General features: G+C 62.6%; 58 protein-coding genes (1 of these 58 cut by a window edge). 19 read left to right on the top strand and 39 right to left on the bottom strand.

Going from position 1 to position 54,564, the window contains the following annotated elements; genetic code table 11:
* Positions 1–140: 140 nt before the first annotated feature.
* The 7 genes from AC0L2B_RS16590 to AC0L2B_RS16560 form a co-directional block, all read right to left on the bottom strand.
* The gene (locus AC0L2B_RS16590; RefSeq protein ID WP_473746106.1) at positions 141–611 is read right to left on the bottom strand and encodes a MaoC family dehydratase; all 471 of its coding nucleotides are present in this window, start codon (positions 609–611) and stop codon (positions 141–143) included.
* Positions 608–1,087, bottom strand: a complete 480-nt coding sequence (locus AC0L2B_RS16585) for a MaoC family dehydratase (protein ID WP_287316643.1) — start codon at positions 1,085–1,087, stop codon at positions 608–610. Before AC0L2B_RS16585 ends, AC0L2B_RS16590 begins: the two co-directional genes overlap by 4 nt.
* Positions 1,088–1,213: 126 nt before the next feature.
* Positions 1,214–2,188, bottom strand: coding sequence for a magnesium/cobalt transporter CorA (corA, locus tag AC0L2B_RS16580; RefSeq protein ID WP_473746105.1), 975 nt, complete (start codon positions 2,186–2,188; stop codon positions 1,214–1,216).
* Between the two features lie 248 nt (positions 2,189–2,436).
* A complete protein-coding gene (gene ychF, locus AC0L2B_RS16575) occupies positions 2,437–3,540 on the bottom strand; it encodes a redox-regulated ATPase YchF (RefSeq protein WP_473746104.1) in 1,104 nt (367 codons plus the stop codon).
* A 97-nt stretch (positions 3,541–3,637) separates the two neighbouring features.
* On the bottom strand, positions 3,638–4,363 hold the full coding sequence (gene pth, locus AC0L2B_RS16570; protein WP_473746103.1) for an aminoacyl-tRNA hydrolase: 726 nt from the start codon (positions 4,361–4,363) through the stop codon (positions 3,638–3,640).
* 22 nt (positions 4,364–4,385) lie between these two features.
* Positions 4,386–5,027 carry a 50S ribosomal protein L25/general stress protein Ctc gene (locus tag AC0L2B_RS16565; RefSeq protein WP_023799895.1) on the bottom strand — a complete coding sequence of 214 codons (642 nt, stop codon included), beginning with the start codon at positions 5,025–5,027 and terminating at the stop codon, positions 4,386–4,388.
* 321 nt (positions 5,028–5,348) lie between these two features.
* Positions 5,349–5,852: a DUF2938 domain-containing protein gene (locus AC0L2B_RS16560; RefSeq protein ID WP_473586935.1), complete on the bottom strand. Its 504-nt coding sequence runs from the start codon at positions 5,850–5,852 to the stop codon at positions 5,349–5,351.
* A gap of 76 nt (positions 5,853–5,928) precedes the next feature.
* Between AC0L2B_RS16560 and AC0L2B_RS16555 the strand changes: the two genes are divergently transcribed.
* Positions 5,929–6,639 carry an ArsR/SmtB family transcription factor gene (locus AC0L2B_RS16555; protein ID WP_473746102.1) on the top strand — a complete coding sequence of 237 codons (711 nt, stop codon included), beginning with the start codon at positions 5,929–5,931 and terminating at the stop codon, positions 6,637–6,639.
* Positions 6,640–6,681: 42 nt separating this feature from the next.
* On the opposite strand, the gene AC0L2B_RS16550 is transcribed toward AC0L2B_RS16555, so the two are convergent.
* Complete coding sequence (locus AC0L2B_RS16550) at positions 6,682–7,944, bottom strand: MFS transporter (RefSeq protein WP_473746101.1); 1,263 nt, start codon at positions 7,942–7,944, stop codon at positions 6,682–6,684.
* Between the two features lie 119 nt (positions 7,945–8,063).
* On the opposite strand from AC0L2B_RS16550, the gene AC0L2B_RS16545 reads away from it, so the two are divergent.
* Positions 8,064–8,966 carry an AraC family transcriptional regulator gene (locus tag AC0L2B_RS16545; protein ID WP_473746100.1) on the top strand — a complete coding sequence of 301 codons (903 nt, stop codon included), beginning with the start codon at positions 8,064–8,066 and terminating at the stop codon, positions 8,964–8,966.
* 85 nt (positions 8,967–9,051) lie between these two features.
* On the opposite strand, the gene AC0L2B_RS16540 is transcribed toward AC0L2B_RS16545, so the two are convergent.
* The 6 genes from AC0L2B_RS16540 to lgt form a co-directional block, all read right to left on the bottom strand.
* On the bottom strand, positions 9,052–9,987 hold the full coding sequence (locus AC0L2B_RS16540; RefSeq protein ID WP_023799890.1) for a ribose-phosphate pyrophosphokinase: 936 nt from the start codon (positions 9,985–9,987) through the stop codon (positions 9,052–9,054).
* Between the two features lie 166 nt (positions 9,988–10,153).
* Positions 10,154–10,777 (bottom strand): hypothetical protein, encoded by a 624-nt coding sequence (locus AC0L2B_RS16535; protein ID WP_091598398.1) that lies wholly within the window; start codon positions 10,775–10,777, stop codon positions 10,154–10,156.
* Between the two features lie 55 nt (positions 10,778–10,832).
* Positions 10,833–11,984: a M24 family metallopeptidase gene (locus AC0L2B_RS16530; protein WP_473746099.1), complete on the bottom strand. Its 1,152-nt coding sequence runs from the start codon at positions 11,982–11,984 to the stop codon at positions 10,833–10,835.
* Positions 11,984–12,778, bottom strand: a complete 795-nt coding sequence (gene pgeF / locus AC0L2B_RS16525; protein ID WP_287220135.1) for a peptidoglycan editing factor PgeF — start codon at positions 12,776–12,778, stop codon at positions 11,984–11,986. The genes AC0L2B_RS16530 and pgeF overlap by 1 nt, the downstream gene beginning before the upstream one ends.
* A 111-nt stretch (positions 12,779–12,889) precedes the next feature.
* Positions 12,890–13,978: a class I SAM-dependent methyltransferase gene (locus AC0L2B_RS16520; RefSeq protein ID WP_473746098.1), complete on the bottom strand. Its 1,089-nt coding sequence runs from the start codon at positions 13,976–13,978 to the stop codon at positions 12,890–12,892.
* Positions 13,979–14,050: 72 nt separating this feature from the next.
* A complete protein-coding gene (gene lgt, locus AC0L2B_RS16515) occupies positions 14,051–14,926 on the bottom strand; it encodes a prolipoprotein diacylglyceryl transferase (RefSeq protein WP_473746097.1) in 876 nt (291 codons plus the stop codon).
* Positions 14,927–15,057: 131 nt separating this feature from the next.
* Here lgt and AC0L2B_RS16510 point away from each other — a divergent pair, with 131 nt between their 5' ends.
* The 4 genes from AC0L2B_RS16510 (at position 15,058) to AC0L2B_RS16495 (ending at position 17,327) form a co-directional block, all read left to right on the top strand.
* Positions 15,058–15,360 carry an accessory factor UbiK family protein gene (locus AC0L2B_RS16510; protein WP_473746188.1) on the top strand — a complete coding sequence of 101 codons (303 nt, stop codon included), beginning with the start codon at positions 15,058–15,060 and terminating at the stop codon, positions 15,358–15,360.
* A 311-nt stretch (positions 15,361–15,671) separates the two neighbouring features.
* The gene (locus AC0L2B_RS16505) at positions 15,672–16,172 is read left to right on the top strand and encodes a type III secretion system chaperone family protein (protein ID WP_006202532.1); all 501 of its coding nucleotides are present in this window, start codon (positions 15,672–15,674) and stop codon (positions 16,170–16,172) included.
* A gap of 18 nt (positions 16,173–16,190) precedes the next feature.
* Positions 16,191–16,550 carry a tRNA-binding protein gene (locus tag AC0L2B_RS16500; RefSeq protein ID WP_027151061.1) on the top strand — a complete coding sequence of 120 codons (360 nt, stop codon included), beginning with the start codon at positions 16,191–16,193 and terminating at the stop codon, positions 16,548–16,550.
* Between the two features lie 333 nt (positions 16,551–16,883).
* On the top strand, positions 16,884–17,327 hold the full coding sequence (locus tag AC0L2B_RS16495; protein ID WP_023799881.1) for a YybH family protein: 444 nt from the start codon (positions 16,884–16,886) through the stop codon (positions 17,325–17,327).
* 230 nt (positions 17,328–17,557) lie between these two features.
* Here AC0L2B_RS16495 and AC0L2B_RS16490 read toward each other — a convergent pair whose 3' ends face one another.
* The 4 genes from AC0L2B_RS16490 to AC0L2B_RS16475 form a co-directional block, all read right to left on the bottom strand.
* On the bottom strand, positions 17,558–18,643 hold the full coding sequence (locus AC0L2B_RS16490) for a glycosyltransferase family 4 protein (RefSeq protein ID WP_287120864.1): 1,086 nt from the start codon (positions 18,641–18,643) through the stop codon (positions 17,558–17,560).
* Between the two features lie 207 nt (positions 18,644–18,850).
* The gene (locus tag AC0L2B_RS16485) at positions 18,851–20,263 is read right to left on the bottom strand and encodes an ATP-binding protein (RefSeq protein ID WP_091598380.1); all 1,413 of its coding nucleotides are present in this window, start codon (positions 20,261–20,263) and stop codon (positions 18,851–18,853) included.
* 52 nt (positions 20,264–20,315) lie between these two features.
* Positions 20,316–21,035, bottom strand: a complete 720-nt coding sequence (locus AC0L2B_RS16480; protein WP_287057208.1) for a response regulator — start codon at positions 21,033–21,035, stop codon at positions 20,316–20,318.
* The gene (locus AC0L2B_RS16475) at positions 21,022–21,555 is read right to left on the bottom strand and encodes a MarR family winged helix-turn-helix transcriptional regulator (RefSeq protein ID WP_031255243.1); all 534 of its coding nucleotides are present in this window, start codon (positions 21,553–21,555) and stop codon (positions 21,022–21,024) included. Before AC0L2B_RS16475 ends, AC0L2B_RS16480 begins: the two co-directional genes overlap by 14 nt.
* 243 nt (positions 21,556–21,798) lie before the next feature.
* On the opposite strand from AC0L2B_RS16475, the gene AC0L2B_RS16470 reads away from it, so the two are divergent.
* The 3 genes from AC0L2B_RS16470 (at position 21,799) to AC0L2B_RS16460 (ending at position 24,060) form a co-directional block, all read left to right on the top strand.
* Positions 21,799–22,692, top strand: a complete 894-nt coding sequence (locus tag AC0L2B_RS16470; RefSeq protein WP_091598375.1) for a branched-chain amino acid aminotransferase — start codon at positions 21,799–21,801, stop codon at positions 22,690–22,692.
* Positions 22,693–22,837: 145 nt separating this feature from the next.
* Positions 22,838–23,155 (top strand): hypothetical protein, encoded by a 318-nt coding sequence (locus AC0L2B_RS16465; protein ID WP_473746096.1) that lies wholly within the window; start codon positions 22,838–22,840, stop codon positions 23,153–23,155.
* Positions 23,156–23,418: 263 nt separating this feature from the next.
* Positions 23,419–24,060: an MBL fold metallo-hydrolase gene (locus AC0L2B_RS16460; RefSeq protein ID WP_473746095.1), complete on the top strand. Its 642-nt coding sequence runs from the start codon at positions 23,419–23,421 to the stop codon at positions 24,058–24,060.
* 113 nt (positions 24,061–24,173) lie between these two features.
* Here the strand turns inward: AC0L2B_RS16460 and AC0L2B_RS16455 are convergent, their stop codons facing one another.
* From AC0L2B_RS16455 to AC0L2B_RS16445, 3 genes are all read right to left on the bottom strand, one after another.
* Positions 24,174–24,590 carry a BA14K family protein gene (locus AC0L2B_RS16455; protein WP_128186644.1) on the bottom strand — a complete coding sequence of 139 codons (417 nt, stop codon included), beginning with the start codon at positions 24,588–24,590 and terminating at the stop codon, positions 24,174–24,176.
* A 232-nt stretch (positions 24,591–24,822) separates the two neighbouring features.
* The gene (locus AC0L2B_RS16450; RefSeq protein WP_006202521.1) at positions 24,823–25,035 is read right to left on the bottom strand and encodes a cold-shock protein; all 213 of its coding nucleotides are present in this window, start codon (positions 25,033–25,035) and stop codon (positions 24,823–24,825) included.
* Positions 25,036–25,290: 255 nt separating this feature from the next.
* Positions 25,291–25,503, bottom strand: coding sequence for a cold-shock protein (locus tag AC0L2B_RS16445; RefSeq protein WP_023799871.1), 213 nt, complete (start codon positions 25,501–25,503; stop codon positions 25,291–25,293).
* Positions 25,504–26,004: 501 nt separating this feature from the next.
* On the opposite strand from AC0L2B_RS16445, the gene AC0L2B_RS16440 reads away from it, so the two are divergent.
* On the top strand, positions 26,005–26,406 hold the full coding sequence (locus AC0L2B_RS16440; RefSeq protein ID WP_473746094.1) for a Kazal-type serine protease inhibitor family protein: 402 nt from the start codon (positions 26,005–26,007) through the stop codon (positions 26,404–26,406).
* 87 nt (positions 26,407–26,493) lie between these two features.
* Here AC0L2B_RS16440 and AC0L2B_RS16435 read toward each other — a convergent pair whose 3' ends face one another.
* The 4 genes from AC0L2B_RS16435 to AC0L2B_RS16420 form a co-directional block, all read right to left on the bottom strand.
* Positions 26,494–28,047: an EAL domain-containing protein gene (locus AC0L2B_RS16435; protein ID WP_473746093.1), complete on the bottom strand. Its 1,554-nt coding sequence runs from the start codon at positions 28,045–28,047 to the stop codon at positions 26,494–26,496.
* A 169-nt stretch (positions 28,048–28,216) separates the two neighbouring features.
* Positions 28,217–28,354, bottom strand: a complete 138-nt coding sequence (locus AC0L2B_RS16430) for a hypothetical protein (protein ID WP_473746092.1) — start codon at positions 28,352–28,354, stop codon at positions 28,217–28,219.
* A gap of 50 nt (positions 28,355–28,404) precedes the next feature.
* Complete coding sequence (locus AC0L2B_RS16425; protein WP_287316615.1) at positions 28,405–28,653, bottom strand: hypothetical protein; 249 nt, start codon at positions 28,651–28,653, stop codon at positions 28,405–28,407.
* On the bottom strand, positions 28,650–28,916 hold the full coding sequence (locus AC0L2B_RS16420; RefSeq protein WP_027151071.1) for a hypothetical protein: 267 nt from the start codon (positions 28,914–28,916) through the stop codon (positions 28,650–28,652). Before AC0L2B_RS16420 ends, AC0L2B_RS16425 begins: the two co-directional genes overlap by 4 nt.
* Before the next feature lie 382 nt (positions 28,917–29,298).
* On the opposite strand from AC0L2B_RS16420, the gene AC0L2B_RS16415 reads away from it, so the two are divergent.
* The gene (locus AC0L2B_RS16415; RefSeq protein WP_287171604.1) at positions 29,299–29,493 is read left to right on the top strand and encodes a hypothetical protein; all 195 of its coding nucleotides are present in this window, start codon (positions 29,299–29,301) and stop codon (positions 29,491–29,493) included.
* Between the two features lie 246 nt (positions 29,494–29,739).
* Positions 29,740–31,323, top strand: a complete 1,584-nt coding sequence (locus AC0L2B_RS16410) for a tetratricopeptide repeat-containing sulfotransferase family protein (protein ID WP_473746091.1) — start codon at positions 29,740–29,742, stop codon at positions 31,321–31,323.
* Positions 31,324–31,330: 7 nt separating this feature from the next.
* On the opposite strand, the gene AC0L2B_RS16405 is transcribed toward AC0L2B_RS16410, so the two are convergent.
* From AC0L2B_RS16405 to AC0L2B_RS16380, 6 genes are all read right to left on the bottom strand, one after another.
* A complete protein-coding gene (locus tag AC0L2B_RS16405; protein ID WP_091598357.1) occupies positions 31,331–31,684 on the bottom strand; it encodes a DUF1428 domain-containing protein in 354 nt (117 codons plus the stop codon).
* 185 nt (positions 31,685–31,869) lie between these two features.
* Positions 31,870–32,298 carry a VOC family protein gene (locus tag AC0L2B_RS16400; RefSeq protein WP_091598521.1) on the bottom strand — a complete coding sequence of 143 codons (429 nt, stop codon included), beginning with the start codon at positions 32,296–32,298 and terminating at the stop codon, positions 31,870–31,872.
* Positions 32,299–32,484: 186 nt separating this feature from the next.
* Entirely contained in the window at positions 32,485–32,670 is a 186-nt protein-coding gene (locus AC0L2B_RS16395; protein WP_023799860.1) for a hypothetical protein, read from the bottom strand.
* Between the two features lie 104 nt (positions 32,671–32,774).
* Positions 32,775–34,304: an ABC-F family ATP-binding cassette domain-containing protein gene (locus AC0L2B_RS16390; protein WP_473746090.1), complete on the bottom strand. Its 1,530-nt coding sequence runs from the start codon at positions 34,302–34,304 to the stop codon at positions 32,775–32,777.
* Between the two features lie 441 nt (positions 34,305–34,745).
* Positions 34,746–37,958, bottom strand: coding sequence for an excinuclease ABC subunit UvrB (uvrB, locus tag AC0L2B_RS16385; protein WP_473746089.1), 3,213 nt, complete (start codon positions 37,956–37,958; stop codon positions 34,746–34,748).
* A gap of 111 nt (positions 37,959–38,069) precedes the next feature.
* Positions 38,070–39,323 (bottom strand): hypothetical protein, encoded by a 1,254-nt coding sequence (locus tag AC0L2B_RS16380; protein WP_473746088.1) that lies wholly within the window; start codon positions 39,321–39,323, stop codon positions 38,070–38,072.
* A 154-nt stretch (positions 39,324–39,477) separates the two neighbouring features.
* Between AC0L2B_RS16380 and AC0L2B_RS16375 the strand changes: the two genes are divergently transcribed.
* The 4 genes from AC0L2B_RS16375 (at position 39,478) to AC0L2B_RS16360 (ending at position 43,428) form a co-directional block, all read left to right on the top strand.
* A complete protein-coding gene (locus AC0L2B_RS16375; protein WP_473746087.1) occupies positions 39,478–40,509 on the top strand; it encodes a CapA family protein in 1,032 nt (343 codons plus the stop codon).
* 306 nt (positions 40,510–40,815) lie between these two features.
* On the top strand, positions 40,816–41,172 hold the full coding sequence (locus AC0L2B_RS16370) for a hypothetical protein (protein ID WP_473746086.1): 357 nt from the start codon (positions 40,816–40,818) through the stop codon (positions 41,170–41,172).
* Between the two features lies 1 nt (position 41,173).
* Positions 41,174–41,779 carry a hypothetical protein gene (locus AC0L2B_RS16365; RefSeq protein ID WP_473746085.1) on the top strand — a complete coding sequence of 202 codons (606 nt, stop codon included), beginning with the start codon at positions 41,174–41,176 and terminating at the stop codon, positions 41,777–41,779.
* Between the two features lie 710 nt (positions 41,780–42,489).
* Positions 42,490–43,428: a diacylglycerol/lipid kinase family protein gene (locus AC0L2B_RS16360; protein ID WP_473746084.1), complete on the top strand. Its 939-nt coding sequence runs from the start codon at positions 42,490–42,492 to the stop codon at positions 43,426–43,428.
* A 140-nt stretch (positions 43,429–43,568) separates the two neighbouring features.
* Here the strand turns inward: AC0L2B_RS16360 and AC0L2B_RS16355 are convergent, their stop codons facing one another.
* From AC0L2B_RS16355 to AC0L2B_RS16345, 3 genes are all read right to left on the bottom strand, one after another.
* Positions 43,569–44,780 (bottom strand): mandelate racemase/muconate lactonizing enzyme family protein, encoded by a 1,212-nt coding sequence (locus tag AC0L2B_RS16355; protein WP_473746082.1) that lies wholly within the window; start codon positions 44,778–44,780, stop codon positions 43,569–43,571.
* Positions 44,777–46,393, bottom strand: coding sequence for a GMC family oxidoreductase (locus AC0L2B_RS16350; RefSeq protein WP_473746187.1), 1,617 nt, complete (start codon positions 46,391–46,393; stop codon positions 44,777–44,779). The genes AC0L2B_RS16355 and AC0L2B_RS16350 overlap by 4 nt, the downstream gene beginning before the upstream one ends.
* A gap of 162 nt (positions 46,394–46,555) precedes the next feature.
* Positions 46,556–47,128, bottom strand: coding sequence for a GNAT family N-acetyltransferase (locus AC0L2B_RS16345; RefSeq protein ID WP_473746081.1), 573 nt, complete (start codon positions 47,126–47,128; stop codon positions 46,556–46,558).
* Between the two features lie 109 nt (positions 47,129–47,237).
* On the opposite strand from AC0L2B_RS16345, the gene AC0L2B_RS16340 reads away from it, so the two are divergent.
* Positions 47,238–47,633, top strand: a complete 396-nt coding sequence (locus AC0L2B_RS16340; RefSeq protein WP_027151084.1) for an acyl-CoA thioesterase — start codon at positions 47,238–47,240, stop codon at positions 47,631–47,633.
* 209 nt (positions 47,634–47,842) lie between these two features.
* Here the strand turns inward: AC0L2B_RS16340 and AC0L2B_RS16335 are convergent, their stop codons facing one another.
* Positions 47,843–48,211 carry a winged helix-turn-helix transcriptional regulator gene (locus AC0L2B_RS16335; protein WP_167366537.1) on the bottom strand — a complete coding sequence of 123 codons (369 nt, stop codon included), beginning with the start codon at positions 48,209–48,211 and terminating at the stop codon, positions 47,843–47,845.
* Positions 48,212–48,303: 92 nt separating this feature from the next.
* Here AC0L2B_RS16335 and AC0L2B_RS16330 point away from each other — a divergent pair, with 92 nt between their 5' ends.
* A complete protein-coding gene (locus AC0L2B_RS16330; RefSeq protein ID WP_473746080.1) occupies positions 48,304–48,909 on the top strand; it encodes an NADPH-dependent FMN reductase in 606 nt (201 codons plus the stop codon).
* Positions 48,910–48,972: 63 nt separating this feature from the next.
* Here AC0L2B_RS16330 and AC0L2B_RS16325 read toward each other — a convergent pair whose 3' ends face one another.
* Positions 48,973–49,404, bottom strand: coding sequence for a winged helix-turn-helix transcriptional regulator (locus AC0L2B_RS16325; protein WP_473746079.1), 432 nt, complete (start codon positions 49,402–49,404; stop codon positions 48,973–48,975).
* A gap of 103 nt (positions 49,405–49,507) precedes the next feature.
* Here AC0L2B_RS16325 and AC0L2B_RS16320 point away from each other — a divergent pair, with 103 nt between their 5' ends.
* Entirely contained in the window at positions 49,508–50,488 is a 981-nt protein-coding gene (locus AC0L2B_RS16320; RefSeq protein WP_473746078.1) for a quinone oxidoreductase family protein, read from the top strand.
* Between the two features lie 463 nt (positions 50,489–50,951).
* On the opposite strand, the gene AC0L2B_RS16315 is transcribed toward AC0L2B_RS16320, so the two are convergent.
* From AC0L2B_RS16315 to AC0L2B_RS16305, 3 genes are all read right to left on the bottom strand, one after another.
* Complete coding sequence (locus tag AC0L2B_RS16315) at positions 50,952–51,587, bottom strand: hypothetical protein (protein ID WP_473746076.1); 636 nt, start codon at positions 51,585–51,587, stop codon at positions 50,952–50,954.
* Between the two features lie 22 nt (positions 51,588–51,609).
* The gene (locus AC0L2B_RS16310; RefSeq protein ID WP_473746075.1) at positions 51,610–52,938 is read right to left on the bottom strand and encodes a gluzincin family metallopeptidase; all 1,329 of its coding nucleotides are present in this window, start codon (positions 52,936–52,938) and stop codon (positions 51,610–51,612) included.
* Positions 52,939–53,057: 119 nt separating this feature from the next.
* Positions 53,058–54,564, bottom strand: the 3' portion of a protein-coding gene (locus AC0L2B_RS16305) for a TPR end-of-group domain-containing protein (RefSeq protein ID WP_473746074.1). It continues 359 nt past the right edge of the window; the window shows 1,507 of its 1,866 coding nt (coding positions 360–1,866); its start codon lies off the right edge, out of view — the gene reads right to left on this strand; the stop codon is at positions 53,058–53,060.

Below are 54,564 nucleotides of genomic sequence, written 5' to 3'. Positions count from 1 at the left end.
GAGTAGGTGGCCTCGCGAAGCGAGGTCGGATGAGGGGTGCTGCATGGAGTGCCGCAGTGCCAAGCTGGAGCACCCCTCATTCGTCTCGGCTCTACGCGCCGATCCACCTTCTCCCACAAGGGGAGAAGGAAAAAGGGCGCTCACTCCACCTTCACCAGCACGGCGCTTTCGAATTCGATGACCTTGTCGCCGGTCGAATCGAAAGCCTCCGAGCGCAGCGTCAGCACTCGCCAGCCCGGCCGCGATGCGATGGGGCGGTGGGCAAGCGCGGTGCGGGTGAAGGTCACGGTTTCTCCGGCATAGACGGGTTTTAGCCATTTGAGGTTCTTGAAGCCGGGCGAGGGGCCGAATTCGGGGGCGGGCCCAGCGCCGGCCCAGCGGACGCCCTCGGCTTCCACGCCGGTCTCGAGGTTCAACTTCATCCAGGTTGCAGCTGTGTGCCAGCCGGAGGCGCACAGGCCGCCGAACACGCTGTTCTTCGCCGCCTCTTCGTCGAGATGGAATATCTGCGGATCGTATTTCTTGGCGAACGCCTTGATCGCCTCGGGCTCGAATCTATGCGAGCCGAGGGTGACGGTGACGCCGATGCAGAAGAAGTCGTCCAATGTCATGAGCGGCCCTGTGCGGCATCACGGGCGAGGAACATGACCGTGTTCTCGAGTTCGAAGACGCCTTCGCCACGCTGGTTGAAAAGCTCGCTGCGCAAAGTGACGAGACCGAGCTGCGGCTTGGATCTGGACAGACGCTTGGCAAGGACGGTGGTGCTGCCGCTCAAGATGTCGCCGGCCAGCACCGGCCTCTTCCACCGGACCTGATCAACACCAGGGGCGCCCTGCGAGGTCGAGTCCAGCAGGAAGGCGTCGCACAGCATGCGCATGAACATTGCGCAGGTGTGCCAGCCGGAGGCCGCCAGCCCGCCAAGGATGCTGGCCCTGCCCGCCGCCTCGTCGAGATGCATCGGCTGCGCATCGAACTCTTGCGCGAATTCGATGATCTCGGCCGCACTCACCAGCTTCGTGCCGAGGTCGAGCGAGGCGCCCTCGACGAAATCCTCATAGGCCCAAGTCTTTTCGTTCTTTCCGGTCATGGTCTGGAATCCGGTTCAAGATTGTACGATCGACACGGATCGGGTTTCCCGGATGCAGGCGGGGCGGTCAAGTCATTTCTGGTGCGCCAGGCCATCACGCTCAACGCAATGGAAGCTCCGAAGCCTCTACAGCCAGCCGCGGCGGCGGAAATACCAGAAGGGCAGGATCGCCGAGAGGATCATCAAGCCAATGGCGAAAGGATAGCCGAAGTTCCAGGTCAGTTCAGGCATCACGTTGAAATTCATGCCGTAGATCGAGGCGACCAGCGTCGGCGGCAGGAAGATGACCGCGGCGACGGAAAAGATCTTGATGATGGCGTTCTGCTCGATCGAGATCATGCCGAGCGTCGCGTCGAGCAGGAAGTTGATCTTCTGCGACAGGAAGGTGGCGTGGTCGGCGAGCGACAGCACATCGCGCGACAAGGTCTTGATGCGCGCGCGGATGTCCTTGCTCATCTTGGTCTGGGTCGAGGCGTGGGTGAGGAAGCCGGCGAGCCGCTGCAGCGAGATCAGGCTGTCGCGGATCGAGGAGGCGATGTCCTCCTTGCGGCCGATGGCTTTCAGCAATTCCTGAAAATCGCGATTGCGCTTCGACGCCTTGGTCGAGCTTGGCTGGAAGATGTCGCGCGAGATCGCCTCGATGTCGCGGCCGGCGCGCTCCAGAATGTCGGCGAGGCGGTCAACGATCGCCTCCAGCAGGCCGATCAGGATGGTGTCGCCGCTGGTGCAGCCGGTCGCCACCTTCTCGGCGCGCTGCGGAAACGTCTTGAAGGCCTTCGGTTCGTGGTAGCGCACGGTGATCAGCCTGTTGCCGGCCAGCACGAAGGTGACCGGCGACATCAGGGGATCGTCGGCCTCGGTCTGGGCCGGCAGAATGGCGGTCATGAAATAGGCGCCGTCCTCGACATAGAGGCGGCTCGAAATCTCGATCTCCTCCATCTCCTCGCGCGTCGGAATGGCAACGCCGAGCCAGGCCTCGATGGCCGCTTCCTCTTCCTTTGTCGGGCTCACAAGATCGGCCCAGACGACCTGGTCGCTGTTTGCCAGGAGATCGTTGGCAAGGCGCAGGCGATCATTGTCCACGACGAATGCCTTGATCATCGCCGGGTCTCCGTTGCTGAGGCCAAAAGGATAGGTTGGAGCGGGCGCGTCGTTTCGGATTGCACGCGCTTTCGACGAAAGCAGGGCCGGTGCAGACGCCCCTTAGACCGGGCGTTGCGGGCAGTCAAGCCGCGCCGGAACGGCTCTTCCTTCTCCCCCTTGTGGGAGAAAGTGGCCTCGCGAAGCGAGGTCGGATGAGGGGTGTTCCAGCTTGGCACCAGAGAAGGAAGAAGGCGCCGTCGGTCAGCTCAGGTGTTGAACTTGAACAGCATGATGTCGCCGTCCTGGACGACATACTCCTTGCCTTCGTCGCGCGCCTTGCCGGCTTCCTTGGCCGCCACTTCGCCGCCCAGCGTGACGAAGTCGTTGTAGGCGATGGTCTGGGCGCGGATGAAGCCGCGCTCGAAATCGGTGTGGATGACGCCTGCAGCCTGCGGCGCCTTGGCGCCCTTGTGCACGGTCCAGGCGCGGGTCTCCTTCGGCCCGACGGTGAAATAGGTGATGAGCTGCAGCAGCTCGTAGCCGGCGCGGATGACCTTGTTCAGGCCGGGTTCGTCGAGGCCCAGGGTCGCCAAAAATTCCATTTCCTCTTCGTCGCCGAGCTGCGCGACCTCGGCTTCGATCGCCGCCGAAATCACCACGGTGCGGGCGCCTTGCGCGGCAGCCATCTGTTCGACCGCTTCGGTATGTTGGTTGCCGGGGGCAGCATCGGCCTCGGCGACATTGCAGACATAGAGCACGGGGTGCGATGTCAGCAGGTTCAGCCCCTGCAGGATGCGCAGATCCTCCGCGGAGATGTTTTTGAGCAGGATGCGGGCCGGCTTGCCGGCCTGCAGGAGCTCAAGGGCGGCTTCCATCATCGGAAGCACGGTCAGCGCCTCCTTGTCCTTGCCGGAAGCGCGCTTGCGGAACTGCACGATGCGGCGCTCGAGGCTGTCGAGATCGGCGAGCATCAGCTCGGTCTCGACGGTTTCGGCGTCGGCGACGGGATCGATGCGGCCCTCGACATGGGTGATGTCGTCATCCTCGAAGCAGCGCAGCACATGGACGATGGCGTCGACCTCGCGGATATTGGCCAGGAACTGATTGCCCAGCCCTTCGCCTTTCGAAGCGCCGCGCACCAGGCCGGCGATGTCGACGAACGAGATGCGGGTGGGGATGATCTCCTTCGACTTGCCGATCGCCGCGATTTTTTGCAGGCGCGGGTCGGGCACCGCCACTTCGCCGGTGTTCGGTTCGATGGTGCAGAACGGATAGTTGGCGGCCTGCGCCGCCGCCGTTCTGGTCAGCGCGTTGAAAAGCGTCGACTTGCCGACGTTGGGCAAGCCAACGATGCCGCATTTGAAACCCATTTTTATCCGGTCCTATCGGGAAATCGTAATGTGTTGAGGGCTATGGGCGAAACGGGTGACGAACGTCAAGCCCTGCAGCCCCGATCCGTGGCCAGGCTCAATCCTTGCCGCCAAACAGCTTCTTCAGCATGGCGGCCATCGGGCCGGTTTCGGGCAGCTTGGCCGCCGGCTGCTGCGGCCGCGCCTGGCGAACGTGGCTTTGTGCTTTCGGCGCCTTGGGTGGCGGGCGGTCGTCGTCGCTCGTCGGCGTGAGCTTGTCGCGCAAGGCCAGCGTCACGCGATTCATGAAGGAATTGTCGTCGCCCTTGGCAAGCAGTCCGGCATCGTCGGCGATGGTGTCGAGCAGCACGTCCAGCCACTCGCGGTCGGCTTTGGCGAAATCGCCAAGCACATGGCCATGCACCATTTCCTTGACGCCGGGGTGGCTGACGCCGATGCGCACACGGCGGAAATCCTTGCCGACATGCTGCTCGAGCGAGCGGATACCGTTGTGGCCACCGGAACCGCCGCCGACCTTGACCCGCACCTTGCCGGCGGCAAGGTCGATCTCGTCATAAAAGACGGTCAGCGCCGAAGCGTCGAGCTTGTAAAAGCGCAGGGCCTCGCCGACCGACTGGCCGGACAGGTTCATGAAGGTCTGCGGCTTGATCAGGATGATTTTTTCGCCGGCAAGCGTGCCTTCGGCGATCAGGCCCTGGAACTTTTTCGACCAGGGCGAAAAGGAATGGCGGCGGGCGATTGCGTCCGCCGCCATGAAGCCGACATTGTGCCGGTTGTCAGCGTATTTCGCGCCCGGATTGCCGAGACCTGCAAACAGCAGCATCGTCACCTCCGAGCGGAAAGGATCACTTCTCTTCGTCGGCAGGAGCCGCTTCGGGTTCAGCCGCTTCGACCGTCTCTTCCGCCTCCGGCTTCATCGCCGCGGAGCCGGCAATGGTCGCGACGGTGAAGTCGCGGTCGGAGATCACCGGCTTGACGCCGGCCGGCAGCTTGACCGCCGAGATGTGGATCGAATCGCCGATATCGGTGCCGGTGAGATCGACGGTGATGAATTCCGGGATCGCATTGGCCGGGCAGTGGAACTCGACCTCGTGACGCACGATGTTGAGCACGCCGCCGCGCTTGATGCCGGGCGACTTGTCCTCGTTGATGAAGTGGACCGGCACGTCGACATTGACTTCGGTGTCCTTGCCGATGCGCAGGAAGTCGACATGGACCGGAAAATCCTTGACCGGGTCGAGCTGGTAGTCCTTCGGCAGGACCTGGATCTTCTTGCCGTCGACATCGATCGTGGCGATCGTGGTCAGGAACCCGCCGCCATGGATCTTGTAGTAGATGTCCTTGTAGGTCAGCGCAATCGCCAGGGGAGGCTGCTTGTCGCCGTAGATTACTGCAGGCACTTTACCGTTGCGGCGAACTGCACGGGCGGACCCCTTACCGACCTGTTCGCGCGCTTCGGCCTTGAGCTCGTAAGAAGCTTGGCTCATGGCATTTCCTTTCGCGTTGTTCTGGAGCGTTCGCGGCCGGCGAGATGCCTGGGCCGTAAACGTCGAAAGCCGTCATGGCCTTACATGATCTGGTCCAAAATCTTTTTTGGGATCACGTGAGGCCGGACAGCCTTCCGCCGCGTTGCCTCCAAGGGTGTCTACGCGGGTGGCGGCTCTATAGCGGAAGGTGGGGCGGGGTGCAAGCCAAAGGCGGGTGGCGAACGCGGGTGGGCAGTGTCTCGCTTTTTAAATTTCGTGCTTGCTCCCGCATTTGCAAAATATTGGGGTTGTGTCCTGAAAGCCGACCGCAATCGACCAGTATCAGATCGGGAACAGGTGTGCGGAAAACAATGCAGCGGCATACAGCCCGACGCCGAAGGACAGATGAGTGATGAGGCCGCGCAGACGCGCGGTGCTCGGATTGTGCGTTTTCGAGGCTGCAATTCCGGCTCCAAAGGCCGGCTGCATTATGAAAAACGGGGCAACGACAGTGGACATGCCGACAACAAGGGCGGGAAGCAATGTCGGGTCTCGTGCCCAGTCGAGGCCCCATACTGCCATCAGCAATGCAGCAAAGATGATGCCGATCGCGTAATGCGCGACCCAGCCAATCGGCGTTTCGCCGCGAATTCGGGGCGCCTGAGCGATATTCGTATGTGCGAAACGTCCTCGCGGAAAGTGGCCGATCCAGCGGCCGACCCAGGCATAATCAAGCGGCGGAATCGCCAACGTTCGTTTCAGAAACAATCCCCAGAGATCCATCACCGCCGTCGCCCCCGTTCCGATCGCGGCTGCGCGGACAACGAACTCCAACTGCTCGTTCATTTTTTTGCTCCTGCCTTGTCCATGCTTCCTGTCACGGCGCCAGACACTAGCCGTTTCAAATAAAACGTTCAATGTATTGATTGATCGTTTGATTATTGTATCATGCGATATGAAAAACGCAGATGTCCATCATCCGATCTTTGACGAAATAGCCGATCTCGCCCGCACGCTGGGGCATACACACCGGCTGGTTCTTCTGCGCCACATTGCCGACGGCGAACTGGCCGTGGAGCAGCTGACGCAACTTTCCGGCATCGCCATGGCCAACACCTCGCAGCATCTTCAACAGCTCAAGCGGGCCGGCTTGGTGCAGACCCGGCGAGACGGGAAACGCGTGCTTTATCGTTTGGCCGATGGTCCAATCGAAAACGTGCTTGGGGCGCTGCGCAGCCTTGCGAACCACAGGCGCGAGCAAATCCGCGAGCTTATCGATGACACTATGAGCCGGCCGGACAGGCTGGAGAGCATCTCGCGCGAGGAACTGGTGCGCCGCATGCGGGACGAAGAAGTCGTGTTGCTCGACGTCCGGCCGCAAGAGGAATACGCGGCCGGGCATTTGCCGGGTGCGATCAACATTCCCGTGGGTGAACTGGAAGAACGACTTGCCGAGCTTCCACGAGAGAAGGTCATCGTCGCCTATTGCCGTGGTGTCCAGTGCGTTCTCTCTGCCGACGCGCTGGCAATCCTGAGGGCGCGAGGCTGGGCATCACGCCGGTTCGAAGGTGGCTTTCCCGAGTGGCTGACCCCAAGCCTTGATGTCGACGGCATGAACTACGAAAGCGGCTGACAGAGCCGAAGCCGGCGTCGCCGGGGCAAGCCAACTCAAGGTTCACCCGATAGTGGTTCCAGCTTCGAGCTTCCTCGCCTCCTTCATGTTCGGCAAAAAAACCGTCAGCAGCCCAAGCAGCGGCAAATACGAGCAGACCTGAAAGACGAAGTCGATGCCTTTCATATCGGCGACGACGCCGAGCACGGCGGCGGCGATGCCGCCCATGCCGAAGGCGAAGCCGAAGAAGATGCCGGCGATCATGCCGACGCGGCCGGGCACCAGTTCCTGGGCGAAGACGACGATGTTCGAGAAGGCCGAGGACAGGATCAGGCCGATCAGCACGGTCAGGATCATCGTCCATTCGAAATTGGCGTAGGGCAGGGCCAGCGTAAACGGCAGCACGCCGACGATCGAGAACCAGATCATCGGCTTCTGTCCGTAGCGGTCGCCGAACGGGCCGCCGAGCAGGATGCCCAGCGCCGAGGCGCCGAGGAACAGGAACAGCATGACCTGCGACATCTGCACCGAAACGCCGAATTTATCGATGGCGTAGAAGGTGTAGTAACTGGCGAGGCTGGCAACGTAGGCGTTCTTTGTCAGCACCAGCAAGGTCAGCACCGCCAGCGCGCCGATCACCTTGCGGCGCGGGAAGGGCGAGACGAAGCCTGCCGCCTTGCGGTTGGCGAGCGAGGCGCGCAGCCGGCTGTACCAGCCGCCGACCCGCCACAGCACGACGATGCCGATCAGCGAGCCGGCGGCGAACCAGGCTATGCTGGTCTGGCCGAAGGGCACGACGATGAAGGCGGCGAGCAGCGGCCCGATGGCCTGGCCGAGATTGCCGCCGACCTGGAACAGCGATTGCGCCAGGCCGAACCTGCCGCCCGAGGCGAAGCGGGCGATGCGCGAGGATTCCGGGTGGAAGATCGCCGAGCCGATGCCGATCAGCGACGCGCCGATCAGCAGCAGCCAATAGTGTCCGGCATAGGCCAGCACGACCAGGCCGATCAGGGAGGACGCCATGCCGTAGGGCAGCGAATAGGGCATCGGCCGCTTGTCGGTGACCATGCCGATCAGCGGCTGCAGCAATGACGCCGTCACCTGGAAGGTGAAGGTCAAAAGACCGATCTGCCAGAAATCGAGACGGTAATTGTCCTTCAGCAGCGGATAGATTGCCGACAGCAGCGACTGCATGATGTCGTTGACACAATGGCAGAAGCTCACCGCAAGGATGACGGTGAAGGCCGTCGCTTGCGCCGAAGTGTGGCTGGCCGTCGCCGGCGTGGCGGCGGAGGTGGCGGTCGTATCAGTCAACACAGGCTCCATGGTCTTTTTGGCGGACGCTCCCGCAGGCGGCCCTTATGGCCCCGCTGCCTTATAAGTTACTTGCCGGGCGACTTCTTTCGTGGTTTGGTCCAATAGTTTCGCGAGTGGGCCAATAGCCAATGCCGCATGCCACCAAAATCTTCAAAGCGGGCGACACCGATGTCGGCCAATCTACCGATGTCGGCCAATCTACCGATCTCGGGCAGTTCACCGATCTCGGGCTGCTGCGCCGCTGGCAATGGCTGGAGCAGGCTGTCGGGCCGGCGGTGGCCCTGCCGACCGAATTTCCCGACGGCTACCACGTGCCGCAGCACCGTCACAGCCGCAGTCAATTGCTGCATGCGCTTGTCGGCGTCGTGCTGGTGACGACGCGGCATGGGCGCTGGATGGTGCCGCCCGATCATGCGATGTGGATTCCCGCCGGCACCGAGCATTCCGTCGAGATGCTTGGCGACGTCAGCATGCGCTCGGTCTATGTGATGCCCGACGCCATTGCCGGGCTGCCGGATGGCTTGCGCGTCGTCGGCATCACCGATCTGATGCACAGCCTGATCGTGGAATCGGAAAAGCTGCCGCAGGGCGCCGAGCTCGAGGGGCGCGGCGGGCTGATCATGAGCCTGCTGCTGCACGAAATCCCGAATCTGCCGGAACGGCCGCTCGGCCTGCCTTTTCCTTCGGATCCAAGGCTTGCGGCACTGTGCCGGCGCTTCGTCGCAGCACCCTCGCCGCACGCGACGATCGACGAATGGGCCGATATTGTCGGCATGAGCCGGCGTTCCTTCACCCGCGCCTTTCATCGCCAGACCGGATTGTCGTTGTCGACATGGCGCCAGCAGGCCTGCCTGTTCGCGGCCTTGCCGAGGCTGGCGGACGGCGAGCCGATCACAAGGGTAGCGCTCGATCTCGGCTATGACAGCGTGCCGGCCTTCATCACCATGTTCAAGCGCATGCTGGGGGCGTCGCCGCGCGGCTATATGCGCGGCTCAAGGGACAACATCAGGGTGTCGAACGGAAGCGCATGACCCCGAAAGGATCATGCGCAAAATCAAGGTGCTACAGCGTCCTTTGCGCGTCTCTGGACGCGCGGCGCTGTATCGCGGGCAGATTTCAGTCGAACAGGCTCGACACCGACTCTTCGGTCGCCGTGCGCGAGATCGCCTCACCCATCAGGTCGGCGATGGAGACGACGCGGATGTTGCTGGCGTCGAGCACCGCCTGGGTCGGCTGGATGGAATCGGTGATGACCAGTTCCTGCAGCTTCGAGGCGCCGATGCGTGCGATGGCGCCGCCGGACAGAACGCCATGGGTGGTGTAGGCGGTGACGCTGGTGGCGCCGGCGGCAAGCAGCGCATCGGCCGCATTGCACAAGGTACCGCCCGAATCGATGATGTCGTCGATCAGCAGGCAATCCTTGCCGCGCACGTCGCCGATGACGTTCATGACTTCCGATTCGCCAGGGCGCTCGCGACGCTTGTCGACAATGGCAAGCTGGGCGTCGATGCGCTTGGCGAGCGCGCGGGCACGGACCACGCCGCCGACATCCGGCGACACGACCATGACATTGGCAAGCCGCTTGTATTTCGCCTTCACATCGCGGGCCATGACCGGCACCGAGAACAGATTGTCGGTCGGGATGTCGAAAAAGCCCTGGATCTGGCCGGCGTGGAGATCCAGCGTCAAGACGCGATCGACCCCGGCCCGCGTGATCATGTTGGCGACCAGCTTGGCCGAGATCGGCGTGCGGCCCGAGGCGCGGCGGTCTTGCCTTGCATAGCCGAAATAGGGAATGACCGCCGTGATGCGCTTGGCCGACGAGCGCATGAAGGCATCGATCATGATGAGCAGTTCCATCAGGTGATCGTTGGTCGGGAACGAGGTGGACTGCAGGATGAAGACATCCTCGCCACGCACATTCTCCTGTATTTCGACGAAGATTTCCTGATCGGCGAAGCGCCTGACGCTGGCTTTGCCCAGCGGGATGTTGAGATAGCGGGCGACCGCTTCGGCCAGCACCCTGTTGGAATTGCCCGCGAAAAGCTTCATGCACCGTTCCTGGTGAAGGATGGAGACTCTGGCAGACTCTCTTGAGCCCCTTAGTCGCGGCTTTTAGCGGCCCGTGCCGGTATTGCAAGCGTCGTGATCGGAATCCGCCGGCTAATCTCAATAAACGTCGACGGCGAGGGAAGCCGGCAACATGTCAGCCCGCCGGTCAGCCCGCTTGCCCGCCAAGCCATGTGGCAAACTGGTCGATCGTCTGGTCGGCGATCGATTGCATGGTCTCCGGCGCGACTGCAGCCCAGCCTTCGCCATCATTGACCGAGGGCGCCTTCTGCTGGCCGTTGATGCGATGCAGCCGGTTGCCTGCCGGGTCATAGACGTCCCAGACATAGATGACGGTGGTATCCTTGCCTTCCGACATCGTCGAGAAATAGCCTTTCAGCACATGCGTCGGGGTCTGTCCGGCGCTTCCTGCCAAGGTGATGCCGCGCTGCTTGGCTCGCGTCTGAAGCTGCGCGGTCAATGGTGTCGCGGCTTCCACCGAGGCGCCGACGATCGGCGCCACCTGCAGGCGGGTGCGTGCGATGACGGCGGCGCTTTTTGCCGGCAGCTCGGTTGCGGGCTGTGCCGTCGCGGAAGGCTGTGTTGTCGCGGAAGGCTGGGCGGTGGCTGCAGGTGCGGTCGGCGTTGCAGCCGTGCCGCTTCCGGGCGTTGCCACGGCCTGCGTCGACTGCGGGGCGATGGCCGAGGGTTCGAGAACGTCCTTCGCGTTGGTGCAGGCGGCCAGCGTCAGCGCCGCGAGCAATGACACGGTCGTCGCATGCGATCGCCTCATTTCCCTCAAAACTCCCTGGCGATGAACGCCTCTTTGCATTCTTACCATTATGGATTCATTGCACAATCAAGTCGAGATCATGGCGGGACAGCGGCTTCGGCTGCGATTCAGTCGTCAGATAGGTGCGGCCAAGCGTCATCGCCGTCTCGGTTTCGGAGTCCATGATGATCATATGGGCGAACAGCGTCATGTTCGGCGCGATCGGTTCGGGATTGCCCTGATAGAACATTGGCATGTCCATCCATGATGGGGTGAAACGGGCGCCGAGCGAATAGCCGCAGGCGTTGAGCCGGTGCTTGGTCAAATTGTGGGTTTCGAGCATGCGGGCATGCGCATCGAACACGTCGCCGAAGGTATTTCCGGGCGTCATCGCCTTTTCGACCGCCAGAAGTGCGGCGCGCGCAGCATCGAACAGTTCCTGGTGACGTTTCGACACCTTGCCGGTCAGCACCGTGCGCATCATCGCCGCATGGTAATGGTGGAAGACGCCGGCCCATTCGAGCGTCAGCTGGTCATTCTTGCTCAGCTTGCGGCGGCCAGCCTTGTAACGGCAAAGCAGTGCGTCCACGCCGGAGCCGATGATGAACTCGTTGGCCGGATAGTCGCCGCCGCCGGCAAAGATCGCGCCCTGCATGGCGGCAAGGATCAAGGCTTCGTCGCCACCCTGCTTGATCAGCGGCAGGGCCGCGTCCAGAGCGTCGTCGGCGAGATTTGCGGCCTTTTCCACCTTGGCGATTTCGGCCGGGCTCTTGAACAGGCGCAGCCGGCTGACGATGCCGGACGCGTCGGCGATCTGGCCAAAGGTCTGCAATTGCTCGTCCAGGCGCCGGCCATTGTAGGCGGTCAGGCCGTGGGTGTCGTATTCGACGCCGATGCGGGCGCCGAGCAGGTCGAGGTCGTTGAGCAGATTGCGCAGGTCGATCGCCGGATTGGCGCCGTCGCGGTCGGTCCACAGCACGATGTTGTCGATGATCGAGGTGTGGCGCGCCTGGCGCAGATCGGCCGAGCGCGTGAGCAGGATCATCGAGCCGTCTGCCTTCACCACCAGGCACTGGAAGAAGCAGAAGCCGAACGTATCGTAGCCGGTCAGCCAGTACATGCTCTCCTGCGCAAACAAAAGGACGGCATCGAGCTTCTTCTCGGCGATCTCGATCATCAGCCGATCGCGCCGCGCGTCAAATTCCGACCGTTCGAAATGCAGCGCCATTATTCTGTCTCCAAAACGATTGCCGAAATCTGCCGCCCGTAATCCGGCTCCTTGCGATGGGTGCTGCGCCGGTAGGAATAGAACAGATCCTCCTCGGCGTAGGTGCAGCGGCCGAGCCCATCGGCGGTGACGCCGGCCCGGGTCAGCCGATCGACCGTATAGCGGTTGAGGTCGAACATTGCATGTTCCGGCTTCGCCGAGGGCGCGAAATAGCCGATATTGTTGGCATCGACCTCGACGAATCGAGCGATGAATTCCGGGCCGACTTCATAGTTTTCCGGGCCGATGGACGGGCCGAGAACCGCAACGATGCGCTCGCGCCGGGCGCCGAGGCTTTCCATCGCCGCAATGGTGTTTTCCAGCACGCCTGACAAGGCGCCCTTCCAGCCGGCATGGGCTGCGCCGACGATTCGCGCCTCGGTATCGGCGAACAGCACCGGTCCGCAATCGGCCGTCGAGGCGCCCACCGCAATTCCCGGCCGGTCGGTGACGACGGCGTCGGCCTTCGGCCGCTCGCCGGAAAAAGGCTCCCTGGCGATGACGACGTCGGGCGAATGGATCTGGTGGGCGGTCAACAGATGTCTTGATGGCACGCCCATCCAGTCGGCGACGCGGCGGCGGTTCTCGGCGACCTGCGTCTGGTCGTCGCTCGAGCCGGTGCCGATGTTGAGGCCCTGATAGATGCCGCTGGAGACGCCGCCGACGCGGGTGAAATAGCCGTGGCGAATGCCTTGCGCACGCGCTTTCTCCAGCAAGGGCGACCGAACGGGATCCGGTTTGGTCTGATTCAGCATGGCTGCGTTGTTGTCCGTGAGAGCGATTTCGTCAAGCGACAGTCGAAAGATGGCGACAGTCCAACGGCGACAGTCGGAAGGCGGGAGAGTGGGAGAGGCGGCAGTGAAAAGTCAATCCGCCGTTGCAAAGGGCGGAACGGCGATGCCGGCAGGCAGGACAGCAAGCACCTTGAACAGGTCGCCCATGGCTTGCGGGCCGGCGAGGCGTTCGACCTCGCCCGCAATCTTTTCGCGCGCCGCCTCATTGGCATTGGCGCCGAGCTGACCGGCGCGTTCGAGAAGCCCCATTTCCACCAGGAATTCGCCTTGCGTGGAGAGATGGGCATCGAGGCCATGCGCCCGCACAACCGCGGCAAGGGCGGCGAAATCGACATGGGCGGTGAGATCGGCTTCGCCCGGATTGGCCAGCACATCTTCGTGATCGTGCTTGCGCAAGGCCTGCAAGGTGTCGCCGATCCCTGGCTGGAGGTAGCCATAGTCGAGAAACAGGCCGGCGCCGCCGAGCCCGGCCAATCGCTCGGCGATGGTCGCCATCAGCGCGGCTCGGGCCGGCGCGACCTCGACGATCGCGCCCTGTGGCGCGTTTTCGGCATCGTCCGGCAACAGCGTTGGATCGACCGAGCCGGCGCCGGCGAAGACGTGCAATTCGTCGGCGCCGTCGAGGCCGATCATCCGTTCGCGCCAGCCTGTTCCGGCGCGGACGAACTGGCGGATCGGCACCGCGTCGAACAATTCGTTGCCGACGATGAAAAGCGGGGTTTGCGGCAAAGTGTCGATGCTTTCGTGCCAGCCGATCGCGGCAGGAGTGGCGGCAAGCGTTTGCTTCTGGACATCGGCCAGCCGCGGGCTGGTCTCGATCATGGCGAACGATGCACCGGCGGTCAGCGCCGGATCGAGCCGCGCAAGCGTGCGCAGCATGTCCTTCATCAGCGTGCCGCGGCCGGGGCCGATCTCGGCGATGGTGGCCGGCATCGGCCGGCCGGTCGCCAGCCAGGCTTCGTAGAGCCAGACGGCGATCAGCTCGCCGAACATCTGGCTGATCTCCGGTGCGGTGACGAAGTCGCCGGCAGCCCCGAACGGCTCGCGCGTCGTATAGTAGCCGTCCAGGGGATCGAACAGGCAAAGCGCCATGTAGTGGTTGACGGGGATTGGCCCCGCCGCACCGATCAGCTCGACGATGCGGGTTTTCAGCCGGGTCATACCGGCTGTGGCTGTGTTACCGCCCTAGGGCGACGTGCGTCCATTTGGAAAGTACGCCCTGGCACTTTGATTCTACGCATCGTGCTTCCCCAAAATCGATTCCGATTTTTGGGCCGATGCGGTAGCAGTCACCATCGCCCAGATGCCGGCCAGCAGCATCGGCAGCGACAGCACCATGCCCATCGTCAGCCAGCCGGTGCCGAGGAGGTAGCCGAGCTGCTGGTCGGGCTCGCGGAAGAATTCGACAAAGATGCGCGAGAGACCGTAACCGGCGATGAAGGCGCCGCCGACGAAGCGCGGCGTCTTCAGCTTGAGCCTGGAATGGGTGAGGAAGCGCAGGACCAGGAACAGCACCAGGCCTTCGAGCAGCGCCTCGTAGAGCTGGCTCGGATGGCGCGCAAATGGCCCGCCATTGGGGAATTCGACAGCCCATGGCACGTCGGTCGGCCGGCCCCAGAGTTCGGAGTTGATGAAATTCGCCATGCGGACGAGGCCAAGGCCGACCGGCACGCCGGCCGCCACCACGTCGAACAGCGACCATGTGCGGATGCCGCGCGACCAGGAAAACAGCGTCATGGCAAGAATGACGCCGAGCAGCCCGCCATGGAAGGACATGCCGCCCTGCCAGACGGCAAGGATATCAAAGGGTTGAGCGATGTAGCGTGGCAGGTCGTAAAACAGCACGTAGCCGACACGCCCGCCAAGCACCACGCCGATAGCCGCCCAGACGATGAAGTCGTCGAGATCCTCGGGCTTCATGGGCATGGTGCCGTCGGGCCAGAGCCTCGCATTGGTGACGAGCCGCTTGGCATACCACCAGGCGAAGAGAATGCCGACGATATAGCCGACGCCATACCAATGCACCGCCAGCGGTCCGATCTGGACGATGACCGGGTCGAGGTTGGGGAAGGGCAGGACGGCCAGCGGCAGCATAAGATATTCGCTCAACAGGATCTCCCGGTTGCGATCACGTTCGGGCGCGGACCATGCGGCAGGGTTTTGACGTGGTCAAGGCGACGTGGATGCTTGCATTCCGCGTCGCGCGCCACTACGTCAAATCGAGCAAGCGAGGATTTGCCATGTCGACCGGACCGAACCGCATTCTCGATGAATTCGCCAAGCTGATGACCGACGCTGCCGGTGCCGCGCAAGGCGTGCGCCGCGAAGTCGAAACCGCCTTCAAGGGGCAGGCCGAGCGTGTTCTCAACTCGATGGACCTGGTGCAGCGCGAAGAATTCGAGGCCGCCCGCGACATGGCGGTAAAAGCCAGGGAAGAAAACACCCGTCTCGCTGCGCGCATCGAGACGCTTGAGGCAAAGCTCGCCGATCTGACCGGGCAGGTCGCGCCTGCGGCTGCGGCAAAGCCCAGACCAAAAAAATAACGTTAAACTTTTCCACAAAGCACAATCGCAAAAAGCGCTTTGTCGTGAATCGCTTACCGGCATTGCGTGAATCTTTGTGACAGCGGCTTTCCACATGCGAATGACGGAGTGCGAAAAATTGGGCTGGTCACGCGACTCCCGATCAATAGACTGAATTTGTTGCATGATTCGGAGCAGGGTCATGCGCCGGGCGGTGGGGTCCGGTCTGGGGTCTTTGTGCGTTGACGAAGTCCCGGCCGTCCGAGTTCTAGACAAAATTGTTCGTTGTGGGTGCCCCGCCGGCCGAGGCGAAGGAACGACAGGAAGCATTCATGGAACTTCTCGAACTCGAATTCTCGCGCGAAATCCATCCGGTGGATGTTATCGAGCAGGTGGCGCACAACAACGACTGGTCCTTCGAACGGGCCGGCGACGACGAGATTTCGATTTCGGTTGCCGGAAGCTGGACCGACTACCACGTCTCATTTTCCTGGATGGAGGATTTCGAGGCGCTGCATCTGGCCTGCGCTTTCGACATCAAGGTGCCGGAGGCGCGCGCGCTCGAAGTGATGCGGCTGCTTTCGCTGATCAACGAGCAGATGCTGTTCGGCCATTTCGACCTCTGGGAGCAGGAGGGCGCGATCATGTTCCGCCAGTCGCTGCTGCTCGCCGGCGGGGTCGAGCCGTCGAGCCAGCAGGTCGAGGTGCTGCTGTCGTCGGCGCTGGAAGCCTGCGAATGCTACTTCCAGGCGTTCCAGTTCGTCGTCTGGTCGGGAACCTCGGCCAAGGATGCGCTGGCCGGCGTCCTGTTCGAGACCTACGGAAACGCCTGAGCCAGGTCCTGACCCGCCATGAGTTCGAGCAGCCAGCGCAAGCCCGAGATCAGCTTCGCCGATTTCGACCGGGTCGACATTCGCGCCGGCACGATCGTCGAGGCCGAGCCGTTTCCCGAGGCGCGCAAGCCGTCGATCAAGCTGAAGATCGATTTCGGCGCCGACATCGGAGTGAAGAAATCGTCGGCGCAGATCACCAAATACTATGCGCCCGAGACGCTGATCGGCCGGCAGGTGTTCGCGGTGGTCAATTTTCCGCCGCGGCAGATCGGCCCCTTCATGTCGGAAGTGCTGACGCTTGGCTTTCCCGACGAGGAGGGCGCGGTCGTCCTCGGTGCGATCGAACGCAGGGTGCCTGACGGCGGCCGACTGTTCTAGCTTCGTCATCTACGGGCGGAGCGGGAGCGAAGCCGACGCGCAGACTTTCCTTGGCCGCTCCAGGGTTGATCTCAAGAAGCGCGTGGTCTCCCCAAAAGTCGTGATCACCAGAAACCTCGGCCGCAGTATCGCGACCACGCCGAATGCCCGCGAATGAACCGAGGGTGCCTACAGTCTTGACCTGCACGTGATTGCCGTTCTCGGCGACAACATCGATTGAGTTTTCGTTGTGGGCGGCCACCCCAAACGGAATAGTCGACAGCCCAACGGCCCAGGCGTATTGTTTTGACGCGGCATCTGTCGAGCTGTGCCGCCAATTCTCGGGAGGATACGATGGTTCGACTGCTGACTGCGATTTTCGCTGTGCTTTCCCTTTGCCTCTTTTCGTGGTCGCCCGCCAACGCTGACCCCGTCGACGATCAGGTGAAAGCCGCTTACGTGGCCTGGGACGCTGCGTTCAACAAAGCAGACGCAAAGGCGGTTGCGGCGTTCTACACCGACGACGCGATCTTCTTGCCCGCCACCCATGACGTCATCAAGGCACCGGACGGGGTCGAGAAATTCTTTGGCGGCCTCTTCGGCATGGGAGTGACAGGCCACAAGCTCGAACTGATCGAAGCAGGAGGTGACGGCAACCTGCTGTTTGGCACGGCGAAATGGTCGGCCAAGGGTAAAGACGCCAATGGTGCGGATCAGCCGTGGGCCGGGGTGGCAACCCACGTCTTCGAAAAGCAGGCAGATGGCAGCCTGAAACTGCGGCTGCACACCTTCAACTGATCGACGGCGTTCTCTGCTTTCCGACGGGAGGGGTCCGTTACCGGGTCGCTGCCCCAGCTAGCGCAGTCACGATCCAGTCGGACGCCAAGAGCTGCACCCTGGCTCGCGCAAGTAATTGAGATCGATCAGCGCCTCCGCTTCCCTGGTTTCGGCAAAGCGTTCCGGATGGACCTGTGGAGCCGCCGCCGCCTCAACCCAACAAGTTCTTCACCGAAGGGGCCGCTCGCAGGTCACGAAATGGATCCTCGGGTCTGCGCGCCGGCGTTGCCGCCGCTTCGCCCGTGGATGACGAAAGGTGGTGTCAGTTTTCGCTGGCTGCCCAGCGCCTCTCCAACCGTTTCCAGGAACATCTCCGCGCAGGCCTTCCAGCTGTAGCGCATGGCCCGTTGGCGCGCCTCTTCGCGGTCGACGTCGAGCGCGGCGAGCGCGGCCTCACGCAAATCGTTCGACACCGCTCCGCCGACGCCGTCGCCGACAATGTCGATCGGCCCGGTCACCGGATAGGCTGCGACCGGCGTGCCGCTGGCCAGCGCCTCGATGATGACATTGCCGAACGTGTCGGTGCGGCTGGGAAAAATGAAGACATCGGCCGAGGCATAGATTTCGGCCAGTTCGTCGTTCGGGCGGTGGCCAAGGAAATGGGCATCGTTGTATCTGCCCTTGAGCCTGGCCAACTCAGGTCCCTCGCCGACGACCACCTTGCTGCCGGGCAAATCCAGGTCGAGGAAGGCGGCCAGGTTCTTTTCGATCGCGACGCGGCCAACGCAGAGGAAGATCGGTCGCTCGAGCCCCATATCCTTTTTCTTGTCCGGCCGGAAATGGTCGGTATCGACGCCGCGCGTCCATGGCCTGAGCTTGGTGAAGCCGCGCGCCGCCAGATCGTCCGCCAGAGACTGGGTGGCGACCAGCGTGCCTTGTCCGGAATTGTGGAAATCGCGAAGCCAGCGATAGGCCCAGGCTTCCGGTATTGGCAGCCGCGCGCTCAGATATTCCGGAAAGCGCGTGTGATAGCTTGTGGTGAACGGCCGGCCTGCCTTGCGGCAATAGCGCCGCGCCATGATACCGAGCGGGCCTTCGGTGACGATATGGATATGATCGGCATTGCGCGCTTCGATCAGGCGCGCCACGCGGCCTGGCGTCGTCAGCGCCAGCCGGATGTCCGGGTAGGTCGGCAGCGGCAAGGTGCGAAAGATATTCGGGGTCAGGAAGTCCGTCTCGACGTCGAAGGATTTCAGGGTTTCTGAAAGCCGTTCCAGCGTATGGACAACGCCGTTGACTTGCGGGCGCCAGGCGTCGGTGACCATCAGGATGCGCATAGCAGGCCTTTGCGTGAAAGGTCGTCGGTTTCCTTGATGTGGGGCCGCAAGGCCGAATCAATCGGGATCACGCGCTTCATGCGCGCTCTTCAGCATGGTTTCATGACGCGCCGATGAAGGCAGTGCCGAAGGTCGTCTACAACCACCTGAAAGCACGATGCGTAGCTTCAACGTGTTAGTGCGCCCAAGGACGCAGCGTCATTCTAATCAGGCCGGAACCTTGATGACGGCGCGCAAGCCGCCGAGCGGACTCTTGTCGAGCATGATGTCGCCGCCATGGCTGCGGGCAATGTCGCGTGCGATGGCAAGGCCAAGGCCGGTGCCGCTGGCATCGAGGTTGCGGGCTTCGTCAAGCCGCACGAAAGGCTTGAACACGTGCTCGCGCTTTTCAGGCGGAATGCCCGGACCGTCGTCGTCGATGGTGACGAGCAGCGAGCCGCGGCCGTGGTTGGCGTTGATCTCAACCGTCTTGGCGTAACGGAAGGCGTTGCCGACGACATTGGACAACAGCCGGGCAAAGGCGTGGGGCCGGACATGCACATTTGGATCGCCGGCGAGCGAGGTCGACAGTTTGCGCTTGCGCAGCGTCGCCTCCTCGCCGAGCTTGTCGAAATAGGCTTCAAGGTTGAAACGGCCGGCGTCTTCCGTTGCCTCGCCGCGGGCAAAGGCGAGATAGCCTTCCAGCATGGACTGCATGTCGTCGATGTCCTGGCCGAGCGCCTCGGTGTCGGCCTTGGTCCCGGTCAGCGCAAGCTGCAGCTTGAAGCGCGTGAGGATGGTCCTCAAATCGTGACTGACGCCGCTCAGCATGGCGGTGCGCTGTTCGAGCTGGCGTTCGATGCGTTCGCGCATCTGGATGAAGGCAAAGCCGGCGCGGCGAACCTCCTCGGCACCGCGCGGGCGGAAATCGAGCGGCATCGGCCGGCCCTTGCCGAAACTTTCGGCGGCCTCGGCCAGCGTCAGGATCGGCCGGATCTGGTTGCGCAGGAACGGGATGGCAATCATCAGCAGCACCAGCGAGGTGCCGACCATCCAGATCAGGAAAATGTGCGTGTTCGAGGCATAGGCCTGGCTGCGGCGCACGAAGGCGCGCAGCACCTTGCCTTCGAGCTGGACGCGGACCTCGATGATATTGGAATTGCCGACCGTATCGATCCAGAACGGACGGTTGATCTGATGGGTGATCTCGGACGAGAGAATTTCGTCGAGGATCGAGAAGAACGGCTTTGGACCGGGCGCCGGCAGAGGATCGGGCGGCAGCAAGTCGATCTTCAGCTGCATGCGATCCTGCGCGATGCGGATGATGTTGGCGTAGTCGGCGTCGTGCGGATAGGTTTCCACCAGGTCGACGATCGCGGCAATGTCGCGGACCGTGGCCTGCGACAGGCGCTGCGTCACGGTCTGCCAGTGGCGTTCCATGAAGACAAAGGCGAGGACCGATTGCAGCAGGATCATCGGCGCGATGACGATGATCAGCGAGCGGGCATAGAGCCGCTTCGGCATGTAAAGCGAAACCAGGCGCCAGAACCGTTTCCAGGCAAGCGGCACGGCCTTCAGCGCCCGCCTGGCGCGAGCGCTCAAGCCGCGATCTCCCGGCCGTTCCAGTTGCGTGGTCGCCATTCGCCCTTTTTGCTCATCCGCAGCCGCTCGACAAGGGGCTGCGGGCGGCAGTCTATTCCACGCTGAGCCGATACCCAATACCGCGCACGGTCTGCAGCCAGACCGGATTGGACGGATCGCGCTCGATCTTGCGGCGCAGCCTGTTGATCTGGACGTCGATGGTGCGCTCGCCGACTTCGGATTCGTCGCCGACAAGTTCATGACGCGGTATCGTTTCCCCGGCCCGGGCCGCGAAGATCGCCAGGATCTCCTGCTCGCGGTCGGTCAGCTTCAGAGCCTCGCCGCCGCGCTTGAGTTCCCGCCTGGCGATCTGGAACGTGTAAGGCCCGAAAACCAGCTGCTCGACCTTGGGCGTCGTTGCAGGACCGCCGCGGCGCAGGATGTTGTTGATGCGCAGGATCAATTCTCGGGGATCGAAAGGCTTCGGCAGATAGTCGTCGGCGCCGGCCTCGAGCCCGGTGATCCGGCTGTCGGTCTCGGACAGCGCGGTAAGCATCAGGATCGGCACGTTCTTGGTTGCCCGCAATGCCTTGGCGAGATCGACGCCGGTTTCGCCCGGCATCATGATATCGAGCACGAGCAGATCGAAATCGAGGCCGGCGAGCTTGCGCCGCGCTTCGCCGGAATTTCCGGCAACAGTGACGCGAAAGCCGTTTTCGGTCAGATATTGTTTGAGAAGATTGCGGATACGGGTATCGTCATCAATCACCAGCAGATGCGGCGCATCGTCGTCCGGTGCTGCCGGTTGATCAACCCTGTCAATGGTCTCCATGGCTTTTCCCTGACGTTTTTGCGGGCACAATGTCGATCTGCGCCCTTAGTTCCGGATTGACCATCGCTTCCAGGAAGCGCTCGATCAAGGCGCGTTCGGTGGCTCCGGAATCTTCCAATGCAGCATGGATGCGGCGTGACTGTGGCCGTGCCAGCGCCAGCGCCAGGGCGCGACCCTTGGCTGTCGGATAGAGCTCGCGCTGGCGGCGGTCGCGCGGACCCTGCAACTGGACGATGTGGTCGGTATCGATCAGTTGCTTGAGCACGCGCGCCAGGCTCTGCTTGGTGATCTTCAGCACGTCGAGGAGTTCGGCGACCGTCAGGCCCGGCCTGCGATTGACGAAATGCAGGACCCGGTGATGGGCGCGGCCGAAACCATAGTCGGACAGGATCTGGTCCGGATCGGAGGTAAAATCGCGATAGGCGAAGAAGAACAGTTCGATGATGGCAAAGTCGATGCCGTCCTCGTCGGTGATCGCCGTCCTGATCGGTTTTCCGGCTGGGTGGCTGCGATCCGTCATCTTTTCTCCGTGCGAAAGGGAAATTATGTCAGTACTATTGACGTAATTTCCCGGCAATGGTAATTTTTGACAAGCTTTTCGGCGGATTGCGAACGAAAAGGCAAGGGAAAGCCGTTTTTCCGGAACTTCCTGTGTTTGCCAGACCTTATATATCCGCCTACGCTTCGAGATAGTGGCCGCCCGGTGCGGCTGACAAGAAACGCGCAACGATAATGTGCGGGCGGCCGCCCGCGGGAGGTTACCATGGCATCCGTTCCCTTTGACCAAATGGACGGCTTTATCTGGATGAACGGCGAGTTCGTCCAATGGGCCGACGCCAAGATCCACGTGCTGACCCATGGCCTGCACTACGCCAGCGCGGTCTTCGAGGGCGAACGCGCCTATGGCGGCGAGATTTTCAAGCTGACCGACCACAGCGAGCGCCTGCACGAATCGGCACGCCTGCTCGGCTTCAAGATTCCCTATTCGGTTGCCGAGATCGACGACGCCTGCCGCACGCTGTTGAAGAAGCAGGGTTTTCAGGATGCCTATGTCCGGCCGATCGCCTGGCGCGGCAGCGAACAGATGGGCGTCTCGGCGCAAAACAGCCGGATCAACTGCGCCATCGCCATCTGGCAGTGGCCCAGCTATTTCGATCCGGCACAGAAGCTGAAGGGCATCCGCCTCGATCTGGCCGAATGGCGCCGCCCCGATCCGCGCACCGCGCCGTCGAAATCGAAGGCTGCCGGCCTCTACATGATCTGCACCATGTCCAAGCATGCCGCCGAAGCCAAAGGCTATGCCGACGCCATGATGCTCGACTGGCGCGGCCAGGTTGCGGAAGCAACCGGCGCCAACATCTTCTTCGTCAAGGACGGCAAGATCCACACACCCACCCCCGATTGCTTCCTCGACGGCATCACCCGCCGTACAGTCATTGGTCTTGCCAAGGATCGCGGCTTCGAGGTGATCGAGCGCACCATCATGCCGGAAGAACTCGAAGGCTTCCAGCAGTGCTTCCTCACCGGAACGGCGGCCGAGGTGACGCCCGTTTCAGAGATCGGTCCATACCGATTCGAGGTGGGCGAAATCGCCAAGACTCTGATGAACGACTATTCTGCAGCCGTTCAACCCAAGCATGCGATTGCCGCAGAATAACGAAAGTCACAACTTTTTTAACAAGTAGGGGCGGTTTTCGGACTGCCCCTTTTATTTAAGCACCTCGGCATTTGACTTTCGTCCAGTTCGGCGTCTCATGATGCTGTCGGCCCGGGAGGCTGGCAGCTATGGAGGGACTGGTAATATGGACATGAACACGCTTCTTCAGATCATTGTTCAGGTGATTATGGGTGTCATTGGTGGCCAGTCGGTGGGCGCCGCGCTCAAGACAGCGGCAATGGGGCAGCTTACCAAAATCCTCGGCGGCGCCCTTGGCGGCGTCGGCGGTGCGGCCATCCTCGGCAGCCTGCTCGGCGGTGGCACGATCGATCCGGCTGCAGCCGCAGCGGCAACGGGCGGATTGGGCAGCGCGCTGAATGTCCAGAACATCCTCGGCGGTGCCGGTGGTGGCGCCATTCTGACGGCCATCATCGGCGCGGTCATGAACGCGACGAAGAAGTAAGCCAAATGCATGTCGCGCAAAAGCATGCCCTCCAGGGCCTGACCCGAGGTGCGCAGCGGTTTTGCGATAACGATATGCATAAAAACAATAACCTAAAGCGCGTCGCATGAATCCATTCAGCCGCGACGCGCTTTAGCGGTTTCGGGCTTTGCGTGGGCGGCTTCGGCCGCCCATTTCATTTTTGCGTTGTCGCGACAGCCGGATGCGGTGGACGACGTTCGCGTGTGTCTCTAAATCAGAAGCGACACAGCGAAAGGACGATCATGGGTCAGCTCAACGCCGGCATCGTGCCGGTCACGGCCTTCCAGCAAAACTGCACCATCCTCTTCGACATGGACGACAGGCAAGGCGTCGTCGTCGATCCCGGCGGCGACATCGACAAGGTGCTGGCAGTGCTCAAGGACAATGCGATCAACGCCGGCGCGATCTGGATCACGCATGGTCACATCGACCACGCCGGCGGCGCCATGGAGCTGAAGGACGCGCTCGGTATCGAGATCATCGGCCCGCATGAGGCCGACCGTCCGTTGCTTGCCAATCTCGAGAAGCAGGCGAAACACTACGGCATCACCGAGCCGGTGCGCAACTGCGTGCCCGACCGCTTTCTCGGCGAAGGCGATACCGTCTCGTTCGGCCAGCACGCGTTCGAAGTCTTTCATTGCCCGGGCCACGCGCCCGGCCATGTCGTCTACTACAATCGTGCTGCGAAGTTCGCCCATGTTGGCGACGTGTTGTTCCGCGGCTCGGTCGGGCGCACCGATCTGCCGGGCGGCGACCACGCCGCGTTGATCGCCTCGATCAAGGACAAGCTTCTGCCGCTCGGCGACGACATCGGCTTCATCTGCGGCCATGGTCCCGGCGGCCGCTTCGGCGAGGAGCGCCGGAGCAACCCCTTCCTGATTTAAAGGCGTCGTGGCTGCGGAGCTTCACGCGGCGCGCGTCGGTCTCTCCTTTCCTTATGACGCCGAAAAAAAAGCGCTGGCCTTGCGGACAGCGCTTTTTGGGGGGCAGGGAAGCCTCAGTTCGCGGTGCAGAAATGCTGTTCGCCGTCATAGCCGGTGAACGTGCCGGTGCGGGCGTTGAAAGACCGATAGCGATCCGAACAATATTCATACCAGCCACGGGTCCATGGCTCGGCATAGCCGTCATTGTAGACGACCCGCGGTTCCGCGTAGTAGCGGCGCACCGGGGCGGGCCGTGGATAACGACCATAATCGTCATAGCCGGGGTCGTAATAGCTGGGCTGCGGGTTGTTAAGCGCACCAACGATCAGGGCGCCGGCCGCGAGGCCAAGGACGCCTGCCGCGATCGCATCGCCATTACCACGATGGTGGTGCCGGTGGCGCCAGTCACCAGCGCTGGCCGCCGGCAAGGTCGCGAGCGTGGTTGCAACAATTGCGGCGGACAGGACGGCGGTCTTGAAAATTCGGTTCATCTCGGTCTCCTTCATGCCGGCCCGGGTAATCTGCGGCCCGGGTAATCTGGGGGATGCGGTCCGGCTTTACCGAAGATTAATAGGTGACCGTGGCTGAACGGGGGCTGAACGAAATTGGCGGGCTGGGACCAGTCGATTCATCGATCAGGCATGGCGCAAGGCACAAATATCGTATGCTCAACAAGGAGCGGAGCTGCGTCAGCGGATCGTCCGACGCTGTCTCGAACTCGGCTCAGCCGATCGACAGGTTGACGGCTTTCGGACCCTTGCCGCGCTTGTCCGGCTCGGTGTCGAATGTTACCTTCTGCCCATCCTCAAGACCGGGAAGACCCGACGCCTGCACGGCCGAAATATGGACGAAGACATCCTTCGCGCCATCATCCGGCGTGATGAAGCCGAAGCCTTTGGCATGATTGAAGAATTTGACGGTGCCGGTCTGCGGCATGGGAAGCTCCTTTGATCCCATCAAGTCCAGTCTCGGGCCGGCAAATGCCCGAGTGGAAATTTGTCGTTTATTTTAGCGCCATCGGCAAGAGAAAGTTTTGCGAGCAGTGGCTTGCCGCCCTGCCACGAAAAAAGGCGCGACGAAACCGCCGCGCCTTCGAAACTCGGGTCCGGCGCTGAAAGCCGGTTCAAGGCCTTTGGAGCGGCCTCGGGCTCGTTCCTGGCACGTCCGCGCGGACGTGCGCGCGCCGACGATTCAGTCCGCGCGGAGATTGACCGCCTTCGGTCCCTTGCCCATGCGGTCGGGCTCGACATCGAACGTGACCTTCTGGCCATCGACGAGCGTGCGCAGGCCCGAAGCCTCGATCGCGGAGATGTGAACGAACACATCCTTGGCGCCGTCATCTGGCGTGATGAAGCCGAAGCCTTTGGTAGCGTTGAAGAATTTAACGGTGCCGGTCTGGGCCATTGGGGAAACTCCTTCACCCGTGTCAGTCTTTGTGGTTTGCCCGCCGCCTGACGCCGTGGGCAAGTCCCGGTGGTTGCTTCGGCAGTCATGCATTGGCGCATGGTCAAAACCCCCCGCCGAAAAACGGGGCCGTCAGAGATTCACAGTATCGGGGAAAGGTCGTCCAAAACGTTCCGCTCTCCGGGTCGCAAATGCCCGAACACAAAATTTATCGCACGGAAACGCGGTGGTTGCAAGGTAGCGCCGACGGCCGCTCATGGGCGCGTCCGCACGCACGGCATCGACAAAGCGGTGTTCTCGCCCGGTGGTCGTCGGCCATAGCCCCGCCACGCAGGCTGGGAGCCTGCAAACAGGGGTTGCATTCGGCGGGTGGAATGGCGAGGATCGGCTTCATTTTTTGGCATGCCGTTGTCCCAAACCGCTTCGCACCCTCGGGTCAGAGTCCTGTGGGCATGCTTTGGGTGACATGCATTGGAGCGGGGGCTCGAGGGAGGTCTGGTGATGAAATTTCCTGCGGCAATCTTCTCGCGACAGGGTTTTGCCATCCTGTTGCTGTCGGCGGTTCTTGCAGCCTGTACCGCGGTGGTGGTGGAGGAGGACGGACCGGGGTACCGCCCGCCTCGGCCCGAGCCGCAATTTTGCACCAGACAATATGATCCGGTCTGCGCCCGGCGCGGTGGCGACCGCCAGACCTTCGCCAATGCCTGCCTTGCCGAGCGGGCCGGATATCGCATCATCAGCGACGGCCGGTGCCGCGACGGTGGCGGTGATGGAGAGCAGACATTCTGCACGCGCGAATACCGCCCGGTCTGCGCCCGCCGCGGCAGCGCGTTGCGCACCTTCCCCAACGCCTGCGAGGCTCGCGCCGCCGACTATCGCATCGTCGACGACGGTCCCTGCTGAGAGGCTGGTTTCCTCCCCGTCTCCGGGCGGGGAGGCTCATCCATCAACTGGGGGCAGCCGCGCGAGCGCAGCTGGCGGCTCTTGCTTCTACGCCGGCAGCCTGGCCTTACGGCAATAGGCGATGAACTCGGCCGCGGGCATAGGTTTGGCAAACAACCAACCCTGACCATAGTCGACGTCGCGTTCCATCAGATAGTCGACCTGTGCCTGTGTCTCAACGCCCTCGGCAATGATCTTCAGCTTCAGCGTCTTGGCCATGTCGATGATATGCGGCGTGACGGAACTGGTGGCCGAATCCGTAGCGATCGTGTCGATGAACGACTTGTCGATCTTCAGCGCATCGAGCGGCAGGCCCTCGAGATGGGACAGGCTCGAATAGCCTGTGCCGAAGTCGTCGATTGCGACCGCATGGCCAAGCTCGCGGGCGCGAATGACGGTCGAACGCGCTGAATCGACGTCGACGAAACCGCGCTCCGTCGCCTCCAGCCAGATCTGCCGAGGCTGAATTCCGGTGTGCTGCAGGGCCTTTTCGATGACCGGAAGGACCCTTGCCGTTCTGACGTCGGCCGGGCTGAGATTGATCGCGATGTGGAGCGAACGATTGGCGACAAGAAGTTTTTTCAGGTCCAAAACAACAAGGGCGATGATCTGGTCAGTGATTGCCGCGATCAGGCCGCTCTCTTCGGCCAGCGGGACGAAAAGATCGGGCCGGACCAGCGAGCCGTCGGGTCGTCTCCAGCGCGCCAGCGCTTCGGCACCCACGCAATTGCCTGTCCTGAGCGCGACGATCGGCTGATAGTGGACGATAAACTCGTGCTTGCGCACGGCAATCTGCAATTCTCCAAGCGGCGACAGCCGCCGCCGTGACAGCCAGACAACCATGCCGATGATGAAGGCGGCGATGAAAGCGCCGAGGGGAAGCAACAGCAATTGCCGCCGACGCACGCTGTCGACAATCTGGCTTTCCGGTTCGGTGGCGACGGCAATCCAGTCCGTCCCGCGCACCGCGGCAAACAGATGACCGTCATCCAGGCCTTTGCCCGGGTCGGCGATGATCTTGCCGATGCGGGCAGGATCAGGCCCGTTCAGCGCGCTGAGCAGGACGCCCGTGTTTGTCGCGAGGGCAAGCTGAACGTCGGGATCGACGACGATGTCGACAAAGCGCAGGGGGTCGATAAGGACATTATGGCGCTTGTACTGCAGGGCCATCAGCGGATGGTCCTGGTTGGCCAGGGGCCGTATCCGGGCAGTAACGGCAACGCCGTCTGCAGCGGTGAAATCCGGTGCGGCTTGCGCAACGCTTCCTTCGGTCGGTCCCCAGGATGTGCATTTGAGCAGGCCGTTTTCGAAATAGCCCATTTCTTCGATCGAGCGCGTGTTGATGGTGAGCCGCCGCATGCGGGCAATGTGGTCCACCGAACAGCGGTCGCCGGTGAACCGGTCGATCTCCCGCAACGCGCCGGCTGCATCCTTGAGGGATATGCTGGCCCTGGCGATCGCGCGGTTGGCGAACAGCTCCAGCCGCTCGTGTTCTTCTTGAACCGCCAGGACCCATGAAAAGTGGAACATCGCCGCGATGGGCACTATCGCCCCGAGCAGGGCCAGCACCACCGCAGTCACGATGATGCGCGACCTGTCCATGTGCGCCTCCCTGCCTTCGGCTGCGAGCGACGATTTCGCGCGCGGCCCGCCAGGCAGCCAACCGTGATCGGGCCCGGTTCCAGCGGACCTTATAGGGCTTCGAAATTACGTGATCTTTAATCCAGCCCGCGATGGCTGGATGAATGCAGGGCTGCTCATCCGTCCGCCGCTAGCCCTTGGACTTCGGTTTCAAACCGGCTTCCGCCTGCTTCACAGCCGAGCCGAAGGGGGAGATCGGTTTTGCCGCCGTCTTGTCCTTCTTGGGCTTGCGTGTCTCGCGGTTGCTGCGCTGTTGACCCTTGGCCATTTCCTGGTCCCTCGTGATTGATGAACATGGTGGCGACGGTTGATGGGCGGCTAGCTGTTTGGATCGTCGGCCACTTCGAGATTGTCTTCCGTGGTGACCCGCTCATGGGTCTCCTCGTTGCTGCGGATGCGGTATTGCGGCGAGCCGTCCTTGACCGGCAGCCTGCTTTTGATCTGGAACAGTTCGGCGGTCTTCTGAACAAGGCCGGTGCGGCTCTTCATGCGAACGGTCTGGCCGATCGCGAAAAGATGCGCAGGGGTGTCGGTGCGCGGGCGCGCGTTCTGCTGGAAGCGGATCATGCGGCATTCTCCTGGTCCCGCCTCAGCGCGGTTTCGAGTTCGGCGAAGTCGATGGCGACCAATTGGCTGGTCTGGCTTTTCACCGTCCTTGCCGGCAGGTGGATGAATGTGGCGACACGGCGCCAGGCAAGCCACGAGATGCCATCGACAAGCTCCTCATCGTGGTCGATGTCGTAGTCGCCGGCCGGCAATTGTCCTTCCAGGCCGCCAATCATGAAGGGTGCCTCGAAATGCGCGATGGAATGGGTAGTTCGGCCAGACATTCTCGTGCCTCGAAGTGTCGTCTTGGATCCGATAGGGTGGTGCCCGCTTCGCGGCACCGGGACCTAAGGTCGTGGGTCCCTGTTCGGCAATTTGGGTATCGGCAATTTGGGTATCGGCGATCTGGAATGAGTTTGGCGGGTCGAGAACTTCTGACCCGCGAGATGCCAAGCTTGGCCCAAAAAACGATCTCAATTCACTAATCCCAAAATGCGGTTTATTCAAGAAGATTCCAGCCCGTCGCCGACCTTGTCGTAAATTTACTTTTCTAGGGCTATTTGGGAAATGGTGATACGGTCCGGAAACTTCACAAGAATTGTTTGAGATTGTGCCGGAAAAATTCATCCCGGCTTCGATTTTTATTTACATCTGAAAGGAAAAATCATGTTTTCCGTGAAAACACCTGATGGTTCGACCGTAACCATCAAGCCGATTGTCAAGCAGGTCGCCGGGCCTGCGAAAGTCGTGTCGGCACGGCTGACGATACGAAGTGACGAGGCAGCAAGGCGCAGGATCGCCGATACCGACGGCACGCTGCGGCGGGCCAGACAGGTTGCGGAGACCAACCGCCTGATCTGACACGGCCGGCCCATGAACCCAGGATTTCCGGCAAGCTGGCCTGCGAACCCTTGAACCTGCCGCGCCGATGGCTTAGATCGCGGCAGGCGGACAAAACACGGCAGGTTTCCCATCAACAGAGATCCGAGAAGACCGGCAGGCGCGGGCGGCAATTTCGGCTCAGGCGGACAGCCGCCGCTGGGGCTCGACCAGCGCGTGCAGCAGGCACTGCAATTGCATCAGGCGGGGCGCCGGCAGGAAGCCGAGATGCTCTACCGGCAGGTGCTGGCGCAAAAGGCCAATCATGCGGCGGCAGCACATTTTCTCGGTTTGCTGCTGCACCAGACCGGGCGCAGCGCCGAAGGACTTGATCTCCTCGAACAGTCGGTGCGCCTGCAACCCAAGAATCCAGATTTCCTCAACAATCTCGGCACGGTGATGCGCGACCTCGGCCGTGTCGGTGCAGCCGTCGATTTCTTCCGTGGCGCGGTGGCAATCCGGCCGGAGCAACTCGCGGCGCGCGACAATCTCGGCTCCTCGCTGAAGCAACTCGGCCAGTTCGAGGGCGCGGAGGAGATCTATCGCGGCACCATCGGCCGCAACCCGTTCCATGTCCGCGCCCGCATCGGGCTTGCCGAAACGCTGCAGGAGGCTGGGCGGCTCGACGAGGCGCTCGCCGTCTTCCGCGAAGCATTGGCAATTCGGCCGAAGGACGCCGACCTGCTGCACGGGCTGGGCGTCGGGCTGATGGAGAAGGGCAGCCTCGCAGAGGCAGCGGAGCATTTCCGGCAGGCGCTGGCGGTCGATCCCGGCATGGCCAGGGCCTGGCTGCTGCTCACCCAGGTCAAGCGCCAGCAGGAGCGCGACGCCGAGCTTGCCGGGATGGAGGAGCAGCACGCCAAGGCGCCGGACGGCAGCCTGGCGCGCATGCAGCTTTCGTTCGGCCTCGGCAAGGCCAATGACGATCTCAAGGATTATGGCCGTGCCTTCGATTATTTCGCCGAAGGCAATGCCATCCGCCGCATGGGCATCGACTATGATGCGGACAAGACACGCGCCGAATTCGAAACGATGAAGGCGGTGTTCGACAAGGCCTTCTTCGACAAGCACAGACCGAGCGGGATTGCCGACGACACGCCGATCTTCGTCGTCGGCATGCCGCGCTCCGGCACCACGCTTGTCGAGCAGATCATCGCCAGCCACCGCCAAGTCTATGGCGCGGGCGAGCTCGGCATTTTGAAGACGGCGGTGGGAAAACAGTTTCCGCCTGGTATGAAGGGCGGTTTCCCCAGCGGGATTGCCGACATGCCCGACAAAGCCTTTGCCGAGGCAGGCCAGGCCTATCTGGACCTGCTGCACGCCCGCTATCCGGGTTTCCGGCATGTCACCGACAAGATGCCCGGCAATTTCCTTTTGGTCGGCTTCATCCATCTGATGCTGCCCAAGGCCAAGATCATCCATTGCGCGCGCGACGCGGCGGCGACCTGCCTGTCGATCTACAAGGTGCATTTCCGCGGCGACAGCCACCGCTACGGCTACGACCTCGGCGAGCTTGCCGATTTCCACAATCTCTACACCGACATCATGGCGCATTGGCGCACCGTTCTGCCTGATGTCGTGCATGATGTGCGCTACGAGGATTTCGTCGCCGACCAGGAAGCGCAGACGCGGGCGCTGATCGCCTATCTCGGCCTGCCATGGGACGATGCAGTGCTGTCGTTCCACGAGACCGACCGGCCGGTGCGCACGGCGTCGGCGGCGCAGGTGCGCCAGCCGATGTACCAGGGCTCGGTCGATCTGTGGAAGCGCTATGGCGACCGGCTCAAGCCGCTGCTCGACCGGCTGGCGTAATGCGGGCCTACAACTCAATGAAGGGCTGAAAGCCGCCGAAGATCATGCGCTTGCCGTCGAACGGCATCGCCGACCAGTCGGACTTCAGCCGCTCATCGGCCATGACCTTGGCCATCACCGCATCGCGGCTCTGCCGCGATTCATAGACGACCCACGAGAAGACGACGATCTCGTCGTCCTTGGCCTGCACGGCGCGCGGGAACGAGGTCATTTCGCCATAGGGCACGTCGTCGCCAATGCACTCGACATAGGCAAGCGCGCCATGCTCCATCCAGACAGTGCCGCCCAGCCGCGCCATTTCCTTGTAGGCATCGAGATTCGCCTTGGGCACGGCGAGTACGAAACCATCGACATAGGACATTGTGGTTCTCCTTGTTGGATTTTCCTTCTCCCCTTGTGGGAGAAGGTGGCCGAGCGAAGCTCGGTCGGATGAGGGGTGTTCCAGGGAAACACCAACGTCTCGTTTCTTCCAGCACCCCTCATCCGTCTCGGCGCTGCGCGCCGATCCACCTTCTCCCACAAGGGGAGAAGGAAAAAACGGTGGCGCTACGCCGCCTTTACTGGCGCGTTCATCGCCCACTCCACGCCGAAGGGATCAGTCAACTGACCCCAGCGATCGCCCCAGAACATCACCTGCAGCGGCGTGCCGACCTTGCAACCGGCATCGATGGCGCGCTGCCACCAGGCGTCGATGTCGTCGCTGCCGAGATGCAGCTGCATGGTGAAGCCCTGCGGCTTCACCGGGGCCATTCCGTGCTCGGGATAGAAGTCGGAAATCATCAAGGTCGAACCGTTGATGTGGAGATGGATGTGCATCGTCCGGCCCTGCTCGTCCGGCGGGTAGAAGAACACCTGCTCGGCGCCGAACGCCTTCTGATAGAATTCCGAAGCCTTGAAGGCGCCGTCCAGTTGAAGGTAGGGCGTCAATCCGCCGAGGACTTTCGCTTTAGGCTGGGTTTGGGGCTGGTCGTTCATCTTTTTGCTCCTCTCTGCGTTTGGTTTGACCTTGCGGACCACAGGACGAATGAAGCGGATGCGATCCTACACGTCAGATGCATTTTTTAATGCCGGGACCAAATGCGCCGGACCGCCGGCGGTTGGAGTGACCCTGGGCGACGCGCAGGGCTGATGACGGCGCCGCTGCGGCCGGTTGGTCTCTTATCATCTTGCCTCGGACAGGGAGATTGCAATCCGGCGGCTGTTTTGCGCGTCGACGACGATCTCCGGCCAGCCGATGTCCTTGCGCAGTTCGATCGGCAATGAAAGCAGGGCGCGCTCGCTGCGGTAGCGGGCGCGAGCCGCCGAGTAACGGGTCGCTATGCGACCTACGGATGACAGAATGGACATGATGCTCTCTCCTCGATTGGCGCCGGCATCACCGTGTCGGCATCCCAAGGACGTGGCGCGCGGCCATGATCCGACAGAGCGTCAGATTTTTTTGCCGCAAAGCTTCAACCGTCCGCTTCTGCCACCGATCGGAAGAAGTCTTCAGGATTGTCGATCTCGGCCAGCCGCCGCTTCTCGATCAGCCAGAAACGGTTGCCGATCGCCCTGATAAAGGAGCGGTCGTGCGATGCCAGCACGCAACTCGCCTGATGGCCGAGCAATTCCGCCTCCAGCGCCTCCTGGCCGTCGATGTCGAGATGGTTGGTCGGCTCGTCGAGCAGGTAGAAGTTGGGATTGGCGAGCCTGAGCGCCAGCATCATCAGCCGCGCCTTCTGTCCGCCCGACAGCACGCCGATCCTGCGCTCCTGCATGTCGATGCTGACGCCTGCGCCCGCCAGCAGCGAGCGGGCGCGCTGCTCGCCGACATCGAATCGGCGCGAGAGCATCGCCAGCGGCGTGTCGTCGCCGCTGATGCCCGACAATGCCTGGTCGCTGTAGCCGAGCACCGTCGACGGCGTCACCTTCACGCCTTGTATTGCTGTATCTGGCTCGACGACGGCATCTCTGATCAGGCTGATCAGCCGCGACTTGCCGACGCCGTTGCGGCCGAGCAGCACGATGCGGTCGCCTTGGCAGATGTGGCGCTTGCCGATCCTGAACAGCAGCGTGCCGTCAGGCGTTTCGACCGCCACGTCGTCGATCGTGATCAGCACCTTGGCATGGGTGCCGCGATTGGCGAGCTTTATCGCGCCGGCCGATTTTTCGCGGTGCGCCGGTGCTGCGACCTCCTCGAGGCGCTGGGCGCGCTGGTTGAGCTGCTTGGTCTTGACCGTCAAAAGGTCGCTGCCCGAATTGATGCCGATGTTGTTGAGCTTGGCCGCCTGCCGGCGCAATTGCTGCGCCACCTTCATGTCGCGCTGGAACTTGCGCTCGGTCGAGGCGTCGACTTCGCTCAACGCATCGCGCGCCCGCGAATAGGGCAACGAAAATACCGGCGACTGCTCGGGGCGCAGGAACAGCGTCCGGTTGGTCGTTGCGTCGAGGAAAGCCCGATCGTGGCTGGCGATCACCACCGGCACCTCGCGCGGCAGTGCGTTCAGCCAGGTTTCGAGCTGGCTGATCTTGGCGAGGTCGAGATGGTTGGTCGGCTCGTCGAGAAGCAGGACATCGGGATCGGTGACCCAGACGCGGGCGATCAGCGCCAGTCTTTGCCAGCCGCCGCTCAAGGCCCGCATCGGCCGCTCGCGCATCGGCTGCGGCACGTCGAGTGAATCGAGAACGACATCGACGCGCCATTGCTCGCTTTCGGCCTGCTCGGCCGGCAAGGCGTCGGCCACCACCTGCTGAAAGCCTCGCTCGGCCAATGCTGCGGGAATGGCTTGCTCGACATAGCCGACGCGCAGGCCGCGCGTGCGGGTGATGTCGCCGGATGTCGGCTCCATCTCGCCGGTCAGGCACTTCAGCAAGGTAGACTTGCCGCGGCCGTTGGCGGCGACGATGCCGAGCCGGTCGCCGGTGCCGATGCTGAGATCAAGGTTGGAGAAGAGCGGCGCACTCATGGTGACGCCGAGGGACTTGAGGCTGATCAGGGCCATGTTGGTTTCTCTGGTCTGCCCGGAATGAATTCCGGTTCGATGCACTTTGACGGTGCGCAGGCTGGCCATCAGGCTCGGCGTTGCAGCACCACGAAGGGCAGGACCAAGAAAATCGAAGCGGGAGAACCCGGACCGTCTCTGGTCAGCCCTGCAAGCAAGCTCGCAGGGCAGGGACAGGGCCGCGCTGACGGTGGTGGGAAAACAACACGCAGCCCTCCTTTCAAGACGTTCGAGTTGTAGAACTGGCTACACCAGGGGAGGGGCCGATGGCAAGTGGCTATGCTCCACCTTCTCCCCTTGTGGGAGAAGGTGGATCGGCGCGCAGCGCCGAGACGGTTGAGGGGTGCTGGACGGAGCACCGCTTTTGCCAAGTTGGAACACCCCTCATCCGACCGAGCTTCGCTCGGCCACCTTCTCCCACAAGGGGAGAAGGGAAGCTCGCTACCGTCCCGGCCTGCCCGTCTTACCCGGCCGGCGCTTTTCACGGCGGGCATCGGCTGGATCTTCGTAGGAGCCGATGCCGGCGCGCTGGCGGACAACTGGCTTGGCCGAACCGTCGCGTTCCTTCGCGCCCACTTGGGGGGAGATCGGCTGTGGCTTGGCCGGCACTTTTCCCTCAACAGGCTTTTCAGTCCGTCGCACCGTCATTTCGTCGAGCGAGTTCTTCTTGAACAGCGGCTTGGTCGGCTCGCCGGGGATGCCGAAATCGGAGCCGTGCGCCTCTTCGGCCGACTGTTTCTTGAACAGCGAGCGCGACACCGCCCCGGCCGGCGTCGGCATGTCGGTGCCCGGGCCCATGGCGTCGAGCGAGGGTTTGGCGAAGAGCGGCTTTTTGACCGGCACGGCGCCGTCGGCGCCCATCTCGTCGAGCGCGGGCTTGCGGAACAGACCCTTGCCGTCATCATCCACCGTGCGGTGGATGGCGCGGCCCTTGTTGTGCTTGCCCTTTTCGCGGCCCGAAACCGGGCTTTCCATGTCGGCATATTTGGCCAGCGGATCGTCGGAGATGGACAGTTCCATCTCGCGCAGCCGCTTGATCTCGTCGCGGATGCGGGCCGCCTTCTCGAAATCGAGATTGGCGGCGGCATCGCGCATCTGCTTGTCCATCGCGTCGAGATGGGCTTTCAGATTGTTGCCCATCATCGCGCCGGCGCTGTCGGTGAACTGCGAGATGTCGGCGCGGACGTGGTCCTTCTCGTAGACCGAGTCCAGGATGTCGGAGATGCGCGACTTGACCGATTCCGGGGTGATGCCGTTGGCCGCGTTCCACTCCATCTGCTTTTCGCGCCGGCGGTTGGTCTCGGCCATCGCCCGCTCCATCGAGCCGGTGACCTGGTCGGCGTAGAGGATGACCTTGCCGTCGACGTTTCGGGCGGCACGGCCGATGGTCTGGATCAGCGAGGTTTCGGAGCGCAAAAAACCCTCCTTGTCGGCATCGAGAATGGCGACGAAGCCGCATTCGGGGATGTCGAGGCCTTCGCGCAAAAGGTTGATGCCGACCAGCACGTCGAAGGCGCCGAGGCGCAGGTCGCGCAGGATCTCGATGCGCTCCAGCGTGTCGATGTCGGAGTGCATGTAGCGGACGCGAATGCCCTGCTCGTGCAGATACTCGGTCAGGTCCTCGGCCATGCGCTTGGTCAGCACGGTGACCAGCGTGCGGTAGCCGGCTTTTGTCGTTTCGCGGATTTCGCCGACGACGTCGTCGACCTGGGTCTTGGCCGGGCGCACCTCGACCGGCGGGTCGATCAGGCCGGTCGGGCGGATGACCTGCTCGGCAAAGACGCCGCCGGACTGCTCCATCTCCCAGGCGCCGGGCGTCGCCGAAACCGCGACCGAAAGTGGGCGCATGGCGTCCCATTCCTCGAAACGCAACGGCCGGTTGTCCATGCAGGACGGCAGACGGAAACCGTACTCGGCCAGCGTCGCCTTGCGGCGAAAGTCGCCGCGATACATGCCGCCGATCTGCGGGATGGTGACGTGGCTTTCGTCGATGAAGACCAGCGCATTGTCGGGGATGTACTCGAACAGGGTCGGCGGCGGATCGCCCGGCTGGCGGCCGGTGAGATAGCGCGAATAGTTCTCGATGCCGGCGCAGGAGCCGGTGGCTTCCAGCATCTCGAGGTCGAAGCGGCTGCGCTGCTCCAGCCGCTGCGCCTCGAGCAGGCGTCCGGCGCGCTCGAGTTCGACCAGCCGCTGCTTGAGCTCTTCCTTGATCGACTTGATAGCCTGATTCAAGGTCGGGCGCGGCGTCACATAGTGCGAATTGGCATAGATCTTGACGCTCTTCAATTCGCCGGTCTTCTGGCCGGTCAGCGGGTCGAATTCGGTGATCGCCTCGATCTCGTCGCCGAACAGCGAAATACGCCAGGCGCGGTCTTCCAAGTGGGCCGGAAAAATCTCGATCGTGTCGCCGCGCACGCGGAACGAGCCGCGCACGAAATTGATATCCTGCCGCTTGTATTGCTGCGCGACGAGATCGGCGAGCAGCGCGCGCTGGTCGAGCCGGTCGCCGATCTGCATCTGGAAGGTCATCGCCGTGTAGGTCTCGACCGAGCCGATACCGTAGATGCAGGACACCGAGGCGACGATGATGACGTCGTCGCGCTCCAGCAGCGAGCGCGTCGCCGAATGGCGCATGCGATCGATCTGCTCGTTGATCGACGATTCCTTTTCGATGAAGGTATCCGTCCGCGGCACATAGGCTTCCGGCTGGTAGTAGTCGTAGTAGGAAACGAAATACTCGACGGCATTCTCCGGGAAGAATTTCTTGAACTCGGAATAAAGCTGCGCGGCCAGCGTTTTGTTGGGGGCGAGGATCAAGGCAGGGCGCTGCGTCTCCTCGATCACCTTGGCCATGGTAAAGGTTTTTCCCGAGCCGGTGACGCCGAGCAGCACCTGGGTGCGGTCGTTGTCGTTGACGCCCTCGACAAGGTCCTTGATCGCCGTCGGCTGGTCGCCGGCCGGCTCGAAATCCGACACCATCTTGATGGCAATGCCGCCTTCGGATTTTTCGGGCCGGGCTGGGCGATGCGGCGTCCACAGCACGCCGTCCTTGTGCAGCGGGTTGCCGGACTCGATCAGCGCCGACAGCGCCGCCACGGTGGCGGTGACGCCGCCGGAGGCCATGGTCTCGGCTTCCTCCAGCGAAACATCGAGGCCGGCAACCGGATTGAGGCCGGCCGCGGTTCGCTCCCGCGCCGAAGCCGCGCCGCCCATGGAGGTGCCGCGCGCCGTGCGGCCAGGGGAAGAGGAGCGTTCAGGGATCTTTTTCGCCTTGGCGACTTCCCTCCCCCTTGAGGGGAGGGTGGCGGCGGAACCGCCGGGTGGGGTCGGTGCGGCCGGGCTCGACGTGCCCTCATGTTGAGCGCCTCCTTTGCCGACCCCCTCTGTCGCCTTCGGCGACATCTCCCCCTCAAGGGGGGAGACTTGGCGCCCTTCCTTTTCGGCTTCCTGCTCGATCTGCTCGGCCCAATCGGCGATCGAGCCGGTCAGCGGCGTGCCTGAGAATTCGGTCTGCGGCGCCTCGGCAAAGCCGCCCTTGTGCAATGGCTCCGACGCATCGAGGAAATCGGTCAACGGGCTGCGCCGCTTGGGCGGCGAAGCACGATCGTCACGCGCCGGCGGCGGCGTCTTTTTGTCAGGAAGTTTGGCCATGCCCCGAATATGGGAGGTATCGGCCAAAATGGAAAGAGCGGAGTGGCCAAGGGCGCGAGAGGAAACCAGGCTGCTGACACAAGGGTGTCAGGAGCGACGTCGAACGCGCCCTCAGTTGAACCACAGCGCAAAGGTCAAAAACCCGGCGCCGCCGAACTGGCGCCGGATTTGGTCGAACTCTTCGCTGGTGAGGATCTTTCCGCTGTCGAGATAGGGCGCGATGGCCGGGCCGGTGATCGACAGCACCAGGTCGAAGGGCTTTGGTTCGTCGAAGAAGCGCTTCATGTTGATGCCTTTGTCGGCGAAGCGGAAATGCGGCAGCAAGGTGCGGCCTTCGAGCAGGTCCTCGGCCATATCAAGCGCGGCGTGCCAGGCCTGGACCTGCTCCTCGCCGACCTCCAGGCCGGTGAGCGGGCTGCCGCCTTTCTGTTGCGGGCCGGGCAGCCATTCACGGTCGTTATCGGTCTCGGCGCGGATCGCCTTCCAGTCTTCGCGGGACAGCCGGATCATTTCCATGAGGTGGCGGCGCGCCGCCTGGCGGCGCTCCGGCTCGACCACCGGCCAATTGACCAGATGAACCAGCGAGATGAAGTCTGCGATGCGCCACTCGGCCGACAACATGCCGCCGCTCATGCCGCCGTCCGGCGGCACGAGCGTGTCCTGCAGCGGCAGTTTTGCGCGCGGAAACAGCATGTGGAACGAGCCGTCGAAGGCGTTGCTGAAGTCATGCGCCAGCCAGAAATCCGCCTGCGCCATCAGGAATTCGGCATAGCCCTGCAGCCAGTAGCCATCGGCGCGGTCGAAGCGGAAGGTGAGGGCGGGTGCGGCCGGGTCTGGCGCACCGCCGCCGCGTGACAGGGACGCCATGATCGCGGCGGCACTTTCGTCCGGCGCGATCTGGCCGTCCTCGTTGAGGTCGATGCCGAGACGGGTGAGGTCGACCTCGATGCCGATGTCGGCATCGGCAGGCACGGATCCAAGCGTGGCTGCGGACTTTTCCAGCCGATCGCGGAAGGCGACCAGGATGGCGCGGAAGCCGTCGTAGGTCAGTGGCGCGGGATTGGGATTGTCCGGCACCGGCAGCCGCATCAGCGGCAGCATGAACGATTGCGGGCTTTCGAAACCGTGGCGGTGCAGGCCGCCGGCCAGGATCTCCAGCGCGGTGAAGAACTGGCCGGCGCCGGTGGCGTAGGCCGACGCAGGATCAGTGGGCGCAGCGGCTTCCAGCGCAGCAAGCGTGCTGTCGCGGTCGGCTACGGTTTTTGCCTCGAACAGGGCGGCCGGTTCGGCGGCCGCGGCACCGGTGGAAGCAACCGGCAGCAGCAGAAGAAGGGCGGATGCCAGCAGGCTCGAAAATCGCGTCATCTTGGTCCTCCGGTATGCCGTTCGGCGGCAACCATACACGCATCTTGTGTGTTGCGCCTACTGCGGGCTTCTGGCCGCACGATTGCGAACGGAGGCGCTTCGCTATATCGGGCGCATCGTCTATCGTGGCCATTCATCCCGGTGCAGGCTGCGCGTGTCGAATTATCCGCTTTCCTACAAATTGTCCTGGCTGCCACGCTTCTTGAAGCCTTCGCTCAGCGGCGATCGCCAAGGCTTTGCGCCAGCGGCAGGAATCATGATCGAGCCGCCACCGGCGCGGACGGTGCGGTTCGCCTTTGTCGGCGATATCTCGGCGGTGGCCAATCGCAGCGCGCCGCAATGCGACCCGGCGATCGCCACGCTGCTCGGCTCCGCCGATCTGGTGATCGGCAATTGCGAAAGCCCGGTGGTGGAGCGACCGAGCGCGGCGATGGGCACGAAGCTTGGCACCCGTCATGCCATGACCGAGCGGTTTCTTGCCGAGGCGTTGGCGTCAGTAGGCATCTCGCGTGAGAAACTGGTGCTGTCGCTCGCCAACAACCATGCGCTCGACCAGGACGTCGAGGGCTTCGACGAGACCGTGGCAGCGCTGGAACGGCTTGGCATCCGCAGCATCGGTACCGCGGCCGCCGGTCCGGTCGAACGCCTCGCTGTCGGGCCGCTGACAATAGGCTTCGCCGCCTTCACGCTGTGGCGCAACGCCGGCGCGGCGGCGTTCGCCGGCCGTGTGTCGATGCAAGGCGCGCCGGCACGATGGCCGCGCCGCGACGCCGTCGACCTTACCTGCGCCGTGCCACATTGGGATTGGGAATTCCGGCATTTTCCGCAGGCTGAAACGCGGGCGCTGGCCCGGCGTTTGGCCGCGCAGGGCGTCGGGCTGATCGCTGGCCACCATGCCCATGTCGTGCAACCGGTGGAGCGGATCGGCAAGGCGCTCGTCGCCTATGGGCTCGGCGATTTCCTCGGCACCGCCTTTGCGCGCCAGCCATGGCCCGGCCGCATCGGGGGCATCCTGACCGTCGATATCAGCGCCGACGCCGGCACGCGTGGCGCGATTGCCGCCTACCGGCTGCATCCCTTCATGCGGCTGCGCGCCGGCAACCATGAGCGGCTGGTTCCGGTCGAGGCGCTGGAGGACCGAATGCGCAGCAAAGTCGAAGGCCGGTTGACTGCGATTTTTCCGTAGCGCCGTAAGTGAGGGCTAGTCGCACGTTGCTTATCGCACAAGTATGGCGCTGCCCCCCATTGTCCTGCCGGACATTTCTCCCCGTAAACGGGGAGAAAGACGCCGTCATTTGATGACTTCGCGAATCACAGCCTCGCCGAACGAGCGCCAGCGCAGCGACAGCGGGCTTCTCCCCGTTCACGGGGAGAAGGTGCCGGCAGGCGGATGAGGGGCAGCGCAAACATCTGCTTGAGAAGCGCTGCCTCTCAGCGCTGTAGTCGAGATGTCGATAAAATCGGCTATCATGAGTTTGTTAGGGGGCGTGGGATGGCGATGGAAGCAGCGGATTTCATGCCTGATGAAGCTGACATCGCCGGCATCAAGCGCAATCTCGCGGCCTACGAGGCCGAAAGGGCTTCGGCCTACCGGCAAGTCCGCTGGCGGGTGCAGCTGTTCATCGGACTGGTGTTGGTGTTCGTGGCGCTTGTCGCCTGGCTTTTCAACAGGATCGCCGATCCCTACGAGCAATGGCTCTCGACGCCGCATGTGTTGCTCTATGTCGTCGGGTTGGTGGCGGCGATCCTGCTCTATTTCCAGGCGATCAAGCCGACGAGCAGGTTGCAGCACCGCAAGACGCTGCTGCCGATCATCTTCGGCTTCATCAGGGACCTGCGCTACGCATGAGGTGACGCCGAATTCGTTCGACCGGCTGCCGCGCGAGACGATCGGCACGTTCACCAACAAGCGCTTCGACGACATCGTATCCGGCCGTTACGAGGGATTTCCGTTCGAGCTTTACGAAGCCGATCTCCGGCAAGGCACGGGCGGCACGATAGCATTCAAGGGGATCGTCGTTGCCTTCGGGACCATGGTGCCGTTCCCCGGCATATTGGTGGCCGCCCGCCGGAGTGAGATGGCCGTCGGGTTCTTCCGCGGCATGTTCGCCAGCAGCATGCAGGAATTGTCATGCGGGGTGCCCGAACTCGATGCCGCCTACGACTTCCGCAGCGACAACATCGAGGCGGCGCAGCCGCTGGTGAGCGGCCGGCTGGCGCAGGCACTGACATGGCTCAAGGAAACATGGCCTGACGATCCGGCGCGGGTCGCGCTCAATGGCAGCGACGGATTTTTACTCCTGCCGCAGACGAGGAATTTTTTCGAGCTGCCCGATATCTCGGTGCCGCTCGACTACGCCAGGCATGTCGCGCCTATCATTGCCGACATTGGGGCGATGCTGGCGACGGCGGCGCTGGTGCGCAAGATCGGCGCAAAGGACGCGGCGGCGGGTTAGCCCGAACTTGAGGTCTGCTGCCAGCTTCTGAATCAACACCAGGAAGCTTCGCTCCGGTCGAACCGCGCGAGACAGGCAGTCAAATCGCGAGAGAAGCCCAAAAAACAGTCGGCGCCGGGATTTCTCCCAGCGCCTCCCTGTCAGATCAGGACACGGTCGCGGCAGCAACTTCCGTAAAGACGTGGCGCCATGCCGGCCTTGATGTTGACGGTCCTGCCAGCCACCGCCCGAGGGCAGCGTCCGTTCGGGACCTCGCCGGTCTCCACCCTTGCAAGCTTCGTCCAGCGCGCCATCGAAGGTTTTTGCCGTCCTTCATGGCAGCATCGGTCCGCCGTAGGCGTTCGCACGCTTTCCGCGGCCCCGTAGTCTCGGTCCTCAAAACAGGCAAGCCTGCGTTCGGGGCCGTACGGGCCTCAGGAAATCTTCCGTTTCGCTTTGCCTTTCGACTTGGCAATCGGTAGCCGCCTGAGATGGGTTTAATGTACGGGAGATAAGCGTTTGGCGAAACGGCTGCGAGCCTGTGGATTGCGGGATTATCGGGGATCAGCGCCTGCATCGGCGCGTTTATTTTGCCGAGATGCGGGGCGGGACACGCCCATCCTGCGGCAAGCTGCAGGATTCTGCCCTTGCCCCACACTGCGGCGCGGGCTTCAATGCCGGCGAAGGATTTTAGGACAGCAGTGTCGTTGCTGTCCTATGGGGAGGCATTCTTGAAGGTCGGGGTGGTTCTCAATCCGATTGCCGGCGGCGGCTGGCTCAAGCGGCATTGGCCCGAGGTCAGCGCTTCGCTCAGGAAACATCTCGGCGATTTCGAGCTGCGTGAGACGCAGGCGACCGGCGACGCCGAAAGGCTGGCGTTGGTCCTTGCCGCCAGCGGCTGCGACCTGGTGATCGCGGCGGGCGGCGACGGCACCGCCAGCGAAGTCGCCGATGGGCTGCTGCAGGCGTTTGCGGAAAGCGGCCGGACGGCCGAGCTCGGCCTGCTGCCTTGCGGCGCCGGCATCGATTTCGCCCGCGGGCTCGGCCTTTCGGACGGGGTCGACCTGACGCTGAAGCGCATCGCCGAGGCCAAGGCCCGCAAGGTCGATGCCGGCCGCATCTCCTATGTCGACGACCATGGCGCGCTGGCCAGCCGCCATTTCATCAACGTCGCCAGCCTCGGTCTCTCGGGCGCCACCGACCGCGCGGTCAACGCCGACAAGCGCAAGGGCAATGTGTCGGCCAAGGCGCTGTTCTACTGGCGCACCGTGTGGGAATTCATGCGCTACCGGTTCCAGGACGTCTTGATCACCATCGACGATGGCGTCCCGGTCGAGGCGCGCGTCGCGCTAGTGGCGGTGGCCAACGGAAAATTCTTCGGCGCCGGCATGATGATCGCGCCGGATGCCGAACTGGACGACGGCCAGTTCGACATCGTCATCCTGCGCGCTGCTGGCAAGCTGAAACTGATCTGGGATATCCGTCTGCTCTATGGCGGCCGGCATCGCAACCATCCGGCAATCACCATTTTGCGCGGCAGGAAAGTCGTTGTCGAACCGCTCGGCGATGTGCAAAAGAACGGCGCGCTGGTCGACATAGACGGCGAGTCGCCGGGGCGCATACCGGCGACCTTCGAGATCCTGCCCGGCGCGCTGACGCTGAGGTATTGAATCAAGCTGTTGAGACCTTGGTTCCGGTCGCTTCGATCGTGATTTAGGCGATCAGGCCAACATGCTGGAATCGCGTGACAATTACCTGACGGCAGAGCTTGAGCCTGGCCGGGAAACCCGGTCGCAGCTCTTGCGGGCGTTCACGGCGTCAACGGCGTTTGCATCATCTGCAAATGCAGCTCCGTGCCGGTCCAGGGATGCGCTTCGCAGACGGCTTCGTCGAGCTCGACGCCAAGGCCCGGCTCCTTCGACGGAATGACGTTGCCGTCCTGCCACTCGATCTTCTTCTTCAGCAGTTTTTCGTGAAAACCGTCCCACTGCTTGAGCGATTCCAGGATGAGGAAATTGGGCAAGGTCACGGCAAGCTGGATGTTGGCCGCGCCGACGATCGGCCCGCAATAGCAGTGCGGGGCGATCTGGATGTGATAGGCCTCGGCCATGGCGGCGATCTTCTTGGTTTCGAGAATGCCGCCGGAGCGGCCAAGGTCGGGCTGCAGAATGGTTGCGGCGCGGTTCTCGATGACGCGGGCAAACTCGAACTTGGTCGTCAGCCGTTCGCCGGTGGCGATCGGGATCGAGGTGCCGCGCGCCACCTGCGCCATCACTTCGGGCATGTCGGGCGGCACCGGCTCCTCGAACCACAGCGGGTCGTAAGGTTCGATGGCGCGGGCCATGCGCAGCGCGCCCGATGCGGTGAACTGGCCATGCGTGCCGAACAGGATGTCGGCCCTTGTGCCGACCGCCTCGCGGATCGCCTTGACCATGCGGGCGGAGAGATCGATGTCGACGAGGCGCGGCTGGTGACCGTCAAAGGCGGTGTAGGGGCCGGCCGGATCGAGCTTGACGGCATTAAAACCCTGCTCGACATATTCGAGCGCGCATTCGGCCGCCAGGTCGGGGTCGCTGTAGACGTTCTTGCCGCGCGCATCTTCCGAATGGACGCTGCCGCTGTGCGGATAGAGGTAGGTATAGGAACGCAGCGTTTCGTTCACCTGGCCGCCGAGCAGCTTGTAGACCGGCTTGCCGGCCTCCTTGCCGATGATGTCCCAGCAGGCGATTTCGAGCGCCGAAAAACAGCCCATGCCTGACACGTCGGGGCGCTGGGTGAAGCCCGATGAATAGGCGCGGCGGAAGAAGTTCTCGATGTCGTGCGGATCGCGGCCGACGAGATAGCGCTCGGCCATGTCCTCGATTATTCTTGCGGTGACGTGGGCGGAGAAGGTGGCGTTGTAGGCCTCGCCATAGCCGACGACGCCGCCGTCGGTGGTGAGCTTGACGAAGATGAAATACTTGCCGCCGATGCCGGGCGGCGGATTGCCGACAACCCAGCTCTTTACGTCGGTGATTTTCATTTTTGATCCTCCAGAACCAGTTCGGCGCCCCTCCATCCGGTCATGATCGAGGCGGCGTTGGTGTTGCCGGTGATGTTATCGGGAAAGATCGAGGCGTCGACGACGCGCAAGCCTTCGAGGCCGTGAACCCGCAGGCGCGGGTCGACGACGGCGGCGGTGGCGTCCGGCCCCATGCGGCAGGTCGAGACCGGGTGGTAGACGGTGCCCGAGCGCCTCCTGAAATCCTGCATGAGATCCGCGTCGGAGGTGATGGACGGGCCTGGCAATACCTCTTCCTCAATGATCTCGGCCATTGCCGGCATGGCGGCGATCTTCCGGATGAACTTCACTGCCGCCAGCATCTCGGCGACATCAGCCTCGGTCGAAAAGGCGTTGGCGACGATCTTCGGATAATCACGCGGATTGGCGGAGCGGATCATGATCTCGCCACGGCTCGACGGGCGGCAGTTGGACAGGCCGATGGAAAAGCCCGGCCACGGATCGGGCGTCAGGATCGGGCGCTCGCCGCTCTTCGGGATGACGGTCGAGAATGCCTGGAAGTAAAGCTGCATGTTGGGCCGTGCCGCGGCCGGGTCGGTGCGGAAGAAGCCACCGGCATTGTTCATCGACAGCGACAGCGGGCCGGAGCGCATCAGCATGTATTGCATGCCGACCATGAGCTTGCCCCACCACGGGCGCAGGATCTGGTTGAGCGTCGGCAGCCTGCCCCTGAAAGTGTAGTTGATGCCGACATGGTCCTGCAGGTTTGCCCCGACATTTTCATTGGCGTGGACGACGGCAATGCCAAGCGCGCCGAGCAGCGCCGACGGGCCGACCCCAGAAAGCTGCAGCAATTGCGGCGAGTTGATCGAGCCGCCCGACAGGATGATCTCGCGGCCGGCGCGGGCAGTTTTCGTCTCACCATTTTGGAGATACTCGATGCCAACGGCGCGCTTGCCCTCGAACAGGATCCTGGTCGCCAGCGCATTGATCTCGACGCGGAGGTTTTTGCGCTTCATCGCCGGGCGCAGGAAGGCGCGGGCGGCCGACATGCGGCGGCCGTTCTTGGTGGTGATCTGATAGATGCCGGCGCCCTCCTGGGAGGCGCCGTTGAAATCCGGGTTGAACGGCAGGCCGGCCTGATTGGCGGCCGCCAGATAGCGCTTGGTCAGCGGATGGACCGAGGTCGAGCAGTCGGTGATATGCAGCGGACCGCCAACCCCGCGCCATTGATCGGCGCCGGCCTGATTGTCCTCCAGCGCCTTGAAGACGGGCAGCAGGTCGTCGAAGGCCCAGCCGGGATTGCCGGCCGCTGCCCAAGCGTCGAAATCCTCGCGCGCGCCCCTAATCCAGACCATGGCGTTGATCGAGCTCGAGCCGCCGAGCAGCCTGCCGCGCGGCCAGTGGTCGACATTGCCGGCGAGGCCGGGGTCCGGCTCGGTCTTGTAGTTCCAGTTGACCGCAGGGTCGAAGAAGGTCTTGCCGTAGCCGAGCGGCATCTGGACGTAGAAACGCCGGTCGCTGCCGCCGGCCTCGAGCACCAGAACCGAGAAGCGGCCGGAAGCCGACAGTCTTTCGGCCACAACCGAGCCGGCCGAGCCGGAGCCAACAATGATGAAATCATAAGTCTGCATGATGGCTGCGGTCGGCTCCGAATTCTCGCTCAACCTAGACGCCGAAAGCCGCCGCGATCACCGGAGCTTCCGGCATCGCCTGTGAAAAAAGCGACCGGCACTTCGTTTGCATTTGGTGTCCTGCCCGAAGCGGCCTTTGCCACGTCGCCAAGCGGTCCAGCATTACACGCCATCATCAGCATTTTGCGTGAAATCATAACGCATGATCGGGCGGGCTGGCACCCTGCGGGCGACGACCCTGAACCCGGCGCGAGCGAAGGTGGAGGCGTATCCGCTGCCGGAAGCGCTCGGCGATACGTCGGCATCAAAAGGATAGGCCTCAAGTGCAGGGGCGTTTGCGCGCCTTGCAGCTTCCAGCGCCGCTGCCATCAGGTGAGATGTGATGCCTTGCCGGCGGTATGCTTTTCGCACGTAGAGGCAGGACAAGGACCAGACCGGCGCATCATCCACTCGCTTCAACTGCCACAGCCGATCGAGCCAGGGCACGGCATCGCGCGGTGTCACCTGGCACCAGCCGACAGCAGTAACGCCGTCGAAAGCAAGTACGCCTGGAGGCGGACCATGCTCGACGGCTTGTCGGAACGCCGCCTCGTTTTCCTCGCCTGGTCGCTTTCGATAAGAACTGCCGATACGCCCGTACACACACCAACAGCGACTGCAGACGGCGCTCTCACCGAACAGTTCCTCGAGCGCGGGCCACAGATCTGATGTCAGAGGGCGAGAGGTAAGTTCCATGTCAGCTGCCTTTCTCAACTCACTGCGCGCAGTCTAGCACCTGGCAGCGCGTTGACGCATCGGTGCCATCCCGATACGGGAGAAGATCGATATCGAGGGGATTTGGCGCATGGTGCATTACGCGGACGGGCGGCCGATCGGCGATCTGACACTCAGGACCTTGGCCATGCCTTCGGACGCCAATGCGGCGGGCGACATTTTTGGCGGCTGGGTGATGGCGCAAATGGACCTGGCCTGCGGCATCCGCGCCGCCGAGCGTGCCAAGGGCCGCGTGGTGACGGCGGCGGTGAAGGAAATGTCGTTCGCCAAGGCGATGAAGATCGGCGACACGCTGTGCATCTATACGCATGTCGAGCGCGTCGGCCGCACCTCGATGACGCTCAAGGTCGAGGCATGGGCGCAGCGCTACCTCTCCGACCTGATGGAGAAGGTCACCCACGCCGACTTCGTCATGGTGGCTCTGGACGGCGAAGGCAAGCCGAAGGCAGTTCCGGCGGAAAGCTGACTTCTGACTTCCCTTCTCCCCTTGTGGGAGAAGGTGGATCGGCGCGCAGCGCCGAGACGGATGAGGGGTGTTGGCCGGAGCACTGTCGGTGCCAAGCTGGAACACCCCTCATCCGACCTCGCTTCGCGAGGCCACCTTCTCCCACAAGGGGAGAAGGGCAGGCGAGCGCTTTTTGCCGCGCTGCCGCAAACCCTTGCGGCGCAAGAGTTTCAGGCATGTATCTCATCGAACTTTTCGCGCGCTGCTTTGACCCGCTCGGTGTTCTTGCGCGCCCATTCGCCGAGCGCGCCGACCGGCACAAGCAGCTCGTAGCCAAGGTCGGTCAGCTCATAGTCGACGCGTGGCGGAATGGTCGGAAACACGGTGCGGGTGACGAAGCCGTCGCGCTCCAGCCCGCGCAACGTGGTGGTCAGCATCTTTTGCGAAATGCCGCCGACGGCGCTGCGCAATTCGTTGAAGCGCAGCGGCCCGTCACCGAGCTTGCCGACGACGAGCACGGTCCATTTGTCGCCGACGCGCTGCAGGATTTCCGAGATGGCGCGGCAGTCCTCGGTGCGGTGCGGGTGCCTTGGTATCAAAAAGGTGCCTCCTTGCGCCTCGTCGGCGCAGTCACTCATATAGCTCAGGTATCTAAACGATACCAGAAATTCGCCTGAAGGAGAGCCCCTCTATGTCCAAACCCAAAATCGCCATTGTCGTCGGTTCGACCCGCGCCGCACGCTTCGCCGACGTTCCGACCCAGTGGATCGCCAAGATCGCCAAGTCGCATGCCGACATCGACGTGGAAGTGGTCGACCTGCGCGACTTCCCGCTGCCGTTCTTCGACGAGGTCGCTTCGTCCGCTTGGGCGCCGTCGCAGAATGAAGTGGCAAAGCGCTGGCAGAAGAAGGTCGCCGAATTCGATGGCTTCATCTTCACCGCCGCCGAATACAACCATGGCCCGACCGCCGTGCTGAAGAACGCGATCGACTACGCCGCCAATGAATGGAACAAGAAGCCGGCCGGCTTCGTCGGCTATGGCAGCGTCGGCGGCGCGCGTGCCGTCGAGCAGCTGAGGCTGCATGCGGTCGAGCTGCAGATGGCGCCGGTCAAGTCGGCAGTCCATATCGCCTGGGGCGATTTCCTTGCCATCCGGCAAGGTGAAAAGAAGCTCGAGGAGCTCGAGCACCTGAACCAGGCGGCGACCGCGCTGGTCAACGACGTTGCATGGTGGGCCAAAGTGCTGAAGGCGGCGCGCCAGGCCGACGCGTTGGCCGAGGAAGTCAAGGCGGCCTGAACCGCAGACCAGGACAATCCTCCCAAGGGTTCCCGGGGCGGCGCTTGCGTCGCCCCTTTTGATTCAGGCGATGGCTGACGGGCGCGCCTGCCGAGGCCTGATGATGCAATCGGTAACGCGGTCCATTTCGTTCAGCTCATCCGCATGGTGCTGGCCCCACTCACAGAGCGCCAAAAGGATAGGCTCGAGGCTGAGGCCAAGGCGCGTCGCCGAATATTCGACTCGTGAGGGAATTTCGGCAAAGATCTCGCGGCTGATAAGGCCGTGTTCTTCCATTTCGCGAAGCTGCTGGATTAGCACTTTCTGCGTGATATCAGGCACCAGCGTCTTCAGCACCGACAGCCGCCGGGGGCCGTCGAAGAGATGGTAGAGAATGACAGCCTTCCATCGGCCCGAGATCACTTTCAGCGCGCGTTCCGTCGGCAGCAGAGGCAGCTTCTTGGTCGGCCCCGTTTTGGTCGGCCCCGTTTTGGTCGGCCCCGTTTTGGTCGGCATCGCCATGGTCACCTCTTGGTCAGCAAGGGACAAATGAGTGTGTAGTCGCGATCAGGCAGATAGTGGCAAACAGCAGCCGATGCCATAGCGATGGGTGCATGCGATGAGAGCCATTCAACTGAACCGTTTCGGCGGTCCCGACGTCCTGGATGTTGTCGAGATGCCGAAGCCGCTGCCGCAAGCAGGCGAGGTGCTGATCCGCGTTCATGCGGCCGGCGTGAATTTCTTTGAAGTGCTGATGCGCGGGGATCGCTACGCGTTGACGCCGCAATTGCCGACGGTCCTCGGCGTCGAGGCTGCCGGGACAGTGGCGGCGCTTGGTCAAGGCGTGGACACCTCGCTGATTGGAACACGCGTGGCGGCGCCGCTGTTCGCTTCAACGCACCCGTTTGGCGGCTATGCCGACTATGTGACGATCGACGCAACGCTGGCCGTTCCACTGCCGGACGCGCTCTCGTTCGAAGATGCGACGGCTTTGATGGTGCAAGGGCTGACGGCCTTTCATCTGCTGCGGCAAAGCCCGCCCGCCGGCAAGTCCGTGCTGGTCACTGCAGCTGCAGGCGGTGTCGGCTCCCTGCTGGTCCAACTCGCCAAACGCCAGGGCGCCAGCGCCGTGATCGCGGTCGCCGGCAGCAGGGCCAAGCTCGATCTTGCCCTGTCGCTTGGAGCCGATGCCGCGGTCGACTACAGCACGTCGGATTGGCCCATGCGGGTGCGGGAAGCGGCAGGCGGCGCCGGCGTCGATGTCGCCTATGACATTGTCGGCGGCTCGATGACGGCGGCGTCGCTGCAGGCTCTCGCGCCTGGCGGAGAGCTGGTCTTTGCAGCGCTGGGCAGATACGCGATCGACGCTGCGGAACTGGAAGCGATGATCACCCGGAACCAGTCCCTGCGAGGTTTTGCCCTGCTTCCGCTGCTCTCTGCCGATGGCCTCAGGGCCAGCCTGTCGGACCTTTTCCAGCTGGCCGCCGGCGGCCAGTTTGCCGTGACGCAAGGCGGCCGCTATCCGCTCGATCAGGCCAACGAAGCGCACCGCCTGCTGGAGGAGCGCCACTCGACCGGCAAGGTCGTGCTGATACCTTGAGTGGTGGTCGATTAACTGCGCACAGGCTGCGTGCAATGCGTGTGCTCAAATGGTCGGAACAGCGCCAGGAGCCGACTTCTGGCGTCCCGGATTGCAGGCGGCGAAGGCCCTCTAAATGACTGTTAAACCTTGTGCGGCGTCCTCTATATTGCCATTCAATTTGATCACAACCCAGCGTACCTTATTCGCATCGTTGTCCGCGTTTTCAGTTGCCTCAGCAATCATCGGCAGTCTTGTTTTTTCCTCTTCGAATCATCGACATCGACTTCAATTTGATCGTCCGGTTGCGCGCCAGCCCGATCGAATGAGGCGTAGAATTTCAAGTTGGCCGTCAGAAGCTCATCGCCAACAATGTCAAAGTATCCAATGCCCCTTGACGATTTTAACAGGGCTTACTTCCAGATAATCTATATCTACAGCCATATGAAGTTCCTCCCTTGTTCCTGCCTCATGTTCGACGAGATCAATCTAGATCGCCTGCTTTTCGTGGCGTCCATCCGCTTGATCTTGCCATCACGCCGCCCGATCTACCCATGCTGCCACCGGATCTGCCCATGACGCCGCCCGATCTACCCATGCCGCCGCCCGACCTGCCCATGCCTCCGCCATGGGCCTCTCCAGATAACAGGATTTGCTCGAGTGACCCCGTCTCTGCGTCCAACCTGAGCGAATGGTCACTCTTGTCGTAAATCCATACTTTCATGTCCTTGGAAAAAGCCCCAATCTGAAAGCCGAGACCCGTTCGCGCACTGGAGCCGGGAACTCGGGACAGTCTTTTGTACGCAACTTGGTTGTCGGCATCGGTCGGGGGAGGGTCGTCGGGGTCGAGGCCAGCCCCATGGACGAGAAAAATCGCTGGCGGGGCCAGTTCATAAAATGCTCCTTCAAAGGAAAAAGAAAAAATCCGTGCCAAACACGCGTCAGGGTGTTCCTTCTCAGCGGGACCAGCAACATGTTCGAGCTGGCGTCGCAGAAAATTGTTGTTTCCTGGTCGTGGCAAGCTACCGTATATGTCGCCTCCTTTCAAAGTCACGTCTTCAAGCAGCCGACCAAACAGATATACAGACGATACGCCAAGTAGTGTTTCATTATCTGACATCTTCCTCTCCACTCATTATTATCTAGCTAGACATAGACCTCGCTAACAGAACTCTTTCTCGATAACTCATCTTCGGAAAATTAGATATATCTCTCGGCAGCAAGGTGCGCGCCGAATGGGAATGGCCGCGGCGCGGCCTGTTGTTGATCCGCCTGCCAGCGTGCAGCTCGCCGATGCCCCGACGCCTGAAATTGCGATCGATGAGCCTTGCGAACTCACCCCCCGTTTCCACCTCGTCGACGGCGAGCATCGCCGTCGCGACATCTCCATAGTCCAGAAAATCGGGTCCCAGAGCCCATAGGGTTTCGGCGAGATACATCCCGACGACGTCGCGCGCATCGAGCAGTGCCTCGCGGAAACCGTCAGTCCGGCGGGCGAAAGCGCGGTCGAAGGCGTCCTGCAGCGGCGCCCGGGCAGCCGGATCGGCTTCGGCGATATCGGCGAGATTCTCGACCTCGGACGAGATCAGGCCTCGGGCAACCAAACTCTCGTGAAAGATATCGACCAGGATATCGAATATCGCGCCGGTGAGCGGCTCCGACAGGTCATGCTCGTTCTTCCAACCGTGAACGAATTCGGCCATCGTCCGCTGGTTGTTCGCCAACCTTATCTGGCTATGCGGCGAAAATTCCGAAAAGCGCGCGAGACGGTTGGCGAGATAGAGGTTGCCGCGCGTCTCGTACAGCACATTGTTGATCACCGACGGGAAATGCATGGCGGCGATCAGCGACACGCAGTCGGAGAAGGCTTCCTGGAAGCCGACATATTCGGGGAACTCTTTGCCCAGGCCCGGCACGCCCAGCACGCTGAAGGCTATAGCGTGGCCGACCTCGTGGGCGATGATGTCGAAGTCGAGGCTGAAAGGGAGGATAGTTCCATCCGTCTCGAACTGGCTGCCCACTTCGAGATAGCCGTAGCCGAACTGCGCATTGTTCCATGTCGGCAGAATCGAGATTTCCAGACGCTCATGGTGATCGCGGAAATGCCACGCAACCGACTGGCCGAGATAGCGTTCCCACACATCGAGCGTGAACCGCACGGAGCCGAAGAGATGCGCGGCCTCGAAGCCGGGCATCGATGGCTGGTAGTGATCGAAATTGCCGCGCTCGTCTGGCACTGCCGGCGCGAGGATATTTCCTGTCCAGGGCGGCAGATAGATAAACGGCGTTCCCAAGGGCGCGCGGTTCACGCCATAGGGCCTGGTCTTGCCGACCGGCTCCACGACATACATTCGATCGTCCGACGGGCCGACACCGACGCTTCCGAGCGGCGATGAAACCGTGACGATTTCAGGGCACGCTCGAGCGTCCTCGAACGGAGGCTGGACAAAGAGCCTGAACCGGGTCGCCATCCCAGTACCCCACGACCTATATTAGCTCAGCATAAATTAATCTTCGTTGCTTGGCGAGAACTTCATAAGCAACGTAAGCCTTTTGTTTGTCGGGTCTGCGAACGCGCGCCGGCCCCGCCCTATTCCGTGAGTTCTATCAGCCTGGGGTAGCGCGGGTGGCCGCGAATGGGCTCGAAATCGGAGTCGTTCTTGAACCACAGCTTCATTTCCGTGCCGACCTGAGGCAACCAGGCCTCCAGCAGGTCGATCGACCGGTCGCTCTCGCCCAGCAGCGCATAGGTGCAGGCGGCATTGTACTGGATGTTGATGTCGCCGGATTCGGTCGCAAGGGAGCGCTCGAGCCATGCCAATGCTCGATCGTGCTCACCGAGGAAGGCGAGCATGATCGCGCCAAGGCATCCGACATTGGCATTCTCCGGGTGGAGCCTTAGCTCCTCCTCGGCCTTCCCTATCGCGATCCGCGCATAGTTTTCGGCTTGATCGTTCTGCCCGAGCGAGCGGAACACGTTCACGATCATAACCGGCGCACCATAATCCGCCGGCTTGATCTCCATTGCCCTCAGGAAATACGTCGCTGCCATTTCGAACTGACCCTGGGTCACGCAGAACTCGGCATAGTACCGATTGGCCTCATGGCAGTTAGGATCGATGGCCAAAGCCCGCTCGAAGGCGGCAACTGCCTCGGCGCGGCGACCAGCGCCCGAAAGGGCGTGCCCCATGGCCGCATACGCTTCTGGCAGATTGGGGTCGATAGCCAACGCCTTTGCAGTGGTTGCCAGAATATCCTCGACCTGAATGTCGAAGCCAAATTGCGAGCGGAGCCGCGTGTTGCAGACCGCGATGCCGGCATAGGCTCGAGCATAGCTCGGGTCGAGTTCGATAGCCCTGGCGAAACTTTGCCTGGCCATCAGGTGGTTTGCCTTCGACGCGATGTGGTAATACTCGCGGCCTCTCAGATAATGCGTATAGGCTTCGACATTCTCGGTCGGCGCTTGCTCGATCGCCTTCTTCTCCTCGGGAAGGAGTTTGACCTTGAGTTGCTCGACGATTGCCTTGGTGATCCCGTCCTGCACGGCGAAGATATCGGTGAGGTCGCGGTCGTAGCGGGCGGCCCAGACGTGGCCGTCGCTCGCCCCTTCGGTCAGTTCGGCATTGATCCTGACGCGGTTCCCGGCTTTGCGGACGCTTCCCTCGACCACATAGGCGACACCGAGTTCACTGGCGATGTGTTCCAGGTTCAGGGCGCGGCGCTTGCAGGCGAAGACGGTGTTGCGGCTGAGCACGAAGAGTCCCGAAACGTTGGACAGGTCCGTGATGATGTCCTCGGTGATGCCGTCGCTGAAGAACTCCTGGTCGGGATCGTTGCTCATATTGGCGAAGGGCAGGACGGCCACCGAAGGCTTGTCGGGGCGCGTCCCAATCTCGCCGGTCCGCATTTCGTTGCGCGAGGCGACATTCCCCCAGTTGGCGAAATAGACATGCACCGGATGGGACATGTTCTTCACCGTCCTGGCACCCTGATCGGCGAAGTCCAGGTCGAGTTTGTTGCCGACCTCGTGGCGCACCGCCTCCGAACAGGCAATGCCGCCGGGTACGGCGAGACCTTGCAACCGGACTGCCATGTTC

It is taken from the genome of Mesorhizobium sp. WSM4815 (assembly GCF_055811575.1).
This window is presented reverse-complemented; position numbering and strand designations above follow the sequence as displayed.

Excerpts from the sequence above, each read along its gene's own strand:
- AC0L2B_RS16485 (WP_091598380.1), bottom strand. The coding sequence starts at position 20,263 with ATGGCGACCACGCAACTGGAACGGCCGGGAGATCGCGGCTTGAGCGCT.
- AC0L2B_RS16455 (WP_128186644.1), bottom strand. The coding sequence starts at position 24,590 with ATGAACCGAATTTTCAAGACCGCCGTCCTGTCCGCCGCAATTGTTGCA.
- uvrB (WP_473746089.1), bottom strand. The coding sequence starts at position 37,958 with ATGGCCAAACTTCCTGACAAAAAGACGCCGCCGCCGGCGCGTGACGAT.
- AC0L2B_RS16535 (WP_091598398.1), bottom strand. The coding sequence starts at position 10,777 with ATGAGGCGATCGCATGCGACGACCGTGTCATTGCTCGCGGCGCTGACG.
- AC0L2B_RS16315 (WP_473746076.1), bottom strand. The coding sequence starts at position 51,587 with ATGTCAGATAATGAAACACTACTTGGCGTATCGTCTGTATATCTGTTT.
- AC0L2B_RS16345 (WP_473746081.1), bottom strand. The coding sequence starts at position 47,128 with ATGGAACTTACCTCTCGCCCTCTGACATCAGATCTGTGGCCCGCGCTC.
- pth (WP_473746103.1), bottom strand. The coding sequence starts at position 4,363 with ATGCTGCTGTTTGCAGGTCTCGGCAATCCGGGCGCGAAATACGCTGAC.
- AC0L2B_RS16395 (WP_023799860.1), bottom strand. The coding sequence starts at position 32,670 with ATGTCCATTCTGTCATCCGTAGGTCGCATAGCGACCCGTTACTCGGCG.
- pgeF (WP_287220135.1), bottom strand. The coding sequence starts at position 12,778 with ATGCTGAATCAGACCAAACCGGATCCCGTTCGGTCGCCCTTGCTGGAG.
- AC0L2B_RS16530 (WP_473746099.1), bottom strand. The coding sequence starts at position 11,984 with ATGGCGCTGCATTTCGAACGGTCGGAATTTGACGCGCGGCGCGATCGG.
- AC0L2B_RS16350 (WP_473746187.1), bottom strand. The coding sequence starts at position 46,393 with ATGCAGACTTATGATTTCATCATTGTTGGCTCCGGCTCGGCCGGCTCG.
- AC0L2B_RS16505 (WP_006202532.1), top strand. The coding sequence starts at position 15,672 with ATGGAACTTCTCGAACTCGAATTCTCGCGCGAAATCCATCCGGTGGAT.
- AC0L2B_RS16420 (WP_027151071.1), bottom strand. The coding sequence starts at position 28,916 with ATGTCTGGCCGAACTACCCATTCCATCGCGCATTTCGAGGCACCCTTC.
- AC0L2B_RS16565 (WP_023799895.1), bottom strand. The coding sequence starts at position 5,027 with ATGAGCCAAGCTTCTTACGAGCTCAAGGCCGAAGCGCGCGAACAGGTC.
- ychF (WP_473746104.1), bottom strand. The coding sequence starts at position 3,540 with ATGGGTTTCAAATGCGGCATCGTTGGCTTGCCCAACGTCGGCAAGTCG.
- AC0L2B_RS16435 (WP_473746093.1), bottom strand. The coding sequence starts at position 28,047 with ATGGACAGGTCGCGCATCATCGTGACTGCGGTGGTGCTGGCCCTGCTC.
- AC0L2B_RS16440 (WP_473746094.1), top strand. The coding sequence starts at position 26,005 with ATGAAATTTCCTGCGGCAATCTTCTCGCGACAGGGTTTTGCCATCCTG.
- AC0L2B_RS16330 (WP_473746080.1), top strand. The coding sequence starts at position 48,304 with ATGTCCAAACCCAAAATCGCCATTGTCGTCGGTTCGACCCGCGCCGCA.
- AC0L2B_RS16415 (WP_287171604.1), top strand. The coding sequence starts at position 29,299 with ATGTTTTCCGTGAAAACACCTGATGGTTCGACCGTAACCATCAAGCCG.
- AC0L2B_RS16490 (WP_287120864.1), bottom strand. The coding sequence starts at position 18,643 with ATGCGCATCCTGATGGTCACCGACGCCTGGCGCCCGCAAGTCAACGGC.
- AC0L2B_RS16380 (WP_473746088.1), bottom strand. The coding sequence starts at position 39,323 with ATGACGCGATTTTCGAGCCTGCTGGCATCCGCCCTTCTTCTGCTGCTG.
- AC0L2B_RS16405 (WP_091598357.1), bottom strand. The coding sequence starts at position 31,684 with ATGTCCTATGTCGATGGTTTCGTACTCGCCGTGCCCAAGGCGAATCTC.
- AC0L2B_RS16320 (WP_473746078.1), top strand. The coding sequence starts at position 49,508 with ATGAGAGCCATTCAACTGAACCGTTTCGGCGGTCCCGACGTCCTGGAT.
- AC0L2B_RS16465 (WP_473746096.1), top strand. The coding sequence starts at position 22,838 with ATGGACATGAACACGCTTCTTCAGATCATTGTTCAGGTGATTATGGGT.
- AC0L2B_RS16520 (WP_473746098.1), bottom strand. The coding sequence starts at position 13,978 with ATGACCCGGCTGAAAACCCGCATCGTCGAGCTGATCGGTGCGGCGGGG.
- corA (WP_473746105.1), bottom strand. The coding sequence starts at position 2,188 with ATGATCAAGGCATTCGTCGTGGACAATGATCGCCTGCGCCTTGCCAAC.
- AC0L2B_RS16495 (WP_023799881.1), top strand. The coding sequence starts at position 16,884 with ATGGTTCGACTGCTGACTGCGATTTTCGCTGTGCTTTCCCTTTGCCTC.
- AC0L2B_RS16310 (WP_473746075.1), bottom strand. The coding sequence starts at position 52,938 with ATGGCGACCCGGTTCAGGCTCTTTGTCCAGCCTCCGTTCGAGGACGCT.
- AC0L2B_RS16470 (WP_091598375.1), top strand. The coding sequence starts at position 21,799 with ATGGCATCCGTTCCCTTTGACCAAATGGACGGCTTTATCTGGATGAAC.
- AC0L2B_RS16480 (WP_287057208.1), bottom strand. The coding sequence starts at position 21,035 with ATGGAGACCATTGACAGGGTTGATCAACCGGCAGCACCGGACGACGAT.
- AC0L2B_RS16355 (WP_473746082.1), bottom strand. The coding sequence starts at position 44,780 with ATGAAAATCACCGACGTAAAGAGCTGGGTTGTCGGCAATCCGCCGCCC.
- AC0L2B_RS16325 (WP_473746079.1), bottom strand. The coding sequence starts at position 49,404 with ATGCCGACCAAAACGGGGCCGACCAAAACGGGGCCGACCAAAACGGGG.
- AC0L2B_RS16450 (WP_006202521.1), bottom strand. The coding sequence starts at position 25,035 with ATGCCGCAGACCGGCACCGTCAAATTCTTCAATCATGCCAAAGGCTTC.
- AC0L2B_RS16410 (WP_473746091.1), top strand. The coding sequence starts at position 29,740 with ATGCTCTACCGGCAGGTGCTGGCGCAAAAGGCCAATCATGCGGCGGCA.
- AC0L2B_RS16430 (WP_473746092.1), bottom strand. The coding sequence starts at position 28,354 with ATGGCCAAGGGTCAACAGCGCAGCAACCGCGAGACACGCAAGCCCAAG.
- AC0L2B_RS16390 (WP_473746090.1), bottom strand. The coding sequence starts at position 34,304 with ATGGCCCTGATCAGCCTCAAGTCCCTCGGCGTCACCATGAGTGCGCCG.
- AC0L2B_RS16400 (WP_091598521.1), bottom strand. The coding sequence starts at position 32,298 with ATGAACGACCAGCCCCAAACCCAGCCTAAAGCGAAAGTCCTCGGCGGA.
- AC0L2B_RS16545 (WP_473746100.1), top strand. The coding sequence starts at position 8,064 with ATGCCGCATGCCACCAAAATCTTCAAAGCGGGCGACACCGATGTCGGC.
- AC0L2B_RS16510 (WP_473746188.1), top strand. The coding sequence starts at position 15,058 with ATGTCGACCGGACCGAACCGCATTCTCGATGAATTCGCCAAGCTGATG.
- AC0L2B_RS16425 (WP_287316615.1), bottom strand. The coding sequence starts at position 28,653 with ATGATCCGCTTCCAGCAGAACGCGCGCCCGCGCACCGACACCCCTGCG.
- AC0L2B_RS16590 (WP_473746106.1), bottom strand. The coding sequence starts at position 611 with ATGACATTGGACGACTTCTTCTGCATCGGCGTCACCGTCACCCTCGGC.
- AC0L2B_RS16460 (WP_473746095.1), top strand. The coding sequence starts at position 23,419 with ATGGGTCAGCTCAACGCCGGCATCGTGCCGGTCACGGCCTTCCAGCAA.
- AC0L2B_RS16585 (WP_287316643.1), bottom strand. The coding sequence starts at position 1,087 with ATGACCGGAAAGAACGAAAAGACTTGGGCCTATGAGGATTTCGTCGAG.
- AC0L2B_RS16370 (WP_473746086.1), top strand. The coding sequence starts at position 40,816 with ATGGCGATGGAAGCAGCGGATTTCATGCCTGATGAAGCTGACATCGCC.
- AC0L2B_RS16445 (WP_023799871.1), bottom strand. The coding sequence starts at position 25,503 with ATGGCCCAGACCGGCACCGTTAAATTCTTCAACGCTACCAAAGGCTTC.
- AC0L2B_RS16500 (WP_027151061.1), top strand. The coding sequence starts at position 16,191 with ATGAGTTCGAGCAGCCAGCGCAAGCCCGAGATCAGCTTCGCCGATTTC.
- AC0L2B_RS16475 (WP_031255243.1), bottom strand. The coding sequence starts at position 21,555 with ATGACGGATCGCAGCCACCCAGCCGGAAAACCGATCAGGACGGCGATC.
- AC0L2B_RS16560 (WP_473586935.1), bottom strand. The coding sequence starts at position 5,852 with ATGAACGAGCAGTTGGAGTTCGTTGTCCGCGCAGCCGCGATCGGAACG.
- AC0L2B_RS16550 (WP_473746101.1), bottom strand. The coding sequence starts at position 7,944 with ATGGAGCCTGTGTTGACTGATACGACCGCCACCTCCGCCGCCACGCCG.
- AC0L2B_RS16540 (WP_023799890.1), bottom strand. The coding sequence starts at position 9,987 with ATGAAGCTTTTCGCGGGCAATTCCAACAGGGTGCTGGCCGAAGCGGTC.
- AC0L2B_RS16340 (WP_027151084.1), top strand. The coding sequence starts at position 47,238 with ATGGTGCATTACGCGGACGGGCGGCCGATCGGCGATCTGACACTCAGG.